This window comes from Streptomyces sp. NPDC021093 (genome assembly GCF_044333135.1).
GTDB lineage: Bacteria > Actinomycetota > Actinomycetes > Streptomycetales > Streptomycetaceae > Streptomyces.
This window is the reverse complement of sequence record NZ_JBIRQJ010000001.1, coordinates 899838-955409: the sequence shown is the minus strand read 5'-3', so window position 1 is coordinate 955409 and position 55572 is coordinate 899838. Positions and strand designations below refer to the sequence as shown.

Annotated in this window: 54 protein-coding genes (2 of these 54 running past the window's edge); 27 read left to right on the top strand and 27 right to left on the bottom strand. The window is 70.2% G+C overall.

The genetic code is table 11. The features are described 5' to 3' along the window. Window positions 1–996, bottom strand: the 5' portion of a protein-coding gene (locus ACH4SP_RS04300; RefSeq protein WP_398409047.1) for a pyridoxal phosphate-dependent aminotransferase. The gene continues 198 nt to the left of window position 1, outside the view; only the first 996 of its 1194 coding nucleotides appear in the window; its start codon is at window positions 994–996; the stop codon falls past the left edge of the window. A 629-nt stretch (window positions 997–1625) separates the two neighbouring features. Here ACH4SP_RS04300 and ACH4SP_RS04295 point away from each other — a divergent pair. Beyond that, entirely contained in the window at window positions 1626–2492 is an 867-nt protein-coding gene (locus tag ACH4SP_RS04295) for a GNAT family N-acetyltransferase (protein WP_398409046.1), read from the top strand. Window positions 2493–2703: 211 nt separating this feature from the next. Here the strand turns inward: ACH4SP_RS04295 and ACH4SP_RS04290 are convergent, their stop codons facing one another. From ACH4SP_RS04290 to ACH4SP_RS04255, 8 genes are all read right to left on the bottom strand, one after another. Then, complete coding sequence (locus tag ACH4SP_RS04290) at window positions 2704–3417, bottom strand: GDSL-type esterase/lipase family protein (protein ID WP_398409044.1); 714 nt, start codon at window positions 3415–3417, stop codon at window positions 2704–2706. Window positions 3418–3515: 98 nt separating this feature from the next. Then, complete coding sequence (locus tag ACH4SP_RS04285) at window positions 3516–4325, bottom strand: sugar phosphate isomerase/epimerase family protein (protein WP_398409042.1); 810 nt, start codon at window positions 4323–4325, stop codon at window positions 3516–3518. 130 nt (window positions 4326–4455) lie between these two features. Next, window positions 4456–5883, bottom strand: a complete 1428-nt coding sequence (locus ACH4SP_RS04280) for a chondroitinase-B domain-containing protein (protein ID WP_398409040.1) — start codon at window positions 5881–5883, stop codon at window positions 4456–4458. 98 nt (window positions 5884–5981) lie between these two features. Next, on the bottom strand, window positions 5982–7415 hold the full coding sequence (locus ACH4SP_RS04275) for a chondroitinase-B domain-containing protein (protein ID WP_398409038.1): 1434 nt from the start codon (window positions 7413–7415) through the stop codon (window positions 5982–5984). Between the two features lie 60 nt (window positions 7416–7475). Then, entirely contained in the window at window positions 7476–8873 is a 1398-nt protein-coding gene (locus ACH4SP_RS04270; protein WP_398409036.1) for an alpha-L-fucosidase, read from the bottom strand. A gap of 42 nt (window positions 8874–8915) precedes the next feature. After that, window positions 8916–9812, bottom strand: a complete 897-nt coding sequence (locus ACH4SP_RS04265) for a carbohydrate ABC transporter permease (protein WP_398409033.1) — start codon at window positions 9810–9812, stop codon at window positions 8916–8918. Next, the gene (locus tag ACH4SP_RS04260) at window positions 9809–10780 is read right to left on the bottom strand and encodes a carbohydrate ABC transporter permease (RefSeq protein ID WP_398409031.1); all 972 of its coding nucleotides are present in this window, start codon (window positions 10778–10780) and stop codon (window positions 9809–9811) included. The genes ACH4SP_RS04265 and ACH4SP_RS04260 overlap by 4 nt, the downstream gene beginning before the upstream one ends. Beyond that, on the bottom strand, window positions 10777–12105 hold the full coding sequence (locus ACH4SP_RS04255; protein ID WP_398409029.1) for an extracellular solute-binding protein: 1329 nt from the start codon (window positions 12103–12105) through the stop codon (window positions 10777–10779). Before ACH4SP_RS04255 ends, ACH4SP_RS04260 begins: the two co-directional genes overlap by 4 nt. A 324-nt stretch (window positions 12106–12429) precedes the next feature. Between ACH4SP_RS04255 and ACH4SP_RS04250 the strand changes: the two genes are divergently transcribed. Next, complete coding sequence (locus tag ACH4SP_RS04250; RefSeq protein ID WP_398409028.1) at window positions 12430–13446, top strand: hydroxyacid dehydrogenase; 1017 nt, start codon at window positions 12430–12432, stop codon at window positions 13444–13446. A gap of 13 nt (window positions 13447–13459) precedes the next feature. Here the strand turns inward: ACH4SP_RS04250 and ACH4SP_RS04245 are convergent, their stop codons facing one another. The 5 genes from ACH4SP_RS04245 to ACH4SP_RS04225 all read right to left on the bottom strand — a co-directional run bounded on the left by ACH4SP_RS04245 (window position 13460) and on the right by ACH4SP_RS04225 (window position 19913). Further along, window positions 13460–14929 (bottom strand): aldehyde dehydrogenase (NADP(+)), encoded by a 1470-nt coding sequence (locus ACH4SP_RS04245; protein WP_398409026.1) that lies wholly within the window; start codon window positions 14927–14929, stop codon window positions 13460–13462. Continuing rightward, on the bottom strand, window positions 14926–16092 hold the full coding sequence (locus tag ACH4SP_RS04240) for a hypothetical protein (protein WP_398409024.1): 1167 nt from the start codon (window positions 16090–16092) through the stop codon (window positions 14926–14928). Before ACH4SP_RS04240 ends, ACH4SP_RS04245 begins: the two co-directional genes overlap by 4 nt. A 4-nt stretch (window positions 16093–16096) precedes the next feature. Further along, window positions 16097–17353, bottom strand: a complete 1257-nt coding sequence (locus tag ACH4SP_RS04235) for a glucarate dehydratase family protein (RefSeq protein WP_398409022.1) — start codon at window positions 17351–17353, stop codon at window positions 16097–16099. Then, window positions 17350–18297 carry a 5-dehydro-4-deoxyglucarate dehydratase gene (locus ACH4SP_RS04230; RefSeq protein ID WP_398409020.1) on the bottom strand — a complete coding sequence of 316 codons (948 nt, stop codon included), beginning with the start codon at window positions 18295–18297 and terminating at the stop codon, window positions 17350–17352. Before ACH4SP_RS04230 ends, ACH4SP_RS04235 begins: the two co-directional genes overlap by 4 nt. Before the next feature lie 92 nt (window positions 18298–18389). Next, entirely contained in the window at window positions 18390–19913 is a 1524-nt protein-coding gene (locus ACH4SP_RS04225; protein ID WP_398409018.1) for a sodium:solute symporter family protein, read from the bottom strand. Between the two features lie 63 nt (window positions 19914–19976). Between ACH4SP_RS04225 and ACH4SP_RS04220 the strand changes: the two genes are divergently transcribed. Both ACH4SP_RS04220 and ACH4SP_RS04215 read left to right on the top strand, forming a co-directional pair. Then, on the top strand, window positions 19977–20849 hold the full coding sequence (locus ACH4SP_RS04220; RefSeq protein ID WP_398409016.1) for an IclR family transcriptional regulator: 873 nt from the start codon (window positions 19977–19979) through the stop codon (window positions 20847–20849). Window positions 20850–20894: 45 nt separating this feature from the next. Next, window positions 20895–21716 carry an NAD-dependent epimerase/dehydratase family protein gene (locus ACH4SP_RS04215; RefSeq protein WP_398409014.1) on the top strand — a complete coding sequence of 274 codons (822 nt, stop codon included), beginning with the start codon at window positions 20895–20897 and terminating at the stop codon, window positions 21714–21716. Window positions 21717–21735: 19 nt separating this feature from the next. Here ACH4SP_RS04215 and ACH4SP_RS04210 read toward each other — a convergent pair whose 3' ends face one another. Next, entirely contained in the window at window positions 21736–24192 is a 2457-nt protein-coding gene (locus ACH4SP_RS04210) for a prealbumin-like fold domain-containing protein (protein ID WP_398409012.1), read from the bottom strand. A 236-nt stretch (window positions 24193–24428) separates the two neighbouring features. Between ACH4SP_RS04210 and ACH4SP_RS04205 the strand changes: the two genes are divergently transcribed. The 4 genes from ACH4SP_RS04205 to ACH4SP_RS04190 all read left to right on the top strand — a co-directional run bounded on the left by ACH4SP_RS04205 (window position 24429) and on the right by ACH4SP_RS04190 (window position 28390). Beyond that, on the top strand, window positions 24429–24812 hold the full coding sequence (locus ACH4SP_RS04205; RefSeq protein ID WP_398409533.1) for a hypothetical protein: 384 nt from the start codon (window positions 24429–24431) through the stop codon (window positions 24810–24812). Further along, a complete protein-coding gene (locus tag ACH4SP_RS04200; protein WP_398409011.1) occupies window positions 24809–26713 on the top strand; it encodes a GMC family oxidoreductase in 1905 nt (634 codons plus the stop codon). Before ACH4SP_RS04205 ends, ACH4SP_RS04200 begins: the two co-directional genes overlap by 4 nt. Continuing rightward, complete coding sequence (locus ACH4SP_RS04195; RefSeq protein ID WP_398409009.1) at window positions 26710–27573, top strand: hypothetical protein; 864 nt, start codon at window positions 26710–26712, stop codon at window positions 27571–27573. Before ACH4SP_RS04200 ends, ACH4SP_RS04195 begins: the two co-directional genes overlap by 4 nt. A 76-nt stretch (window positions 27574–27649) precedes the next feature. Then, on the top strand, window positions 27650–28390 hold the full coding sequence (locus tag ACH4SP_RS04190) for a YqjF family protein (RefSeq protein ID WP_398409007.1): 741 nt from the start codon (window positions 27650–27652) through the stop codon (window positions 28388–28390). Between the two features lie 10 nt (window positions 28391–28400). On the opposite strand, the gene ACH4SP_RS04185 is transcribed toward ACH4SP_RS04190, so the two are convergent. Together ACH4SP_RS04185 and ACH4SP_RS04180 are read right to left on the bottom strand one after the other, a co-directional pair. Then, on the bottom strand, window positions 28401–28562 hold the full coding sequence (locus tag ACH4SP_RS04185) for a carbohydrate-binding protein (RefSeq protein WP_398409004.1): 162 nt from the start codon (window positions 28560–28562) through the stop codon (window positions 28401–28403). A 93-nt stretch (window positions 28563–28655) separates the two neighbouring features. Beyond that, window positions 28656–29195 (bottom strand): DUF6790 family protein, encoded by a 540-nt coding sequence (locus ACH4SP_RS04180; RefSeq protein ID WP_398409003.1) that lies wholly within the window; start codon window positions 29193–29195, stop codon window positions 28656–28658. Window positions 29196–29252: 57 nt separating this feature from the next. Here ACH4SP_RS04180 and ACH4SP_RS04175 point away from each other — a divergent pair, with 57 nt between their 5' ends. Continuing rightward, the gene (locus tag ACH4SP_RS04175) at window positions 29253–29672 is read left to right on the top strand and encodes a MarR family winged helix-turn-helix transcriptional regulator (RefSeq protein ID WP_398409001.1); all 420 of its coding nucleotides are present in this window, start codon (window positions 29253–29255) and stop codon (window positions 29670–29672) included. Between the two features lie 409 nt (window positions 29673–30081). On the opposite strand, the gene ACH4SP_RS04170 is transcribed toward ACH4SP_RS04175, so the two are convergent. From ACH4SP_RS04170 to ACH4SP_RS04150, 5 genes are all read right to left on the bottom strand, one after another. After that, window positions 30082–30417: an ArsR/SmtB family transcription factor gene (locus ACH4SP_RS04170; RefSeq protein ID WP_398408999.1), complete on the bottom strand. Its 336-nt coding sequence runs from the start codon at window positions 30415–30417 to the stop codon at window positions 30082–30084. Between the two features lie 192 nt (window positions 30418–30609). Next, window positions 30610–30768, bottom strand: coding sequence for a DUF6126 family protein (locus ACH4SP_RS04165; protein ID WP_398408997.1), 159 nt, complete (start codon window positions 30766–30768; stop codon window positions 30610–30612). Continuing rightward, the gene (locus tag ACH4SP_RS04160; RefSeq protein ID WP_398408995.1) at window positions 30765–30986 is read right to left on the bottom strand and encodes a hypothetical protein; all 222 of its coding nucleotides are present in this window, start codon (window positions 30984–30986) and stop codon (window positions 30765–30767) included. Before ACH4SP_RS04160 ends, ACH4SP_RS04165 begins: the two co-directional genes overlap by 4 nt. A 24-nt stretch (window positions 30987–31010) precedes the next feature. Then, the gene (locus ACH4SP_RS04155; RefSeq protein ID WP_398408993.1) at window positions 31011–31451 is read right to left on the bottom strand and encodes an ATP-binding protein; all 441 of its coding nucleotides are present in this window, start codon (window positions 31449–31451) and stop codon (window positions 31011–31013) included. Between the two features lie 20 nt (window positions 31452–31471). After that, entirely contained in the window at window positions 31472–31648 is a 177-nt protein-coding gene (locus ACH4SP_RS04150) for a hypothetical protein (protein WP_398408992.1), read from the bottom strand. 239 nt (window positions 31649–31887) lie between these two features. Here ACH4SP_RS04150 and ACH4SP_RS04145 point away from each other — a divergent pair, with 239 nt between their 5' ends. The 4 genes from ACH4SP_RS04145 to ACH4SP_RS04130 all read left to right on the top strand — a co-directional run bounded on the left by ACH4SP_RS04145 (window position 31888) and on the right by ACH4SP_RS04130 (window position 33409). Next, complete coding sequence (locus ACH4SP_RS04145) at window positions 31888–32232, top strand: ArsR/SmtB family transcription factor (RefSeq protein ID WP_398408989.1); 345 nt, start codon at window positions 31888–31890, stop codon at window positions 32230–32232. Window positions 32233–32332: 100 nt separating this feature from the next. Then, window positions 32333–32554 carry a hypothetical protein gene (locus ACH4SP_RS04140; RefSeq protein WP_398408987.1) on the top strand — a complete coding sequence of 74 codons (222 nt, stop codon included), beginning with the start codon at window positions 32333–32335 and terminating at the stop codon, window positions 32552–32554. 8 nt (window positions 32555–32562) lie between these two features. Continuing rightward, a complete protein-coding gene (locus tag ACH4SP_RS04135; RefSeq protein ID WP_398408985.1) occupies window positions 32563–32976 on the top strand; it encodes an ATP-binding protein in 414 nt (137 codons plus the stop codon). A 31-nt stretch (window positions 32977–33007) separates the two neighbouring features. After that, on the top strand, window positions 33008–33409 hold the full coding sequence (locus ACH4SP_RS04130; RefSeq protein ID WP_398408983.1) for an anti-sigma factor antagonist: 402 nt from the start codon (window positions 33008–33010) through the stop codon (window positions 33407–33409). A 39-nt stretch (window positions 33410–33448) separates the two neighbouring features. On the opposite strand, the gene ACH4SP_RS04125 is transcribed toward ACH4SP_RS04130, so the two are convergent. Then, window positions 33449–34207, bottom strand: coding sequence for an AMP-binding protein (locus tag ACH4SP_RS04125; protein ID WP_398408981.1), 759 nt, complete (start codon window positions 34205–34207; stop codon window positions 33449–33451). Between the two features lie 172 nt (window positions 34208–34379). Here ACH4SP_RS04125 and ACH4SP_RS04120 point away from each other — a divergent pair, with 172 nt between their 5' ends. The 5 genes from ACH4SP_RS04120 (at window position 34380) to ACH4SP_RS04100 (ending at window position 38888) form a co-directional block, all read left to right on the top strand. Then, window positions 34380–35606: a helix-turn-helix domain-containing protein gene (locus ACH4SP_RS04120; RefSeq protein WP_398408979.1), complete on the top strand. Its 1227-nt coding sequence runs from the start codon at window positions 34380–34382 to the stop codon at window positions 35604–35606. A gap of 294 nt (window positions 35607–35900) precedes the next feature. Next, complete coding sequence (locus ACH4SP_RS04115; RefSeq protein WP_398408977.1) at window positions 35901–36782, top strand: MetQ/NlpA family ABC transporter substrate-binding protein; 882 nt, start codon at window positions 35901–35903, stop codon at window positions 36780–36782. A gap of 19 nt (window positions 36783–36801) precedes the next feature. Further along, entirely contained in the window at window positions 36802–37701 is a 900-nt protein-coding gene (locus ACH4SP_RS04110; RefSeq protein ID WP_398409531.1) for a methionine ABC transporter ATP-binding protein, read from the top strand. Next, a complete protein-coding gene (locus ACH4SP_RS04105) occupies window positions 37701–38363 on the top strand; it encodes a methionine ABC transporter permease (RefSeq protein ID WP_398408975.1) in 663 nt (220 codons plus the stop codon). The genes ACH4SP_RS04110 and ACH4SP_RS04105 overlap by 1 nt, the downstream gene beginning before the upstream one ends. A gap of 132 nt (window positions 38364–38495) precedes the next feature. Beyond that, entirely contained in the window at window positions 38496–38888 is a 393-nt protein-coding gene (locus ACH4SP_RS04100) for a hypothetical protein (RefSeq protein WP_398408973.1), read from the top strand. Between the two features lie 278 nt (window positions 38889–39166). Here ACH4SP_RS04100 and ACH4SP_RS04095 read toward each other — a convergent pair whose 3' ends face one another. After that, on the bottom strand, window positions 39167–40339 hold the full coding sequence (locus ACH4SP_RS04095) for an epoxide hydrolase family protein (protein WP_398408970.1): 1173 nt from the start codon (window positions 40337–40339) through the stop codon (window positions 39167–39169). A 102-nt stretch (window positions 40340–40441) separates the two neighbouring features. Between ACH4SP_RS04095 and ACH4SP_RS04090 the strand changes: the two genes are divergently transcribed. The 5 genes from ACH4SP_RS04090 to ACH4SP_RS04070 all read left to right on the top strand — a co-directional run bounded on the left by ACH4SP_RS04090 (window position 40442) and on the right by ACH4SP_RS04070 (window position 47380). Continuing rightward, window positions 40442–41017 carry a CGNR zinc finger domain-containing protein gene (locus ACH4SP_RS04090; protein ID WP_398408968.1) on the top strand — a complete coding sequence of 192 codons (576 nt, stop codon included), beginning with the start codon at window positions 40442–40444 and terminating at the stop codon, window positions 41015–41017. Window positions 41018–41482: 465 nt separating this feature from the next. Beyond that, the gene (locus tag ACH4SP_RS04085) at window positions 41483–41947 is read left to right on the top strand and encodes a hypothetical protein (RefSeq protein ID WP_398408966.1); all 465 of its coding nucleotides are present in this window, start codon (window positions 41483–41485) and stop codon (window positions 41945–41947) included. Further along, a complete protein-coding gene (locus tag ACH4SP_RS04080) occupies window positions 41944–44064 on the top strand; it encodes a bifunctional polysaccharide deacetylase/glycosyltransferase family 2 protein (RefSeq protein ID WP_398408964.1) in 2121 nt (706 codons plus the stop codon). The genes ACH4SP_RS04085 and ACH4SP_RS04080 overlap by 4 nt, the downstream gene beginning before the upstream one ends. A gap of 90 nt (window positions 44065–44154) precedes the next feature. After that, window positions 44155–45411, top strand: coding sequence for an LCP family protein (locus ACH4SP_RS04075; RefSeq protein ID WP_398408962.1), 1257 nt, complete (start codon window positions 44155–44157; stop codon window positions 45409–45411). A 1513-nt stretch (window positions 45412–46924) separates the two neighbouring features. Continuing rightward, entirely contained in the window at window positions 46925–47380 is a 456-nt protein-coding gene (locus ACH4SP_RS04070) for a hypothetical protein (protein WP_398408960.1), read from the top strand. Between the two features lie 38 nt (window positions 47381–47418). Here ACH4SP_RS04070 and ACH4SP_RS04065 read toward each other — a convergent pair whose 3' ends face one another. Continuing rightward, complete coding sequence (locus ACH4SP_RS04065; protein WP_398408958.1) at window positions 47419–48618, bottom strand: serine hydrolase domain-containing protein; 1200 nt, start codon at window positions 48616–48618, stop codon at window positions 47419–47421. 316 nt (window positions 48619–48934) lie between these two features. Between ACH4SP_RS04065 and ACH4SP_RS04060 the strand changes: the two genes are divergently transcribed. From ACH4SP_RS04060 to ACH4SP_RS04050, 3 genes are all read left to right on the top strand, one after another. Continuing rightward, on the top strand, window positions 48935–49360 hold the full coding sequence (locus tag ACH4SP_RS04060; RefSeq protein ID WP_398408955.1) for a hypothetical protein: 426 nt from the start codon (window positions 48935–48937) through the stop codon (window positions 49358–49360). Between the two features lie 17 nt (window positions 49361–49377). Further along, window positions 49378–51729, top strand: a complete 2352-nt coding sequence (locus ACH4SP_RS04055; RefSeq protein WP_398408954.1) for a hypothetical protein — start codon at window positions 49378–49380, stop codon at window positions 51727–51729. A 151-nt stretch (window positions 51730–51880) separates the two neighbouring features. Then, window positions 51881–52642, top strand: a complete 762-nt coding sequence (locus ACH4SP_RS04050; protein WP_398408950.1) for a hypothetical protein — start codon at window positions 51881–51883, stop codon at window positions 52640–52642. 73 nt (window positions 52643–52715) lie between these two features. Here the strand turns inward: ACH4SP_RS04050 and ACH4SP_RS04045 are convergent, their stop codons facing one another. Both ACH4SP_RS04045 and ACH4SP_RS04040 read right to left on the bottom strand, forming a co-directional pair. Next, window positions 52716–53000 (bottom strand): ribosomal protein L7/L12, encoded by a 285-nt coding sequence (locus tag ACH4SP_RS04045; protein ID WP_398408948.1) that lies wholly within the window; start codon window positions 52998–53000, stop codon window positions 52716–52718. Window positions 53001–53266: 266 nt separating this feature from the next. Beyond that, window positions 53267–53773 (bottom strand): hypothetical protein, encoded by a 507-nt coding sequence (locus ACH4SP_RS04040; RefSeq protein ID WP_398408945.1) that lies wholly within the window; start codon window positions 53771–53773, stop codon window positions 53267–53269. 273 nt (window positions 53774–54046) lie between these two features. Here ACH4SP_RS04040 and ACH4SP_RS04035 point away from each other — a divergent pair, with 273 nt between their 5' ends. Continuing rightward, window positions 54047–55572, top strand: the start of a protein-coding gene (locus ACH4SP_RS04035; protein ID WP_398408943.1) for a DNA-binding protein. It continues 2329 nt past the right edge of the window; only the first 1526 of its 3855 coding nucleotides appear in the window; it begins with the start codon at window positions 54047–54049; the stop codon falls past the right edge of the window.

Here is a 55572-nt window from a genome sequence, read left to right as displayed (position 1 = left end):
GACGACCGTACGGAAGTCGAGGAAGTAGTAGAAGGCGCCTTGCGGAGTGACGGCTGTCACCTGCGGGATCTCCCGCAGCGCCGCTCCGACCAGAGCATGTCGTGCCCGCAGGGTGCTGCGCACGTCGGCGACGAAGGTGTCCAGTTCCCCGCGCGCGGCGGGCAGCACCGCATACTGCGCCACGCTGCTGGCGCTGGAAGTGGTGTGGCTCTGCAGGTTCTTCATCGCCTCGATGACCGGAGCCGGGCCGTGTACGTGTCCCACACGCCACCCGGTGACCGCGAAGCTCTTGGAGAACGAACCGACGGTGACGGTGACCTCCCGCGCCTCGGGCACCAGGGCCACCGGGTGGGCGTGCACGGCTCCGGGAAGCACCAACTCCCCGTAGGACTCGTCGAAGAGAATCCACAGGCGGTGGCGCACCGCCCATGCGGCGATGCGGGCCAGTGTCTCGGGCGGACAGACCACACCGGTGGGGTTGTTGGGGGTATTCACGACGACCATGCGCGTGCGCCCCGTACGCGCTCGCTCCAACTGCTCGGGCAGGGGGACGAATTCGGAGCCGGAGGTCTCCACCGGTACCGGGGTGGCTCCGGCCAGCCGGACCTGGGCCGTGAAGGTGCCCCAGCCCGGCTGCGGGATCAGCACCTCGTCACCGGGGTCGAGCAGAGCCAGACAGGCCAGATACAGTCCGTGCTTGGCACCGGTGGTGACCATCACTTCACCCGGGGTGCGGTTGACCTCCGACAGCGAGGAGATCCGGTCGGCGAGGGCCGCACGCAGCTCGGGAAGCCCAGCGGTTTCCGTGTAACGGTTCGTGGCACCCCGCGCGGCCTCGTACAGCGCGTGGCGAAGAGCTTCCGGCGGGAGGAGATCCAGCTCACCGGCCGCGAAGTTGACGACGTCGACACCTCGCGAACGAAGCGCCTCGGCCCGGTTACGTGCTCTGGTCGTCCGGGAGCCCAGTACCCGGCTCGCTTGCTGGGACAAGTGCACGACAGCGTCCTTTCACAGAACGGGACACGGGGCGCCCGGCGGGCGGGGCCGCCAACGGTGGTGCAAGGAATAGCTGTGCAAGGAACGGTTGTGCAAGGAACCGCACACGACACCGTCCGCGCCGACCGGCAAAGCCTCCCGGGCGTCCGGCTCGGGCCGGGGCGGAGGAGAAGAGCCGTAGTGCCGGCGTGGGGCGGCGAGACGTCGTCCACGCATGCGATGCGCGAAGCTCACCCCGGGCTCGGACCACTGCCCCCTGGGCTCTGCTCCCCATGAGTTCACTCATTCACCGAATTCTCGACATCTCTCGGACATCCGATGTTCTCCCTCCAGGTGCTCTTCAGGGTAAGAGGCGCCCTCCGTCGCCCGGTGGGAGAGGAGCGAAGTTCCGCCTAGCTTCAAAAGCCGGCCCGCGGAGGTTGACAAACCTTGGTCCGGAGCGTCCGGATGCGGAGACGGCGTCGTCCCAGTCCGCCGAGGACCATGGCTCCCAAACCCGCATCCAGGGCGTGTCCTGTCGGTCTGGCTGGCTGGCTGGCTGGCTGGCTGGCTGGCTGGCTGGCTGGCTGGCTGGCTGGCTGAGTAAAACCAGGTGCGACCGGTCCCCGTGATGGTGTGGGATGCGCGACATGAAGATCGTTCTGAATGAGCCCGGTGTCGACGGGCTGACCAGGGCCGTGGATGCCCTCCGCGTGTGGCAGGACGACCGCACGCCGCTGCAACTCCATCCGGGAGACCTCGGCTGGGCCTGGGCGCTGGGTGCGGAGAGGCTGGCCGCGGCCGTCCGCACCTGGAGCGTGGACGGACGGATCGTTGCCGTCGGATATCTGGACGACCCTGATGTACTGCGCCTGACGACCGCGCCGGACCTGCGACAGGACGGTGATCTGGCGCGCCGGCTGCTGGCGGACCTCAATGATCCGGAGCGCGGGGTCCTGCCGCCCGGGAAGGTCGGCCTCGAAATCCCCCACGGCGCCCTGCTCCGCGAGGTCCTCCTGGAGGCGGGCTGGCATCTGGACGAGCCGTGGACGCCGCTGCGCCACGACCTCGCCGAGCCGGTGAAGGACTCCGGTCTGCGGATCGAGGTAGCCGGTCCCAAGACGGCGGGGGTGCGGACCGCGGTGCACCGCTCGGCGTTCGGCAGCCCGAGGTTCACCGAGGAGATCTGGCACGTCCTCGCGGCCGGGCCGGTCTATGCCGACGCCCGCTGCCTGATCGGCTACGACGACCAGGACAACGCGGTGGCCGCGGCGACGGTCTGGTCGGCCGGACCCGGCAGGCCCGGCCTGCTGGAGCCGGTGGGCGTGCACGCCGACCATCGCGGTCGCGGCTACGGGACGGCGATCAGCGTCGCCGCTGCGGCGGCGCTGCGTGAACTGGGTGCATCAAGCGCACTCGTCTGCACCCCGAGTTCGAACGTTGCCGCCGTCGCCACCTACAGCGCGGCTGGATATGAGCCGTCGGCCGAACGGCTGGACGTCGGCCGAGCCGCCTGAAAAGGATCAGGCGGCGGTGTCGGACAGGCCGCGTCGCCGACCCTGACCGGGCCGAACGCCCTTTGGGGACATGGGTCAGGTCGGGGTTCGACGATGGTCGGATGATTGGTCGTGAACCAGGCCGAGTTCCGTGCTCTGGAGAGCACACGGGCCCAGGTCGGCTCGTACCCGCTCGGTGAAGAACCTCCGACGGCGTCCCCTCGTACGGGCGCTACCGTCGCGGGTCCGGGGTGCGGGCATCGGCCGCGGCGAGCCAGGCATCGGCGATCAGCCGGTGGCCGAGAGGGCTCGGGTGGACGCCGTCCGGGGCCAGTTCCGCCGCCGCCCGGTCCTGTGCCGCGCTGAGCAGGGCGAGGTCCGCGCGGACCACCTGGGCTCCGTTGCCGTGAGCTGCCCGCAGGACGGCGTCGGTACGGGGCAACAGGTCGTCGAACCAGCCTTCCTGCTCCGGGGTGACGGGAAGCAGGAAGGGGGTGATGACGACCAGCCGTGCGGCGAGGGTCTGCGCGGTGCCCGCCAGGAGACGGTCGAGGCACGCTTCGAACTCGTGGACCGGGCTGGGGAGTCCGCGGTCGTAGCGCCGCCAGGTGTCGTTGATTCCGATCTTGACCGTGACCACGGTGGGCCGGAGGTCGGTGACGTCGGTGCTCCAGCGGGATTCGAGGTCGTACACACGATTGCCGTTGAGTCCCTTGTTGATGACCCGGGGGGAGGGTCCCGGGGCGGGTCCGGACCCGGCGTTCGCCCGGTCGTTCGCCCGGTCGTTCGCGCGGTCGTTCGCGCGGTCGTTCGCGCGGTCGCGCAGGGTCTGCGCGATCTCGTGGACGTACCCGTTGCCGAGCGACGCGGAATCTGCCCGGTCGCGGCCCGCGTCGGTGATGGAGTCACCGATGAACAGGAGCGTGTCGTCATCCTTGATGTGCATGTCTGCCGTCCTGCGTCGCGTGTGGCCTGGGGTGGAGTGGGGTGGGGTGGAGTGGCGTGGGAGACGAGGCGGTCGTCGTTCTCTCGCATGCCGGTCAACTACCGCTGCTGAAGCGGTCGTTGCACTGCGGCGCGCCGCAGCGTCGCGGCCTCGCGTCCCAGCACGGCGGGATCGTCGCCGGGCACGAACTCCAGCAGCGCCTCGACGCGTCGGCCGTCCAGCAGGCGGAGTGCGGCGGCCCACAGGCCCTCGCGTTCGGCCAGCGGCAGCCGGCTGTTGCCCGGCCACCACGAGAAGGCGTGCACGGCGGTGACCCGGTCGCCGAGCTCGGCGAGCCCCGCCAGCGCCTCCTCGTCGGGGACGTCGAGCGGCGGCTGCCAGTAGGTGCGGACGTTGTCCGCGCCCACCTCGTCCAGTAGTTGGACGGTCGAGGCGACGGTGTCGGTGAGCGTTCCCGGATGGAACTCCGGTGCGAGCTCCAGTCCGTGGTCCGCAGCGATCCGGCCCGCCTCCCGCAGACAGGCCACGGTCGTGCGCCGCGCGTCCGGCGGGGTGGCCGCCGATCCGGTTCCGCCCGCCCAGACCCGTACCCGCGGCGCCCCGAGGAGGACCGCGGCCCGGGCGACGGCCGGGAATTCGGTCAGTTCGCCCGGCGCGGCGCGGAAGTACGAACCGTACGAACAACAGGCGAGCCCGTACCGGTCGGAAATCTCACGGACCGCGCGGACGGTGCCGGGTTCCCCCGGCGGCGCGTGTACGTCCGCTCCCCACTCGACCACCTCCAGGCCCGCGCCCGCGGCGCACCGCGCGACCTCGGCGGCGGGCAGCCGACGGAAGGTGACCGAGCACAGGCCGAGCCTGGTCACACCGATCTCGTCGGTCACTTCCTCGGTCACTTCCTCGGTCACTTCACTGCCTTTCTACCGTTGTCCTGCGGAAGCTCTTGCGTGATCCACCCGAGGACGGGGCCGGTCGGGGCCGGTCGGGGCGGGACTGGGCGGACGGATCGGGTCGTCCGTCCCCGTCCCCGGGTGCCGCTCATGCTGCGTTCGGGCCCACGTCCGCGGCGGTGAGAGGGTGCCGGAGAGCGGGAGTTGTCGCGTACTCGTCGGCGCCGATGTCGCGCGCGCTGCCGCGCTTGTCCCCGTCGATGTCGTCTGCCACGTCCGGGCTGCCCAGCGTGGCGGCGCCGATGGCCGGGCTTCCCGACGACAGTCGCAGGACACCGTCCTGGCCCCGGACGAGCCGGGGATCGGCCCGGGTGAAGCCGCCGGAGGGGATGTTGCCGTTGCTGGCACTGCCCCACACCATGTTGGTCTGCCAGGTGAAGCGGGTGGTGGCTCCCATCGCGACGAGACTGCCGGAGTTGCCGACCAGCAGGTTGTCGGCGACGACCACGTCCCTCGGCTCGTACTTACGGGTCTCGCCCGAGAGCGTGCCGGTGTTGTTCAGCAGGGAGTTGTGCACGATCACCGCGCGGTCGCAGGCGTCGTTGCCCCGCCTTTCGTCCTGCGTCTCGCCCGAGTTGTGGTCGCGCGTGGTTCCGCTGCCGATCACCAGCGCACGGCCCGACAGCCCGCTGAGGTAGTTGTTGACGATTCTGTGGTCGTTTCCGTAGAGGCGTATTCCGTCGGTGCCGTCGATCAGGTAGTTGCCCTCCACCCGGTTGCGGTTGCCGTGCCGCAGCACGATTCCGCCGCGGCTGTCGCGGATGGTGTTGTACCGGACGGTGTTGTCCGAGGACTTCACCGAGATCGCTTCGGGGGCGCCGTCGCAGCGCTCGAACAGGTTGTACTCCACGACCGCCTTGGCACCGGACAGCGCCCGGCCGCTGACTCCGAGCCGGATCGGCTCCCCGCCGTTGGACCCCGTGAAACTGTGGTCGGAGAAGTGGTTCCTGAAGATGTGCAGGTTCTGGGCCATGCCGGTCGAGCCCGGGCCGTCGACGACGATGAAGATGCCGGCGGTGGTCTTGTCGTGGAAGTGGTTGTGGTCGATCTTCGAGTCGTTCGCCCGCACGACGACCCAGTACGGGTCGCCGGTGTCCGCGAACTGGAAGTCGTTGCGGGTCAGCCGGATCGACGAGCAGCTCGCCGGGATCTCCATCGTGGTGCTCTGGCGGAACGAGAAACCGCTGATGGTGATGTTGCTCGAATTGCTGAGGACGAAGCCGCGTGCGCCGCGCAGCACGGCACCGCCGGGGGTCTTCGAGACGATGCTGATCTGCGAGGTACCGGTGCCGTTCTTGCCGGAGATGTTGATCGCGCTCCCCGACGGCACGGTGTAGGTGCCGTCGGCGACCACTATCCGGTCACCGGGTGCGGCGCCGTTGATCGCTCTCTGAAGTTCGGCCAGGGAGGCGACCGGTAGTTCGGTCGCCGATGCGCTCCCCGACAGCGAAGGAGCGAGGGGCACGGCGACGAGTGCTGCCACCGCGGTGCTTCTGAGGAACGTGCGTCGTTGCATGGTGCCTCCTGATGGGGGGGGAAGTTGCGGACGGGGACTCCGCGCCGCCGGGTGTGGGGGGGCGTACGAGGTGCGTACGGCGTGCGTACGAGGTGCGCTCAGCGGGCCCGCGGACCGACGTCTGCCGAGGTCAGCGGCGCGCGCCTCGGTGCCCGCCGGGAGTATTCGTCCGCGCCCACGTCCCGGGCCCTGCCGCGTGGCTGCCCGTCGATGTCGTGGGTGACGGGCGGCCACCGGAGTGTGCCGGCGTTGATCGCCGGGCTGTCGGCGGCCGGCCGGACGATCCCGTCCGGGCCCGGAACCAGCTTCGGGTCGATGCGGGTGCCGCCGCCGGCGGGGATGTTGCCGTCGCCGGCTCCGCCCCACAGGAGATTGCCCGACCAGGTGAAACGTACGGTGTTCGCCATCGCGACCAGATGACCCGAGTCCGCGACGAGCAGGTTGTCGGCCACGGTGACGTCCCGCGGCTCGTGCGGGCGCTGGCTCTCCCCGGAGAGTGTGACCTGGTTGTTCACCAGGGTGTTGTACGCGACGAGGACCCGGTCGGCGGCGTCGTTGCCGCGCCGCGCGTCGGGCGTCTCGCCGGGCACGTGGTCGCGCGCCGAACCGCTGCCGATCACCAGGGCGCGGCCGGACAGACCGGCGAGGTAGTTGTTGACGATCACGTGGTCGTTGCCGTAGATCCGTACGCCTTCCGTGCCGGCGACGACGTAGTTGCCCTCCACCCGGTTGCGGTTGCCGTGCCTCAGCACGATCCCGCCGAAGCTGTCGCGGATGGTGTTGTACCGGACGGTGTTGTCCGAGGACTTCACCGAGATCGCTTCGGGGTCGCCGTCGCAGCGCTCGAACAGGTTGTACTCCACGACCGCCTTGGCACCGGACAGCGCCCGGGGGCTGACACCGAGCCGGATGGGCTCCCCGCCGTTGGCCCCGGTGAAGCTGTGGTCGGAGAAGTAGTTCCGGTGTACGTGAACGCGCTGGGCCATCTCCGCCTCGCCCGCGCCCTCGATACCGAGGTAGATGCCCAGCGTGCTCTTGCCGTGGAAGTGGTTGTGGTCGACCTCGCTGTCGTCCGCGCGCACCATCACCCAGTGCAGGCCCTCGATGTCGGCAAGCTGGAAGTCGTTGCGGGTGAGCCTGATGTGCGAGCAGTCCGGGGGGATGTCCAGAGTGCTGCTCTGCCGGAAGGAGAAGCCGCTGAGGGTGATGTGGCGGGACGCCGCGAAGACGAAGCTCTGTTCGCCGTTCAGTACGACACCGCCCCGGGTCCTGGCGACGATGGTCACGGGCGCGCGCTCGGTGCCCCGCTTGTTCCGGATGGTGAGGGGCCGGTCCGAGGGGACGGTGTACGTGCCGTCGGCCACGACGATCCGCTCCCCCGGGCGGGCCCGGTCGATCGCGGCCTGGAGCTCGTCCAGTGAACCGACGGCCGCCGGGGCCGCCGTCGCGCTTGCGGTCAGCGGTCCTCCGACGGGGGCGGCGGCCAGCGCCGCCCCTGCCGCGGTGCCTCTGAGGAACGTGCGGCGTTGCATGATGCCTCCGTGAGCTGGTGGACCGGGGTCCGGGGGAAAGGAGGTGGACCGGGGTCCGGCTCAGCCGTCGGCCCTGTCGGTGTCGTCGTCGGCCGAGGTGTCCAGGAACAGTTCGATGACGGGTACGGGGGTGTCGGGGCGCCGGACCGGGATCTGGAGGGTGAGCGTCCCGGCGGGCTGTCCGCCCATCTCGGTGTTGACCGCGGGCCGGTCCGGGGCGATGTGGATCCGGACGATCTCGGACGCGTCGTTCAGCAACTGGGCGTAACGCACCCGGCCTGCGAGGCCCGGCAGGTGCAGATGACGCAGCGGCCAGGCGAACAGGTGGACGTAGAGCCGGTCGCCGCGCTGGGTGTACCGGCATTCGGCGGGGGCGGTGTACGGCGATGGGCCGCAGCCGCGGACCGACCTCTCGTGCAGTTCCGTCCACCGGCCGATCTCCCCGAGGACCGCGAGATCGCGCGGGTCGAGGTCGCCGCGGCCGGTGGGGCCCACGTTGAGCAGCAGATTGCCGCCCTTGGACACCCCGTCGACGAGCATCCGGATCAGCAGGTCGGCGCTCTTGTGGTCGAGGTTGTCGCGGTCGTATCCCCAACTCCCGTTGAGCGTCTGGCAGGCCTCCCAGAGCACGGGGCGCCCGTCATCGGCGGTCATCGGCCCTGAGGGCTGGTACTGCTCGGGGGTGACGAAGTCACCGGGAAGGCCGGTCCTGTCGTTGACGAGTACGTGCGGCTGGAGTTCGCGGATCGTCTCCAGGAGTCGCGGGGAGTCCCAGTCGTCGGGCCCCTTGCCGCCCCACCAGGTGCGCCCGGCGTACGAGAAGTCGAAGAAGAGGTAGTCGACGCGTCCGAACGAGGTCAGCAGTTCGCGGACCTGGCCGTGCAGATAGCGCTGGTAGTCGCGGATGTCCCGGTCGGCATGCGCCGCCTTGAACTCCTCGTCGTCGCGCTGCGGATGGGTGCCGTCCACGGGGAAGGACGGATGGTGCCAGTCGATCAGCGAGTAGTAGAGGCCGACCCCCAGCCCTTCGGCGCGGCACGCCTCGACGAACGGGCCGACGAGATCGCGGCCGTGCGGGGTGTTGGTGACCTTGTACTCGGTGAGGGCGCTGTCCCACAGGCAGAAGCCGTCGTGGTGCTTGGCGGTCAGGACGACGTACCGCATGCCCGCGGCCTTGGCCGACCTGGCCCACTGGACCGGGTCGTAGCGGTCGGGGGCGAAGTGGTCGAAGTAGACCTGGTACTGCTCGTCGGTCAACTCCTCCCGGTTCTTCACCCATTCATGCCGTGCGGCGAGGGAGTAGAGGCCCCAGTGGACGAACATGCCGAACCGGGCGGTGCTGAACCAGGACGTGTCCGGGGCTGTTTCCGTGTCCGGGGCTGTTTCGGTGTCCGGGGCTGTTTCGGTGTCCGGGGCCCCGGACGGGTGCGCCGACGGAGTGTCTGTGTGCGGGGGCATGGGGAATCGCTCCTTGTCGCAGGGGATGTTGGATGTGCGGCGTCAGCCCTTCAGGGCCCCGGAGGACAGACCGCTGACGAACGAGCGCTGGAAGAACAGGAAGACGATCACGGAGGGCAGCAGGGCCAGCAGGGCGGCGGCCATCACCACGCCGGGGGTGACGTCGGGGTCGATCCGCAGGGTCCGCAGTGCCAGCGGGAGCGTGTAGGAAGAGGCGTCGACGGAGACGAGGAGGGGCAGCAGGTACTGGTCCCAGATCATGGTGAAGCCGAAGACCCCGATGACGCCCAGGGCGGGCTTGCACATCGGCAGGATGATCTGGAAGAAGATGCGCAGATCTCCGGCGCCGTCGATGCGGGCGGCCTCCTCCAGTTCCCGGGGCACGTCCTTCATGAACTCGGTCATCACCAGGATGGAGAATCCCCAGGCGCCCAGCGGGACGATCATTCCGGCCAGTGTGCCGATGAGGTTGAAGTGGAGGACCGGCAGGTCGGAGAGGATCAGGGACAGCGGGAGGGCCAGGATCTCCTCGGGCAGCATCAGCGTCGCCAGGATGGCGACGAGCACCAGCGTCATCCCGGGAAATACCTTCCTGGCCAGCGCGTATCCGGCCAGGACGGACACGGTCACCTGGAGCAGCAGCCCGAAGCCGACCACGAAGAACGAGTTCAGCAGGTACGTGAGCACGCCCTGGTCGAAGGCGACCTGGAAATTGTCCAGCGTGATCCCCGAGGGGATGACGCTCAGCTGCGTCGGGTCCTTGACGTGGCCGAAGGCGCTGACGAGCAGAGCGAGCAGCGGCCCGCCGAAGACGATCAGGACCAGCAGGTAGAGGACGGCCTTCAGGATCCGTCCGCCGGTGCTCCGGCTCTCGGTCAGGCCCAGCGCGGTCTCGGTCGGCGCGGTACTGGTCGGCACCGTCTTGGTCGGCGCGGTCATTTGCTTTCCCTCCGCCGCAGCAGTTGGACGACGACGGTCAGGATCAGCGTCGCGACGAACAGCAGGACGGCTCCCGCCGCACCGACGCCGAGCCGGTTCTGCTCAAGGCCGAGCTTGTAGATGAGGGTCATGACGACCTCGGTGGAGCCGTCGGGCCCTCCGTTGGTGAGCAGGAACACCTCGGTGAACACCCGCAGTCCACGGATCGCGGCGAGGATGAACAGGATCGAGAACACCGAGCGCAGTCCGGGCACCGTCACGTACCGCACCCGCTGCCACCTGGACGCGCCGTCGACCTTGGCGGCCTCGTACAGACCGCGGTCCACGCTCGTCAGACCGGCGAGGAAGATCATCATGTCGTAGGGGGCGCCCCGCCAGATGCCGGTGAGCATGATGGAGGCCATCGACGAGTCGGGGTCGTTGATGAACCCCGAGGGACCGAACCCCACCAGGCCGAGGAGGGAGTTGAGCATCCCGTCCTCGGTCGGGTGGTACATGATCCGCCACAGCTCGGCGACGACCGCGATCGGCACCACCACCGGGAGGAACGCCGCGGAGCGCACGAATCCCAGGCGGCGGCTCTGCCCTTCCATCAGCAGCGCGAGGGCGAGGCCGAGAGCCATCGAGCCGGCCGTCTGCCCGGCGGCGAGGACGACGGTGTGCCACGCGGCCTCGCGGAAACCGAGTGACTGGAGCACCGTGGCGTAGTTCTCGGTACCCACCCACCTGTTTCCCAGGTAGGGCTGAACCTCCTGGAAGGACATGGTGAGTGCGCTGAGCATGGGGATGAACTTGAAGTACAGGAAGAGGAGCAGGGCGGGAGCGAGGAACAGCCAGGGCGTCCACCACCGGCCCGACCTGCGGCCGTTCCTCCGGCGGCCGGCGGCCCCTCTGCCCCGGCGGCCCGCTGCGCGGGTGGCAGGGCCGGCCGCCGGAGGAGCGGCCGGGTCGGCCTGGTCGAGGCTCATGACGCGGCGATCCCCTGCTCCTTGAGAATGCCGGCGAGCTGCTTGTCGAGCTCACCCAGCTTGGCCTTGATGTCCAGGCCGCAGTCGGCCATCAGCGCGTTCACGGTGTCCGCCGTCGCCTGCCGCACCGGGGTCCAGTTCGGGATGGAAGGCGCGTAGCGCCCGGAATCCCGGTACACCTCGGAGTAGGTCTTCCAGCGGGGGTCGGGACGGACCTGGGAGATGTTCACCGTCTTGTTGACGGGGAGCTGTACGACGAAGCCGGTGTCGCCCGCCATCCCGATCTTCTGGCCCTGGTCGGAGACGGCGAAGTCGGCGAAGGCGTCCTGGCCGACCCGGTTCTCGGAGCCGGCCATCAGGTAGACGGAACCGCCCTCGGCGAGGACGGTGGCGTCCTTCGGCCCCTTGGGCATGGGCACGACCTCGTACTTGTCCTTGCCGAGGCTCTCGTCGAACCGCGGCAGCATGTACGGGCCGACGACGTACATGCCGGCCTTGCCCGCCTCGAACGTCTCGTTCGTCGGCGGGGTGTCCATGGTCACGGAACCCGGCTGGACGGCCTTGTCCTTGCAGCCGAGGTCACGGAACCACTGCATGGCCTCGACGGACGCCTTGCCGGTCATCGCCGGTCGGTACGTGCCCTTGCCGGCCTCGGTGATGAAGTCCCCGCCCGCGGCCCACAGGAAGTTGGAGAAGTACCAGGAGGCGTAGCCGCGCTTGGTGGAGAGCGGGGCGGCGAGGCCGGAGGTGTCCGGCCTGCCGTTGCCGTCGGGGTCCCGGGTGGTGAAGGCCTTGGCCATCGCGGCGAAGTCGTCCCAGCTCCGCGGGGCGGCGAGCTTCAGCTTCTGTCGCCAGTCCTTGCGGATGAGCAGCGCGGACGCCTGCGCCGAGTACGGCAGTGCGTACTGCTTGCCGTCCACGCTCTTGCCGGAGTCCAGCCCCTGGCCGATGAGCTCCTTGCTGTTCTTGATCCTGCCCAGGTCGATCTCCCGGAGCAGGCCCTGGCTGTGCATCGCCCCGAGCTGCGTCACGTCGTTCATGACGATGTCGGGGAGGTGCTTCTGCGCGGCCCGCTGCTGCAGCTTGGTCTCGAAGTCGTCGAAGATGGCCGTGACCTTGACCTTGAAGCCCGTGGCCTTCTCGAAGGCCTTGGCGAGCCTGAGCGTCCCCTGCTCCCCCGGTCCGCCCGGTGTCGTCCTGGTCCAGAGTTCCAGCGGCGCTTTGGAGTTCTGCTTGGCATCCACTCCCGCAGACCCGGATGTACAGCTGGTGAGGACCAGTGCCGAGGCGAGAAAACCCGCACCGATCCATCGCGATCTCTGCATGACAACTCCCGTTTCGCTGCTGCGCAGTTGACCTAGAAAGCGCTTGCTGGGACGGTAACGGGGTCCGATTCAGCGGTCAATAGTCCGATGAATATGAGGATTCAATTTCCGAAAGAGGCCAATCCGGCGAGGACCGGACATCCGGACTTCAGCCGATGACATTCCAGTGATCCGATGTATGGTCCCTGCGAGTCGCCTGGCCCGAGTGGTCAACAAGCCACGCCGGTCCGCGGCATCCGGTCGGACACTTGCCCACGCATCCGACCAGAGGCCGCTGGCCGGCCGCCTGACGGGCCGCCGGTGAACAGGCAGAGGAGAACCGACATGAACGAGCCGACCACCGTACCGACACCGACAGCCCTGTTGGTCATGGAGGAAGAACGCCGGGCGGACGTCTACCCGCCCGAGGTACTGGCCGGGATCGACCGGCTGGTGGACCGGCAGGGACCGCCCCTCACCCGGCAGCAGCTCGCCGAGGACCCCGCCGTGCTGAGACGGGTCGACGTCCTGCTCACGGGGTGGGGCGCGCCCGTCCTCGACGCCGCCCTCCTGGGGCACGCCCCTCGGCTGCGGGCCGTCCTGGTCGCGGCGGGATCCGTCCGGCACCTGACCACGCCCGCCTTCTGGGAGCGCGGCATACCGATCGTCTCCGCGGCCGCGGCCAACGCCGTCCCGGTGGCGGAGTTCACCCTCGCCCAGGTCCTCCTCGGACTGAAGCAGACGCACCGCATCGCGCGGGACGTGGCGAGCAGCCGCCGCTACCCGCGCGACGTCGCGGTGCCGGGCGCCTACCGGTCGCGGGTGGGCCTGTTGGGGCTCGGGCACATCGGCCGGCTCGTCGCGGCCCATCTCGGCCGCTTCGACGTCGACGTCTGCGCCACGGACCCCGTCGCCTCCCCGGAAACCGCCCGGCAGGCGGGCGTCCGGCTCATCGGCATCGAGGAACTCTTCGCCACCTGCCACGTCGTCAGCCTCCATGCACCGCTCCTGCCCGAGACCCGCGGCACGGTCGGGGCACGGCTGCTGAACTCCCTGGGTCCTGGCGCGACGCTGATCAACACCGCGCGGGGCGCGCTCGTCGACGAGACGGCCGCGGCGCGGGTGCTGCGCGCCAGGCCCGACCTCACCGCCGTACTCGATGTCACCCACCCGGAGCCCCCGGCCCACGGCTCGCCACTCTTCGACCTTCCCAACGTTGTCCTGACGCCCCATCTCGCCGGTGCACTGGGCGCCGAACGCCACCGCCTCGGGCTGCTCGTGCTCGACGAACTCCACCGCTTCGTCCAGGGCCTGCCGCTCCAGCACGCCATCGACCCCGCCCACGCCGCTTCGCTGGCCTGACTCCGTACGGCCTCTACCGGCCGGGTACCGTCCGCCGGCCGTCCGTACGGCGCGGGAGGCTCCACGGGTTGTCGTCCCGCAGGGCGTCCGGCAGCAACGCGTCCGGGAAGCCTTGCCAGGCAACGGGCCTGACGAAGCGCTCGACGGCGGCGGTGCCCACGGAGGTCGACGTCGGCGAGGTGGTCGCCGGGTAAGGACCGCCGTGCTGCTGCGCCCAGCTGACCGTGACTCCGGTCGGCCATTCGTTCCACAGCAACCGGCCCGCGCGCTTGACGAGCGACGGCAGCAGGCCGCGCACCAGCTCGGCTTCGCTCGTCTCGCCCTGCACGGTCGCGGTGAGTCCCGGTTCGAGTTCATCGAGCAGGCGCACCAGTTCGGCCCGGTCGGCGTAGGTGACCACCAGCGACGACGGACCGAAGCACTCCTGGTGCACGCCCGTGCCCGCGGCCAGGAACTCCTTGCCGCCGATGCTCAGCAGGGCCGGTGTGAACCCCGGACCGTCCTGTACGGACTCCGCCAGCGCCTCGACACCCGGCACCTCACGGATCCCGGACAGCACGCGCGTGTAGCCCTCCGCGATGCGCTCGTTCAGCATCGGTTGGGCGGCGACGGCGGAAACGGCCTCCTTCAACGTGCCGTCGAGGCCATGGCCCTCCGGCAGGAGGAGCAGGCCGGGCTTGGTGCAGAACTGGCCGGCGCCCAGGGTGTACGAACCCACGTACGCCCTCGCGACAGCCTCGCCGCGCGCGGCGACCGCACCCGGTGTGACGACGACCGGGTTGACGCTGCCGAGTTCGCCGTAGAACGGGATCGGGCGCGGGCGGCCGTTCGCGATGTCGAACAACGCGCGCCCGCCCGGCACCGAACCGGTGAACGAAGCCGCCGCGATCCGCTCGTCACGCAGTGCCGTGACACCGACGTCGACTCCGTGGACGACCGCGAGGATCCCCTCCGGCGCCCCTGCCGCGACCAGCGCCTCGTGCACCAACGAACCTGTCCTGTCGGACAGTTGTGGGTGCCCCGGGTGCGCCTTGAGGACGACCGGGCAGCCTGCGGCCAGCGCGGACGCCGTGTCCCCGCCCGCGACGCTGAAGGCGAACGGGAAGTTGCCTGCGGCGAACACCAGCACCGGGCCGACCGGAATCAGCAGCCGCCGGATGTCGGGACGCGCACCCATCGGCCACGCGGCGTCCGCATGGTCGATCGTGGCTCCGAGGAAGTGCCCCTCGTCGAGCTCACCGGCGAACAGGCGCAGTTGGAACGTCGTCCTGGCGAGCTCGCCCGTCAGCCGCGGTGCGGGCGGCAGGTGCGTCTCGGCCGCTGCCAGGGCGATGAGTTCCTCGGCCGCGTCGTCGAGCGCGTCGGCGACGGCGATCAGCCGGGCCGCGCGCTCGGCGGGGGTCGCGGCGGCTGCCGGTCCGGCCGCTGCCGCGGCGCCGACGAGCACGCGCTCCAAGGTGGCGGAATCGGTGTCCTGGGTCATGAGCCCTTCCTTCGCGAAGCGTGCGCCACGTCCGTGGCGGCGCGCATGTCCTCCAGGCGGCCGGGACCGGCCAACCCGAGGTGGTAGAGGTGCAGTTCGGCGGCGCCGGCCTCGGCCAGTTCCGTGACGTAGGCCAGCATGTCGGGGACCGGGCCAGCCGCCACCGCGGTGACGTAGCTGCCGACGTCCACGGTGGACGGAAGCTGCTGCCGGGCCTGCGCGACGGCGTCGACACTTGCCCGGCCGGGTGCCCAGTTCTGCAGCACCACGGCATCGACGTCGGCGGCCGCGGCCGGGGTCAGGCCGGGAAGTGCCCCGGTCGCCCAGGGGTCGAGCGCGCCGTGCAGGACGACCCTGGTGCCGGGCCCGATCGCGGCGAGCACACCGCGCCGAAGCCGGTCGGTGCCCCGCTGCCGGGTTCCGAGGATCGTGGTCCTCAGCTCGGCGGGCAGCTCGTCCTCGGTGGTGGAGAGATCGGCACCGTCCACCAGGCGACGGACCTCGGCCCGCAGGGCGTCGCGGACGTCTTCGGCTTTCGCACCGGACTCGGCCCAGCCGTCGGCGCAGGCCGTGCAGCAGCACACCGAGATCAGCCGCGCAACGGCGGGAGACCAGACGCCTTCGGTCTTCTCGTGCTGGTGCTGGTGCACCGCGCCGAGCTGGCCACAGGCTTCGAGGATCACCGACGCGACGTCGAGCCCCTCCAGGCACTCCGCGGTCAGCGTCGCCGCGTACGCCTGGACCGCCGGCTGCGACGGGCACAGCGCCCACGGGTAGCTCTCGCCGAAGCAGTTGCGTACGGCGTACTGAGGGAATTCCGTACCCAGCCGGGAGTCGTGGGTGAGCACGATCCACGCGGCGGCGGGCACACCGGCCGCGTTCAGCACGCGGACGGCGTCTCCCGCACTGTCGGAAACCGAGGCCCAGTCCGGTGCGGCCGGACGTAACGTGGCGTCACGCCAGGCGTCCTCGCGCACCGGACGGTAGAGCGCCGCGTGCCGGGCGAGTACCGAAGTGCCCGATGGCGACCAGGGGGTGGCGGCGCGGGCGCTGTGGTAGGAGAGGGCGACGGCCACTTCGTCGACCCCGAGTTCCCGCGCACGGTCCACGAAGCCGGGTGCGTCGAGGACGTCCCACGGATAGGCGTATCCGACTACGCGCACCGTGTCACCACCGTGCTGTGTTCGGTTCGAAAGAGGGGACGAACTTCCGCATGTACGTCACGTCGTCCCGCTTGGTCTGTCCGCAACGGACGTAGTCCTCGTGCGCCCTGGCCAGCGCGTCCGGATCCAGTTCGATGCCCAGGCCCGGCCTGTCGGGCACGGCCACCGCGCCACCGCGGAACTCCAGCGCACCCGGCGCGATGACGTCGACGCCGCGCCACGGCCAGTGCGTGTCGCAGGCGTACGTCAGATGCGGGGTCGCAGCGGCGACGTGCACCATCGCGGCGAGGCTGATGCCGAGGTGGCTGTTGGAGTGCATCGAAAGCCCGACGTCGAAGGCCTCGCAGGTCTTCGACAACGCCTGGGTGTCGCGCAGACCGCCCCAGAAGTGGTGGTCGGAGAGGACGACACCGACGGCCCCGGCCCGGAACGCCGGCTCGACGTCCTCGAACCGCACCACGCACATGTTGGTGGCCAGCGGCATGCTCGCCTGCTCGGCGACCTTCGCCATGCCTTCGATGCCCGGGGTCGGGTCCTCCAGGTACTCAAGGACGCCGTCCAGTTCCCGTGCGACCCGGAGCGAAGTCCCCACCGTCCAGGCCGCGTTCGGGTCGATACGCAGCGGGTGGCCGGGGAAGGCCTCGGCCAGCGCGCGGATCCCGTCCATCTCCCGGTCGGGGTCCAGCGCGCCGCCCTTGAGCTTGATCGACTTGAAACCGTACTGGCCGATCATCCGTTTCGCCTCGCCGACCAGGGCTTCCGGTGTGAGCACCTCGCCCCAGACGTCCTGTTCGGCGTCCAGGTGCGCTCCGTACTTGTAGAAGAGGTACGCGGAGAAGTCGACCTCGTTCCGTGCGCGCCCGCCGAGCAGGTCGACCACCGGACGGCCCAGGCAGTGCCCCTGGGCGTCCAAGGAGGCGACCTCGAACAGCGCGTAGACGCTGGCGACGGTCTTGCTCACCGAGAAGCCGCCGGTGAGGCCGTGCTCGTCGGCGAACACCGCCCCGCCCAGTACCCGCGTCACGGTGCGGCGCAGGCCTGGCAGGTCGAACACGTCGTGCCCGGTCAGTTCCGGCAGCACCTTCCGCACCTGATCGAGGAAGGCCAGGTCGCCGTAGGACTCGCCGAGACCGACCACGCCGTCCTCACAGCGCAGTTCGACCACACTGCGCAGCGCGAACGGTTCGTGCACGCCCATGGCGTTGAGCAGCGGCGGGTCGCGGAACGCGACCGGGGTCAGGACCACGTCGACTATCTTCATCGGCGCACACCGTCCAGTGCGGAGAGCAGCGCGTGGCCGTCCTCGACGATCTTTTCCAGGCGGTCGATCTGTTCCGCCCCGGGTTCGACGAGCGGTGGCCGGACGCCGCCGACCCGGTCGCCCCGCAGCCGTGCGGCGGTCTTCACCAGCGAGACCGCGAACCCCGGTGTCTCGTCCCGCAGCGCCACCAGCGGCAGGTAGAACCCCGCCAGCAGCGCGTCGACGACCTTGTCGTCCCCGGCCGCGAGCGCGCCGTGGAAGCGGATCGCGATCTGTGGCGCGAAGCAGTGGACCGCCGACGAATAGCGGGCCACCCCGATCGCCTTGTACGCACGGGCCGAGACCTCGGCCGTCGGCAGGCCGTTGAAGAAGAGGAAGTCCTCGGCCCGCGGCGACTCCGAACTCCGGATCGAGGTGACGATCCTGGTCATCAGCTCGACGTCGCCAACGCCGTCCTTGAGACCGACCACGGACGGGATGTCGAGCAGCGTCACCGCGGACCTCGGGGTGAACGCGCCGTTGGAGCGGTGGTAGACGACGACCGGGACGGACGAGTCGTTGACCGCGTACCGCACGTGGTCGACGAGGCCGGACGGCGGCCCGGACACGAGGTACGGAGGCAGGAGGAGGACGCCGTCGGCGCCGCCGTCCTGTGCGGCCGCGATCCCGGCCCGTGCCGTCGCCGCGCCGCCTCCGGCGCCCACCCAGACCGGCACCCGGCCGGCGACCACTTCGCGCGCCCTGCGCAGGAGCGCGGCCTGCTCGTCGGGCGCCAGCGCGCTGAACTCGCCTGTCCCGCAGGCGACGAACAGTGCTCCGGCACCGGCTGCCACGTGCCCCTCGACCGTTTCGGCGAACGCGTCCAGGTCCAGGGCGAGGTCGTGGGTGAAGGGGGTGAGGGGAAACGCGAGCAGGCCGTCGAGCTCGACGTGGTGCGGTGCCATCAACTTGTCGCTCTTTCGTCTTTGAAGGGTCATGCTTGAAGGACGTGCGTTCTTGAAGGGACATGCTTGAAGGGGCATGCGTTCTTGAAGGGTCATGAGCGGGAACTGGCTCCGCTCATGCGGGTGTTGCCGGCGCGACCGGCGATGTCGTCGTCCTCCCTGCCGACCAGTTCGATCATCTCGTCGGTCGACTCCCTGCGTTCGGGGGCGAGCAGACCGAGTCCGCCGAAGAGGGCCAGCGAAACCAGTACCGGCATCGCGACGGTGACCGTCGCGTTGGCGGCGAACGCGTAGTAGCAGAGCGCGTAGGCGATCAGCCCGCCCGCCCACGAGACCAGCGCGGCACGCGGCCCGCAGTTGCGGAACGCGGGGAGCATGCCCAGCAACAAGGGCACCGATATCGGGCCCATCAGGGCCGCGACCCACGACACGACGATCTGGAGCACACCACCGAGGTTCTGCGCCTGGGTGGCGACGACCATCGTCAGGACGACGAACAGGACGGTGGCCGTCCGGGCCACCCGCAGGCCTTCCGCTTCGGTGAAGCTCCTCGCCCGGCGCCAGAGCACCGGCAGCATGTCCCGGGTGATCACCGACGAGATCGCGTTGGCGTCGGAGGAGACCATCGCCATCGTGTGCGAGAAGATGCCGGCCAGCACCAGACCGATCAGGCCGGGCGGCAGGAACGTCATCGTCATCACGGCGTACGAGGTGTTGGGGTCCCCCAGGCCCGGGACGAGCAGCGGGGCCGCGAACATCGGGAACATCAGGACCGGCGGCCACAGAAGGTAGAGGGCCGACGAGAGCCGTGCACCGCGACGTGCTTCGCGGGTGTTCGGCGCGGCCATGTAGCGCTGCGCCAGGTTCCACATGCCGCCGTTGTACTCAAGCGTCTTCACCAGCACGTAGACCAGGAGGAAGACGGTCGTGTACCGGGAGGTCGCCGGGTCGAGGTGGCCTTCGGGAAGCTTCGCCCACATCGTCCAGAGACCGGACACACCGCCGAGCTTGCCGAGGATGACCCAGATCATCACGAGTGCGGCGACGGCCTGGATGACGAACTGGCCGAAGTCGGTGAGCGCGTCGGCCCAGAGACCTCCGGCGGTGCAGTAGATGAGGGTGACCGAGCCGGTGAGGAGGATGCCCCAGAGGTAGGGGACCCCGGCGAAGGCGTTGAGCAGGGTCGCCACCGCGTACCACTTGGCCGCGATGTCGAAGATCTTCAGCAGGCTGCCGCTCCATGCGAGTGCCTGCTGCGTCGGGACGTCGTACCGCTTGGCCAGGTATTCGAGCGGCGAGGCGACGCCGACCTTCGAGCGCAGCCGGTTCCACCTGGCGGCGAAGAGCCAGCTGCCGATGCCGACTCCGATGCCGATACTGGCGAAGCCCCAGAAGTAGACCGTGATCCCGCTCGTGTACGCCACGCCTGCGTACGCCACGAAGAGAACCGCGCTGTAGCCGGACATGTGATGGGAGATTCCGGCAAGCCACCAGGGCATCCTGCCGCCGGCGGTGAAGAAGTCGCTGACGTTGGAGACCTTCTTGTGGGACCACCAGCCGATCACCACCATCAGCACGAAGTAGCCGCACACCACTGTCCAGTCGAGGAGATGCACCACTGACCCCTCTCGCGGTTCACATTCATGAATGGAGTCTGTTAACGTGATAGCGGTTCATGCATGAGAATGCTGTCCCGGGACGTTAATGTGGTGTGCCGTACGTGTCAACGGCTGGACGAGGAGCACCTCATGCCGCAGAAGGCGGGAACCCCGGCAGGCGAGAACGCCGTCGAGCCGGCGGGGGTCAAATCGGCGCGCCGCGCCATCGATCTGTTGGAGACCTTCGCGGCCAACGGCGTCTGGCTGTCGCTGGCCGATCTGCAGCTGAGTACCGGTTTCCCCAGGTCGAGCCTGCACGGACTGCTCCGCACACTGCTCGACGCCGGGTGGCTGGAGGTGGACTCCCACACCGGGCGATATCGCCTCGGAGTACGGGCGCTGATCTGCGGCACGGCCTATCTCGATCGTGACCCCGTGGTCCCCTACGCGACGGAAGCGCTCGAACTCGTCCGCGAGAAGACCGGGTTCACCGCGCACTACGCCCGCCGCATCGGCGCGGAGGTCGTGTATCTGGAGACCCGGGAGTCGGTCAGGTCCACCCACCTGGTGTCACGCGTCGGCCGGACCCTTCCCGCGCACGCCACCGCCCTCGGGAAGGCACTGCTCGCCGAGCTGACGCACGACGAGATCGAAGCCGTACTGCGCGACCCGCTGACCGCGCTGACCCCGAACACGATCACCTCGGTCGAAGCCCTCCACGCCGAGTGCGCCCTGACCCGGGAGCGCGGCTACGGCGCCGAGATCGAGGAAGGCGGCCTCGGGGTGCGGTGCGTCGCCGCGGTGATCCCGTACCGGATCCCCGCCACCGACGCGATGAGCTGCTCCATGCCCGTCGACCAGGTCACCGACGACGACGCCGAGCACGTCGGCGAACTGCTCGCCGAGGCCACCGCGGAGCTCGGGCAACGCCTGCGCCGCGCGGGAATTCGCTGATTTCTCCCCCTGCCCCTGTTGGTACGCAGAGAAAAGAGAACACCGATGGCAGACCAGCGCGTCCTGATCACCGGATCAGCGGGCATAGTCGGCGGCCTGATGCGCCCTCGGCTCCGCCGAGACGGCCGGATCCTGCGCCTGCTGGACCTCTGTGACCAGCCGGCCGCGGAGGCGGGTGAAGCAGTCGAGCTGGTCTCCGCCTCGGTCACCGACCCGGCCGCGATGGCCGAGGCCTGCGCCGGCGTCGACGCCGTGATCCACCTCGGCGGGCACAGCCGCGAGACGTCGTGGGAAGAGACCCTCGACGTCAACGTCCACGGCACCAGGACGGTCCTGGAAGCCTGCCGCGCGGCCGGTGTCCCGCGCGTGATCCTGGCTTCCAGCAACCACGCCGTCGGTTTCCGGCGCAACGACGAAGCCGGCCGGACGGGCCTGGCCGCCGACTCCACTGCCCGCCCCGACACCTTCTACGGCGTGAGCAAGGCGGCCGTCGAAGCACTCGGAAGCCTCTACCACTCACGGTTCGGCATGGACGTCATCGTCGTCCGCATCGGCTCCTGCTTCCCGAGCCCGGTCGGCCTCGGACCGCGCGGCCTGGTCACCTGGCTCTCCCCCGGCGACGCCGCGCGCCTGTTCGAAGCCTGCCTGGCCACCCCGTCACCCGGCTACCGCCTGATCTGGGGCGTCTCCGACAACACGCGCCGCATCTACTCCCTCGCCGAAGCAGAGGCCCTGGGCTACGCGTCCCAGGACAACGCCGAATCGTTCGCGGACCAGATCAACGCCCCCGCCCCCACCGGCCCCGCCGCGGAGTACGTCGGCGGCCCCTTCGTCACGGCCCCCCTGGGCGAACCCAACCCCCTCTGAACGACCGCGAACCGGTCGGCTACTTGGGGCACTTGCCCTTCTTGCAGGGCTCGCCGCGCTCGTTCGTCAGCGTGACGGGCAGGGTCGTGGTGCGGTCCGTGATCCGGTACGGGCCGAAGACGGGGTTGCGCGGCAGCAGGTAGCCCTCGGGAACGGCGGTCTCCTCCAGGTAGTACGTGCCGTTGGCCAGACCGGTGCAGGTGCAGCGGCCGCGGCGGTCGGTGGCACAGCCCGGTCCGGTACGGGTGTCGGTGGGCTGGAGGCCGGGCCTGCCGTTGCTCTCGCGCCACAGGGTGAAGACCGCGCCCGGCAGCGGGCGGCCGGTCCTGGCGTCCTTCTTGAGCAGGACGAGGGCGCCGCCCCTGACCTGCACGATGGTGGTGCAGGGCAGCGGCTTGTCGTCGGCGCAGGTGGCACCGCGGACGTCCGTGGTGACGGCGTTGACCAGGGTCGTGCTCTTGGCGTCGGCGGGGATGCGCACGCTGTAGGTGACGGTGGCCTGCTCCCCCGGCAGCAGTGCCAGGCCCTGCGCGTCGCGCCAGGTCAGACGGGTGCCGGAGAGTGTGGCCGTGCCGCGTGAGGCTTTGGCGTCCCGGTTGTACGCCGACCGGTCGAGGACCCGGGACAGGTCGTCGGTGAAGGTGGCGCCTGTGAGGGGGGCCGTACCGGTGTTGGTGGCGGTGACGGTGTAGGTCACTGTGCCTCCGGCGGCCGTCGTGGTGGGCGTCGCCGTCTTCTTGAGCTCCAGCTTCGGGGTGTCGAGGGTGTCGGTGTAGAGGCACGAGATGCGGGGCGTGGCCGCGGACAGCTCGACCACCTGGGCGGACTCGTCGGCCGGCAGGGGCTTGCCGTTGCAGCTGACGCTGGTCAGGCGCCACTGTCCCGCGGGCGGGTCGTGGGGCAGTTCCACCAGGGCGTAGCGGCCGTAGGGCAGATCGGTGACGGGCGGTGCGGGGGTGGCGGTGTCGGGGTCGGTGGTGGTCACTCGGGTGCGCAGCACGCCCGTGGAGGCCAGGTAGGGGCCGTACGTCGGTGCGATGGGCAGGATCTGGAAGTCCATGGTGCCCGTGCCGCCCACGGTCTTCTTCGAGATCTCGATCTGCCCGGTGGGGGTGTACGTGTTGGTCAGGACGCAGTCCAGGGCGCTGTTGGCCCTGACCTCGACGGTGAAGGAGCGTGCCCTGCCGGAGCCGGACGACGTGCTCGGCCGGTCCTCGCCGTTGCACTGCATGCCGTCGGCCGTCCAGTGACCGACGCCGGAGGACTCCGGGAGGGTCTCCGTGACGGTGTAGGTGCCGGGGGTGCCGTTGTCGAAGCCGCCGACCTCCACGGGCACGCCGATGTCGGTCGTGCTGGCCGATCCCAGGTCGCTGGTGGTGCCGTCCGGCCGGGTGACGGTGACCGGGAAGGGGCCGCCCGTCTCCCCCAGGGTGCGTTTGAAGATGGAGACCTGACGGGCGGTCACTCGCTCGTCGACGTAGGTGCAGGTGACGGTGTCACCGGCGGCCAGGGTGATCGAGGCGGTCTTGCCCGAGGTGTCGGTGGTGCTGGTGTTCTTGGCCGATACGCAGCTGAGTGACCGCACGTCCCAGCCCGGCGTGTTGTGCTCGGTGATCGTCCACGGGGCATCGCCCGGCTCGGTGGCCTGGCGGCGGAAGCTGACCTGGTTGGGCTTCCCGTCGGTGAGGTCGACGGTGAACTCGCCGTCCGGGTTGTAGGAGACGTTGCCGCTGAAGTGCGCGGTACCGGTGTCGGTGTACCCGGGCGGGAGTTCCTTGCGCACCACGATGGTGCCCGGCTCGGGCGGCTCGGTCACCGCGTAGTAGTAGCAGAAGACATGGCGCGTGTCGTGGGGGAACTCGCTGTACTCGACGTTGTCGGCGTTGCGGTTGTCGATGGCGCAGCGCAGCACGCCGAAGCTGTACCGGTTGCCGAACCGGGCCGTGTTCAGGGGGTCGGTGGGGGTGCCGCCCTGGGTCCACAGCCGGTAGCTCTGCGCCCGCCGTGCCTGCTCCTCGGTGAGGGTGGTGGTCACCGCCCCCGGCAGGCTGCGCCCGGTGTCGCGCCCCTGGCCGTCCAGGAGCGGTGTGCTGGTCCCGGTGACGGGCTGGACCGGGTCGGGCCCAGTGACGGTGGTGAGCCCGTTGGTCCGGCCGGAGCTGTAGCCGCGCCCGTTGGTGAACTTCCAGCCCACCAGTGGGGTGCAGTTGGGGTGGTGGGGCTCCTCGACGTCCGGGGTGACCAGCTCGCCGGCCTGGTAGACGCTGTCCTTGCCCAGGTCCCGCAGCGATTCCATGACGTTGTTGCGCGCCAGGTTCGCCATGATGTCGGTGTACTGGCGGCACTGCCGTGCCACGTAGGTGACCTTGTACGTGGTCTCGGGCGGAGCCGCCGTAGCCCCGGTTTCGAGCAGGGCGGCTGCCACGGCGATGACGAGCAGCAGGCAGAGGCCGCGGAACAGAGCGAGGATTCTCACGGACGCAGCGTAGGAGCCCTCCGCCGGCCGCACTCGGGCTCGCGCGCCGAATGGCGCTGAACGGGCGCCGGACACGACTCTCGCGAGGGACCGGCAGGTCCCCGTACGCTCCTCCCGGGGTCGCACGAACTTCCGGAGCGAGCGCCTCCGTGCCGAGCCGTCATAGGGAAACAAGCCAACCTCGCAGCCGTGCAGCATGGTCGTCGCGCCTGCGGGGCACGGTTGGCCCCGTGCAGATGACAACGGACGAGACAGACGGTTTCACCGTGCTGTCGGCGCAGCTCACCGGATTCGAGGCCGAGCACCTTCGCGCCTCGGGGCTCGTCGAGGTGTACGGGGCCGTGGCAGCGGAGCAGCTCGGGGCGGACCGCTTCGGGCGGCTGCTGCGCGAGGAGGGCCGGCCTGTCGGGGAGCTGGACGGCGATCTGCTGGACGCCGCTCGCACCGTCACGCTCCTTTGGTACACGGGCAGTTGGCCCGGACCGCCGCCGTTCGTGGTGTCACCGCGCGCCTACGCCCACGGGCTCGTCTGGCGGGCGGCCGGGATCGCGGCCCCCGCCACCGCGCCCGCCGGATACGGGAGTTGGGCCGAGCGACCGGCCGGGGCGAGACTCCGGTGACCCGGTACGACGTGATCGTCGTGGGGGCGGGCGTAGCGGGCTCGCTCGTCGCGCAGCGCATCGGCCGGCGCGGTCGCCGTGTCCTGGTCCTGGAGGCCGGTGCGAGCGCCGCCGACGTCGGACAGGGCGGAGCGGACCCCCTGACCACGTACCTGACGGCGTCCGCGAAAGTGCCCGGCTCCGCCTACCGGCCCCGGCCCGCCGCACCCTGGCCCGAGGTGACCGACCTCGTCGGCACCGGCGACTCCTCCGGTTTCCGGGCGGCCGGCCATCTGCTCCAGGACGGCCCGCTGCCGTACGCCAGCGGCTACGTCCGAGTCAACGGCGGCACCGGCAACGTATGGACCGGTCTGGCGCCGCGCATGGTGCCGGAGGACTTCGACACCGAGGCCTTCGGATACGGGCGGCGCTGGCCGCTCACGTACGACGATCTGGAGCCCCACTACCGTACGGCCGAGGAGGAGCTGGGCGTGGCGGCCGACGCCGAGGAGCAGCGCGCGCACGTGGGGCTGCCGCTCCCCGAGGGCTACGTCTTCCCCATGCGGCCCCTTCCCGCCAGTTACCTGGACCGGGTCCTCGCGGAACGCCTCGACGGGCGGCGCGTCAAGGACCCGGTGGCCCTGAGCGAGGCGGCTCTGCGCGTGGTCGGCACCCCGCATGCCCGCAACGGCATCCCCGATCCCGCCTACGACCACGGCCGGGGCTACGTTCCGCGCGGGGCGCACGGGCGCCCGGATCCGGCCAGCCGGTGCGTGGGCAACGCCACGTGCATCCCGCACTGCCCCTCCCACGCGAAGTACACCCCGCTCAAGACACAGGGGCACTGGAGCGCCTCCGTCTCGCTCCAGGACCGGGCCGTCGTCAGCCGTGTCCTCGTCGACGCGAGCGGCCGGGCCACGGGCGTGGAGTACCGGTCCCACGACGGCACGGTGAACGTCGCCCACGCCGATGTCGTCGTGCTCGCCGCGCACGCCATTGAGAACGCCAGGCTGCTGCTCCTGTCCGGGCTCGCCGACAGCAGCGGCCAGGTCGGGCGCAACCTGATGGACCACCCGGTCCTGTTGACCTGGGGACTGTTGCCGCACGCCGTCGGCCCCTACCGCGGGCCCGCCTCCACCTCCGGTTTCGAGGGCTTCCGCACCGGACCCGCGCGGCGGTCGCGGGCGCCGTTCCGCATCGAGATCGGCAACTGGGGCTGGGTCTGGGCCACGGGCTCCGTCGACGGTGACGTGACCCGACTCATTTCCGAACAGGGGCTGTTGGGGGCCGAGCTGCGGCGTGCCGTCGGCGACAGGGTCGGCCGCCAGTTCACCCTGCAGTTCGAGATGGAGCAGGGCGCCGACCCCGCCAACCGCGTCAGACTCCACCCGCACGCACTCGACCCGCTCGGGCTGCCCCTGCCCCTGGTCACGTACGACCTCGCCGATCACGTCAAGGACGGCATGGCCGCCGCCCGGACGGTATCCGACCAGATCTTCGCGCTGCTCGGAGCCGAGGACCACACCGACTACGTGCCCCGGGACGCCTGGCCGGGACGCTTCGTGCACGGCGGCCGTACCTACGGCTACCGCGGCGCGGGGCACGCCGCAGGCACCCACATCATGGGCGACTCCCCTGCCACCTCGGTGGTCGACTCGTGGCAGCGCTGCTGGGACCATCCCGGCCTGTACGCCGTCGGCTGCGGCAGCATGCCGTCGGTCTCCACCGCCAACCCGACCCTGACCATGGCCGCCCTCGCCCTGCGCAGTGCCGAACGCATCGAGGCGGACCTGGTCGCACGCGACCGCCCGGCCCTTCTCACTCCGGGAACCCCGGGAACCCTGGGAACCCCGGGAATCCACGGAACCCCCGGAATCCACGGAACCCCTCTCACCCCAAGAATCCCAGGAGCACCCGCATGAGTCCGCTTCCCCTGCCGCCGGTGCCCGAGCCCTTCCAGCTACCGTTCTACTATGGGGCCCTGCACCACCTCGGCGTCGACTGGCTGGTCGATCCGGGGCCGGTCCGTGAACTGCTCGCCAAGCACCACCCAGGCCTGTCCGCGGCCGAGTTCGACGGGCGGGCTCTGGTGTCGTTCAACTACCAGCTGTACTTCGCGCAGTACGCGTTCGGCGGGGGAATCACCCAGGAGATCGAGTACAACGTCATCGCCTTCCCGACCGCCGAGAGCGACCGGATCCCGCGGCTGACCTACGCCCAGTACGCGCAGGGCTGGGACCAGACGAAACTGCTCGGCATCGCCCGCATCCACGTCCTGTGCGACAACCCGTTCGCCATCAGCGCCGGGCGCGCACTGTACGCGGAACCCAAGTACCCCGGTTGGTTCGAGGTCGACCTGCCCTCGCTGAACGGCCCTGCGGGCGAGACGTGGACCGTGCACGGCAAGGCGGCCGCCATCGGCCCTGACGGAGCCCTGCAGAAGAACGCGGCACCGCTGTTCTCCCTCACTGCCGCACTGGACGGCCTCGCCGCCGCCCCCGCCAACAACACCCCCATCACGGGCTACGGAACCGACCCGGACAGCCGCGTGCTCGCCGGCCCCATGAACGTCTACCAGCCCTACCGCTGGTACGACCTCAGCGCCCCCGAGCACACCGACCGCGTGCGCCTGACCCTCCACGCCCCGGACAGCGACCTCGGCCAGGACACCCGCTCCCTCATCGCCGACACCCCGGCCGCCGGCGCCTGGACCTACCAGTCGCCTCCGGTCGCCGCCCACAACCGCCCCTACTACCTGCCCACCCGGCCGCCCACCGACTGAACGCGGCCCGGGGCGGGGCCACGCACTTCGCGGCCCCGCCCGTCGGCACGGCACACACCTTTGCCATCCTGGCTTCGTGCAGCAGCCCGCTCCGATCACTCCCGTCGCCCCCGTCGCGATACGCACCCCGCTCCTCACCCAGCAGTGGCTGGACCTCGCCTTCATCCACTGGGCGGTCGAACCGGACACCGTGGCGCCACTGTTGCCGAGCGGCACCGTTCCCGACACGCACGACTCAATGGCCCACGTCGGGCTCATCGCCTTCCGCATGCGCAAGGTCGGCTGGTTCCAGCTGCCCGGGGTGCCGTACCTGGGGTCGTTCCCGGAGACCAACGTGCGGCTGTACTCGGTGGACGCGCACGGGCGCCGCGGCGTCGTCTTCCGCTCCATGGACGCCTCCCGGCTGATCCCCGTGGTGGCGGGCCGGGTCGGTTTCCGGCTGCCCTACCTGTGGTCCCGGATGACCGTCCGGGCCGCCGGCGACACCGTCACGTACACCAGCTCCCGCCGCTGGCCCGGACCTCGCGGCGCACACAGCCGCATCACGGTGCGGATCGGCGAACGCATCCACGAACCCAGCGAGCTGGAGCACTTCCTCACCGCCCGCTGGGGCATGCACAACATGTTCCCCGGCGGGGTGGGCTATCTGCCCAACGACCACCCGAGCTGGCCGCTGCACCGCGCCGACCTGATCTCCTGCGAGGAGAACCTGCTCCCCGCCGCCGGCCTGCCCCGACCGACCGGCGCCCCCGTCAGCATCCTGTACTCCCCCGGCCTCCCGGTCCGCCTCGGCCGCCCGGGGCCCGCCCCTGCGTGAACTGCCTCTGTCAGGTTTCGTACCGCTTCCAGAACTTGACGGCACCCTTGGGGTTGTTCGCCGAGTTGGACTTGTGCGCCACCAGGCAGAGGTAGTGCTTGCCGTTGAGGGTCGTGCGGTCGTTCACCGCGTACTGCTGATTGACTTTCCACGCCGAAAATCCTGCGGCCATGCCATGGCCCCCTTCCCACCGTCGGCGCGCTGCCGACATCGGAGATCATCCCACGGGCGCGTGACCCGGGCGCCCTGCGGCCGGTCGCCGGGGTCACTCCGCTCCCACCGCTCCCACCGTTTCCGCGTTCGCCCGGGGTGTGGCCGCCAGGCGCCGGGACCGTACGGCCAGGATGATCATGACCGCCGGGATCAGGAGGTCGTTGACGAGGACTCCGCCGGTGTTGCCGGGGGCGTGGTCGCCGTGGGCGAACCACTGGTAGAGGTGACCGGCCAGGGCTCCCCAGAGGAACATCCCGCCGCCGATCCCGATGGTGATGCGCTCCCGCGCGGATGCCGAGGCGGCCCGGAAGCCCATGACGGCCAGTCCGAGGTTGGCGAAGGCGATCTCGAACATGAAGGGCGTCCGGTCGAAGCCGATCGCCGTGGCCATGACGTCCGGGAAGGCGAGGAACGCGACCGTCATCCACAGGCTGCCGCAGCCGAAGGCACCGATGGCCCACCAGCGCTGCCAGGTTTCCAGCGCCTGCTGGGGCGACTGCGCGTGGCGGGTCCTTACGAAGGCCCCGACGGCCGGCACCAGGATCCAGACCAGCGGGAAGGCCGACTGAGCGAGATAGGAGTAGTTGTCCATGACTCCAGTCTTAACTAGTTAATATTAACCCGTCAATGGTCGGGTACAGTGGTGGCCGTGGATGACGGACTCGCAGACGCGCTGCACCGGGTGGTCATGCTGCTGGGCGAGGCCGCCCGGCGGCGCACCGACGACCCCGACGGCCTGACCTACAGCCAGATACGGCTCCTGGGCACACTGGAGGACATCGAGCCGACGACGCAGCATCGGCTCGCGCAGGCGCTGTCGGTGTCCGACCCGGCGATCAGCCGGGCGCTACGGCCACTCGAAGCGGACGGCCTGGTGCAGATCACCGTCGACCCCGAACACGCGCGGCGGCGGCTGGTCCGCCTCACCGAGGCCGGCCGGAATGCCTTCCACACCGCCGGAAAGCCGCTCGGCGACGAGTTCCGAGCCGGGCTCGTCGCGGCCGATTTCCCCTACGAGCGCTACCTGGCAGACACGCTTCGACTGGCCGAGCTCCTCGCATCCGACTGAGAGCGCACCGGGACTCCGGGGCGGGCCTACGCCGGCTTCGGGGACGCTGACCCGGATCGCGCAACGACGCTTCCGCAACTGGCAGTTGGAGTCGCAGCCGTGGACACCGGCCGGCGCCGGCCGCCGGGTCGTCACGGGCCTTCAGGAATGGGACTACCGCCGCTTCGACGCCGAACAGATCACCGCAGTGGTCAAGCTGCTGGTGACGGCAGCCGTGGACGACGACGGCGACCACCTGAGCGTCCACCTCGCCGACCACCCGGAACACGCCATGGTGCTCGCCCTCAGTAGCGGCCCCCACACCGGACGCCCGGACGACGGCTCACTCCTGCGAGCGATCGCGGCCCGGGGCACGACCCGCCGCTTCCCCTGCCCGCCGCACGGGCTTCATCGCGGTGCCGGTGGCCCGCTACTGCGGTCCGCTGGCGTTCAGGTCGGCCAGCAGGTTGGCCTGGTCCTGGAGGAGGCCGGAGAGGATGCCGCGGGCGACGCGCAGGAGTTCGGCGACGTCGGGGCTGGTGAGCCGGTAGTAGACGTTGGAGCCTTCGCGGCGGGTGGCGACGAGATTGGCCTTGCGCAGGACGGCGAGCTGCTGGGACAGGGAAGCGGCCTCGATGCCGACTTCCGCCAGCAGCTCGGCCACCGCCTGTTCCCGTTCGGCAAGGAGCTCCAGTACGCGGATGCGGGCCGGGTGCCCGAGAGTCTTGAAGAACTCGGCCTTGAGCTGGTACAGCGGAGTGGTCACCGCAGAGTTCCCAATGCCGACGGGGCCTCCGCGGTCCTGGGCCGTGTTCTCCGCACGCGCACGTGGCACCTTATTCACCCGAACTCTTCCACAGGGGGGACTTGCTTGAGTATCCCCGCCGACATCCTGTCACCTCTACAATTGTAGATTTTTGCAACTGCCGGGCACCTGTCAGGGTGGACGGGACGCCGCTCACTTCTGGGCGTGTTCGCCCAGGTAGAACAGCAGGTACAGGAATCCCGCCAGCAGGTGCGTGCCGGCGACGTAGAAGAAGACGCGCAGCACGAGGCCCTTCGTCTCCCAGCGGTCCGAGTCCTGCGTGACCGGTCTGCCGGGCCGTTCGTCGTTCATGGAGCCGACGTTTCCTTCCTCTTCGGCCCGCCGTCCTGGGGGATCACGGGGTGGGCGCAGGGGCGTACCAGGACCCTCGCGCCGGTGAGGCCCGCGCGGGCGACGATGCCCGCCACCTCGCTCGCCGTCACCCGGCGGGGTGCCGGAACCGGGTCCGCGCACAGGTAAGTGATCTCGTACATGTGCTCGCGAATGTGCTCGTGTCCTTCGCTGGTCACGGTGCTCCGGTCATGATTCGCCGGTCATGGCGCGGGGTCCGGCAGGACGAAGCGGACCACTACCGTCTTGCCGTTCCCGTCGGCGGCGGGCTGCACGTGGACATCGCCGTCGTAGGCCCGCGCCAGATCCTCGACCGTGCGCAGCCCTTCCCCGGTCGACCGGCTCGCGAGCAGTATCGGGCAGGGGTCCAGGTCTCCCACCCGGACGACCAGCAGGCGGTCGGTCTTGGTCAGGGTGATCTCCGCGTCCGGGGAGCCCTGGGCGTGACGCACCGCGTTGGCGACCAGCTCGCTGACCACCAGCAGCACCGCCCCGCCCAGCGACGAACCGGCATCCATGCCGAAGAGCGCCAGGGAGCGTTCGGCGCGCTCCCGCGCGGCCCGCACCGAACCCGGCACCAGCGGCACCGTGCACGAATGGCGATGCTCCATCGCCACTTGCTGCTTGCCCGGATGGTGTCCCATCTAGTGGCCCGCCTCCTTCTTCACTGGGTATCTGTTTCCGGCACGGCGATGCCGTGCTCACGGGCCAGGCGCAGTGCGTCCTCCAGTTCCCCGGCGGCGAGCGACTCCTCGAAGACGTCCTCCGCTTCCCGCGCGGCCACGAGCAGGGCCCGTGCGACACGGACCCGCTCCAGCGCCGCTGCTTCAAACTCAGTCACCGCAACCCCCGCCCAGTCGCCATGGAACTAGTTAATTGCATAACTCTGCAAGTCTAACGGGCCAGGTCCGCCCGCAGCCGCCGCCCGGCCAGGTGGCTCGTACCAGCTTTCCATCAATCTATGAATTGCGAAATTCTGCAATTCCCTCCATGCTGTGTGGGCTGTGCCCGCAGGTAGCCGCGGGCACAGCACCAGACGACGCCCCGGGGGTTCGGGGGTGGTGACGGGAGTCCCAGATCGTGCCGGTTCCGCTGTATCAGGCCAAGGCCGAGTTCTTCCGGATGCTCGGGCATCCGGTCCGCATACGCGTACTGGAGCTGCTGCAGGACGGGCCGATGCCGGTACGGGACCTGCTGAGCGCGATCGAGGTGGAGCCTTCCGCGCTCTCCCAGCAGCTGGCGGTACTGCGCCGCTCGGGCATCGTGACCTCCGTCCGGGAGGGCTCGACGGTGGTGTACGAGCTGGCCGGCGGGGACGTGGCGGAGCTGATGCGGGCCGCCCGGCGGATCCTGACCGAGATGCTGGCCGGGCAGCGGGAACTCCTGGACGAACTGCGGGATGCCGAGGTCTCCGCCCGGTGGTGACGTTGCCTGCCCATTCCTGGGGCCGAGTGCGGTCGCCGCTGCCTGTCCTGCACCGGGCCGGACTGCTGCCCGGTGCTCCCGTCGCCGAGGAGGCTTCCCGATGATCACCCCCACCGCACGCCACATGGTCGAGGTCTCCGGCACCGAGACGCTGTGGCTGCTGGAAAGCGCAGCCCAGGGGCGCCTGGTGCACATCCAGCGCGAGCAGCCGGACGAGATCAAGTCGACCGGCGGCACCGGCTGGACGGTGCCCGCCACCGGCCCGGCCGAGGTCGTCACGGTGACCGGGTTCCGCCCCGCCCACGCCGAGACCCTCCGGTGAGCGTCCAGATGGAAACCCTGCCGCTGCGGCACGTCCTGACACTGCCCGCGATGGGCTCGGCGGTACGGATCGCGCGCGAGACGACCGAGCAGGTCCTCACGGAGTGGGGCATCAGCCGATGCCACCCCACCGTGGACCCGGCACTGCTGATCCTGTCCGAGCTGGTCACCAACAGCGTCCAGCACGCCGCCGCCCTGTCCCCGAACGTCACCGTGATCTACGCGGCCGGCAAGGGCACCTTCGCGTTCGCCGTCCACGACCGCCACCCCGACAAGCCCGCCCTGTTCACCGCGGTGACGGGAGGGAGCAGCGGCGGACTGGGCACCGTCATGGAGCTGACGCTGGGCCTGGGCGGCACCGCCGTCGTCCGCGGCGACGCGGACGGCCGCGGCAAGAGCATCTGGATCACCCTCCCCCTGTAGAACCACCGTGAGGAACGGAAAACAGCAGCCGATGACCATCGAGTGGCGCTACACCACCCACCCCCACCTGGGCGTTCCCTCCCTGGCAGGGCACCTCGGGCCGGCGGCGGTCGACCGGTTCGCCGGAGCGGTCGGCTGGGTCCTGGCCCGGGGCACCGGGCCGGTCGTCCTGGACCTGACCGCACTGCGCGGCTGGTCGGCCGACGGCCAGTCGGCCGTCGCCCTGGCCGCCCGCCAACTCGCCGACGAGGGAAGGCGCCTGGAACTCGCCGCGATCCCCGCGGACGGCACCGTGGTCCCCGACGCCGCCTGTCCGCTGATCCCCGTACACGTGGACCTGCCCGCCGCGCTCGCCGCCCACCGGGCGGTTCCCGGTGAGCAGCGCCAGTGGCGCAGCGACTCATGGCCGGGCGAGCACCCGGCGGCAACTTGAGGCCTGACGCCGGCGCGGCCGGGATCTGCCGCCGCAGGGTCAGCGTTCGCCGCTGCCCGTGAGTGCGGGCCGGACTCCGGCCTGCTCGTCCCGTGCGGTGCGGGTGGCCGGTGCGGCGGGCTCCGGTCCCGGGGGCAGGCAGGCTCCGGCGAGGATCGCCGCGTTGAGGCCGTGGGTCCGACCGGTGGAGGAGAAGGCCGGTACTCTCCCCGGCCTGTCGTCCGCTTCCGCGGCCGGCTCGTCGCGCAGCGTCCGTGCGGTCGCGCTCGCGTTCGCGCGCAGGAAGGCGTGCGTGAGCGTGGTGGCCTGGGGCTTCACCGCTGGTTCTCCCGCGCCGAGCGTGACCGCCGGATCGCCGTCGGCGCGCCGTACTACGCCGGGGCGGTGCGGCCAGAAGGCCAGCTGGTCGAGGAAGTCGGGGCCCACCGGGATGAACGTGGTGTCGCCCGTGTCCGATTCCCTGGCCCGCTCCGCGTCGTCCGATACGAACACCAGTCGCGCGCCGCGTGCGGCTCCGCGGGGCCGCACCGCACCCGGCCGGCTCCGGAAGTACAGCGGCATGACGATCGCTCCGACGCGGAGGGCCCCGAAGTAGAGGACCGGGTAGACGCAGGAGCGGTGCAGGCTCAGCCCCACCCGGTCGCCGGGGCGCACTCCGTGGGCGAGCAGTCCGCCGGCCACGCGGGCGCTGTACTCGTCCAGTTCGGCGAAGTTCAGGAGCCTTCCGTCGAGCAGCACTGCCGGTCGCTGCGGGTATCGCTGGGCCGCTTCCGTCAGGGCAGTGGCGAGATTGGTCAAGACAGTTCACCTTCGTGCGAGGAGTCGTCCGGCAACATGGCGATCCTCGCCGCGGAGACCTTCCCGCACCATGTCTGCGCCGCCAAAGGCTTCTGTCTGCGCCGACAACGACCGCACGGGGATTGGGTCGTTGGGAGGTTCGCGGGCCTGACGCTGGCCTAGGGTCGGCCCTGTGTATGCGACAGCTCCCAGACTCCTGGTGTCCGAACTCGCCAAGACCCTTGTGGGCAGGATCGATACCATCGCCGCGGAGATGGCCGAACTGACCTACGAGAACGTCGCGCTCTACCGGACCCTGGTCATAGGCCCGGACGACCTCCGGGCGTCCATGCGCCACAACTTCCTCAACTCGCTCGGCCACCTGGCCGACCCCCACTCGTCCTCGCTCGACCTGTCCGGACCCGCCGCGACCGGCCGCAAGCGCGCCCTGCAGAACGTACCGCTGCCGGAAATCCTGCACGCCTACCGCTTGGGCGCGCGGTACCTCTGGGAGCAACTCCTCCACGAGGCGCGAGAGCTGGGCGGGGATGCGCCCGAAGCCCTGCTGGAAACGGCGGCGCACGTGTGGGAGATCTCGGACGCACAGTCCACGGCCGTCACCGACGCCTACCGGGAGAGCCTCGCGGAACGAATGATCGAGATCGACCGGCGACGCTCCGCCCTGGTCGGTGAGCTGATCGACGGGCCCTCTTCGAACGGTGACACCGTGTGGGAGATCGCACGGATGCTCGACTTCCCGTTCCAGGGAGCCTTTCTCGTCGTGACGGCCGAAGGCATCACCACCAGCGATCCGACACTCCCCGGGCTGGACAGCCGGCTGCGCGCCCTCGACGTCGGATCCGCGTGGCGCGCGCAGCCCGGTTCCGAGACCGGAGTGCTCTCCTGCTCACCGCAGCAGCCGCTGGAAAGGATTCTGGACGCCGTACGGAGTGCGGCGACGGGCCGTGTGGGCATCAGCCCGCTCTACGACCGGCTCGACCAGACGGACCGCGCACTGCGGTACGCCCAGGTCGCGCTGGAGTCACTGGCCCCCGGCGTCGCCGCGGTGCGCCAGCTCGACGACACTCCTCTGACGGAACTGGTGATCAACAACCTGCAGACCACGCAGCGCGCCGTGAACCGCATTCTCGGCAGCGTGCTGTCCCTGCCCGAGGACGACCGCACCACCCTGCTCGCGACCGCCCGGGCCTGGCTCGAAGCACGCGGATCGGCGGCCGCGGCGGGGCGGGCGCTGTACTGCCACCAGAACACGGTGCGCTACCGCATGAACCGCCTGGAAGAATTCCTGCGCGGCCCCCTGGACGATCCGAAGATCGTCGCCGAACTCTCCATGGCACTCGACGCCGTCGGCACCTTCCCCACCCTGCTGGAGCACCGACACGTACCGCACCGTCCCTGAGCGGAGTCGGTGACCTCGTGGACGCGGCGAAAGTCGCAGGTCAGCGTTTATTGAAGCTGAAATAGAGGGTTCATGTACGGGCCCGTTTCCGCTCTTTGGGTGGGATAGCGTCGCTGACTGTGACGGCACGCCGCAGGCGAAGCCGTCCGACGGCCCGCGCCATCGCCGTACTCCGGTGACCCCGGCCGTACAGCGGTGACGCGCTGCCGAGAAGTCCGTCGGCCGAACCACCGGCGTGACCGCGGCCCACAGGCCGCCGCGCCCGCACCCTGACCACCCATGGAGTGATTCCCGATGCACCGTTCTGCGCTCAGTCGCCGTACCGCCGTAGCGGCGGCCACCGGTACCGCCCTCACCGTCCTGCTGTCGGGCTGCGGTCTGATCGGCGGCGACGACAGCAAGACGATCAAGGTCGGGGTCAGCGGCGACGCCCAGGAGTGGGACACGCTCGTCGAGGAGGCCAAGAAGGAGGGACTCGACGTCGAGCCCGTCTCCTTCGACGACTACTCCCTGCCCAACAAGGCGCTGGCCGCGGGCGACATCGACCTCAACGCCTTCCAGCACCTGGTCTTCCTCGCCCAGTCCAACCTGGAGAACAAGACCGACATCGTGCCGCTGTCGGCCACCACCGTCGCTCCGATGGGGATCTACTCCAAGAAGATCACCAAGCTCCAGGACCTCAAGGCGGGCGCGAAGATAGCCCACCCCGACGACCCCGCGAACGAGGGCAGGGCGCTGCATCTGCTCGACCGGGCCAAGGTCATCGAGCTGAAGCCGGGCACCGGTCTCTACGCCACGCCCGAAGACGTCGCCAAGAACCCCAAGAACGTCACGTTCACCCCGGTCAACGCCCAGCAGACGCCGCGTCTGCTGCCCGACGTGGACGTCGCGATCATCAACGACGGGGTCGCGAGCCTCGCCAAGATCGACGCCAAGTCGGCGCTCTTCCACGACGACCCCAAGGACCCGGCGATCCGCCCGTACGTCAACGTCATCGCCGTACGCGAGGGGGAGAAGGACAACCCGGACTACGCGAAGATCGCCAAGCTGTACGCGAGCAAGCCGGTCCAGGACGCCCACCGGCGCTACGCCAACGGTACGGGTGTCCATCTCGACCTGTCGCAGCCCGAGTTGGAGAAGGAGCTGGACCGTGTCGCACAGCAGCTCAAGAAGTGACGCGACGGTGGCACGGGAGATGATCCGGCTCGACGCGGTCGGCAAGGAGTTCGCGGGCGGCGTGCGCGCCGTCGACGCGGTCGATCTGACTGTCGACGAGGGCAGTGTCTACGGCATCGTCGGACACAGCGGCGCGGGCAAGTCCACCCTGCTGAGGCTGGTCAACCTGCTGGAGCGGCCGACGTCGGGCACGGTGACGGTGGGCGGCCAGGAGCTGACCTCGCTCGGCGAGCGCCAACTGCGAACCGCACGCCGGGACATCGGCATGATCTTCCAGCAGTTCAATCTGTTCCGGTCCCGTACGGTCCTCGGCAACGTCGCCTTCCCGCTGCGCCAGTCCGGCAGCGGACGTGCCGAGGCGCGCGCCAAGGCACGGGAGGCGCTGCGCTTCGTGGGCCTCGACGAACACGCCAAGCGCTACCCGGAGCAGCTCTCCGGCGGCCAGCGCCAGCGCGTCGGCATCGCCCGCGCGCTCGCCACCTCGCCCCGCGTGCTGCTCTGCGACGAGGCGACGTCCGCGCTCGACCCGCAGACCACCCAGGAGGTGCTGGAGCTGCTCAGGCGGGTCAACACCGAACTGGGCGTCACCATCGTGGTGATCACCCACGAGATGGAGGTGGTGACGGCGATCTGCGACCGGGTCGCGGTCATGGAGGACGGCCGGGTCGTCGAACGGGGCGAGGTCCACGAGGTCTTCACCCGCCCGCAACACCCCACGACCCAGGCGTTCGTACGGGCGGCTCTGCACGCTTCCCCCGTGCTCGGCCTGCTCCCGTCGCTGCTGCGGGAGCACGGCGTGGACGCGTCCGTCACGGAGGCGGTACTCGCCCAACTCGACGGCGGAGGAGCGGCGTTCGAGCCCGACGCAGACTTCGAGCCCGACGACTTCGCGAGCAAGGACAAGGCGGTGAGCGCGTAATGCAGCAGGACTGGGACGTCCTCTGGCCCAAGATCGTCGACGCGGCGGGCGAGACGGTCTACATGGTGCTCGCCACCCTCGTGTTCGCCACGCTCCTCGGTACGGCCTTCGGGCTGGCGCTGTACGCCACCCGCAAGGGCGGCATCTTCCAGAACCGCCTCGTCTTCGTGGTGCTGAGCTTCCTCGTCAACGTCATCAGGCCGGTCCCCGCGCTGATCGCGATCGTGATCCTCAACCCTCTGACGCGCGAGCTGATGGGTACGGCGGTCGGCACCGACGCCGTCATCTTCCCCATGACGGTCATCGCGACCTTCGGGGTCGCCCGGATCGTGGAGAGCAACCTGGTCGGTGTCGAACCCGGCGTGATCGAAGCCGCCCGGGCGATGGGCACCAGCCGGATCCGCATCCTGCTGACCGTGCTGGTCCCCGAGGCGCTCGGACCGCTGATCCTCGGCATGACCTTCATGCTCGTCGCCCTGATCGACTTCTCGGTGATCGCGGGCACGGTGGGCGGCGGTGGAGTGGGCAACCTGGCGATCACCCATGGCTATCTGCGGTTCGACGACCGGGTCATGGCGGTCACGGTGCTCATCCTGATCGGGCTGGTCCAGGCGGCACAGCTACTGGGCAACATGCTGTCCCGCAAGGTACTGCGCCGCTGAGAGCTGTCCCACCCCGGGCACCACGAGGTGTTTCGGACAGGACCGAAGGTCATTGTCCGGCCCTGATCCCCTCGGCAAAGCTGCTCAGCACGCGGCAGAAGTCGTGCAGAGCTGACAGAACGAGGACATGTCATGGCATTGACGAGTATCAAGCGGCGAGCGGCTGCGGTATCCGTTGCCGGTGCAGCGGCTCTGGCGCTGGGCGCCGGCGGCGTCGCACCTGCCGAGGCATCGGCGCCGGCCGACGTATCGGTGCAGAAGAACTGCCCCTCCGGCGCCCTGTGTGTGCAGTTGCGCAACACCTCCACCGGGAAGTACACGTGGAAGGACCTCTACTACTGCAAGAACTGGTACATCAGCGGGAAGTGGGTCCCCACCCGCTACATCAACAACCAGACGTCGGGAACCAAGGGAAAGTTCAAGAACCACGACAGGAAGACGATCCTGACCACCAAGGCCCCGTACGCCGACGAGAAGGTCAAGAGGACCATCGGCGTCCGTACCTGGTACATCAAGCCCTGCTGATGTCGCCGTCCTGAACGGGCCGTCGCCGCACTCGTCGCGGCGACGGCCCGCGCCGTGTGCGGCGGCACCGGTTCGACCGGCTCAGCACCTGGTCATCGCGGCCGTCCTCCCCTGGTCATGTCGCCTGCGGTGGCGGCCAGGAAGTCAGCTCCCAGGGCGGGTCCCAAGCCGGGCACGGCCGGTGGTCACGTCGGAGGTGGAGTCTTCGTGGAAACCGTCGGGCAACGCCTTGAGCCGGATCCGGCGGTGATCGGATGCCGAACAACGCCGAGCCGCGTTCACCGATCGGCGGCCAGCACTGCCGCGAGACCCTCTTGCAGATCCTTGACGAAATACTCGGGAACCTCCAACGACGGGAAATGTCCCCCGGATTCGGGCGAGTTCCATCGGACGATCTGTCGGTACCGCTCCTGTGCCCAGACACGCGGATACTTCTCGATGTCGCGGGGATACACAGTGATTGCTGACGGGACGTCGACCCGGAGTTCGGGATCGAGCGAGTTGTGGCTTTCGTAGTAAATGCGGGCCGCCGATGCCCCGGTCCGCGTCAGCCAATACAGGGTGACGTCGTCAAGAACCCTGTCCATGGAAATCGTCTCGAACGGGCTGTCCTCGGTGTCCGACCACTCGGCGAACTTGTCGAGGATCCAGGCAAGAAGCCCGACCGGTGAATCGACGAGCGAGTAGCCGATCGTCTGCGGCCGGGTCGCCTGCTGCTTCGCGTACGCCGCGCGGTGGCGCCAGAAATCGCGGGTTTCCTCGGTCCATTTACGCTCGGTCTCCGTCAGCCCGTCCGTTGTCAACCCGGGCGGTGCCTCCGCGAACGTTGTGTGGATGCCGAGTATGTGCGCCGGGAACCTGCCGCCGAGAACCGTGGTGATATTGCCTCCCCAGTCGCCGCCGTGGGCTACGAACTTGCCGTAACCGAGCCTTCCCATCAATTCCACCCATGCGGCCGCGATCCTTTCGGTTCCCCACCCGGTGGTGGCCGGCTTGTCGCTGTAACCAAAGCCTGGCAGCGACGGGACCACGACGTGGAACGCCGGCGCGTCTGCGTCTTTCGGATCTGCCAGCTCGTCCACTACGTCGATGAACTCAGCAATGCTGCCCGGCCACCCGTGCGTCAAGATCAGAGGAGTGGCATCCGCCCGCGCGGATCGGCGGTGCAGGAAGTGGATTCCCAGATCGTCGATGGTCGTGCGGAACTGGCCGATTCGGTTGAGGCGCTCTTCGAACGACCGCCAGTTGTACCCGGTGCGCCAGTGGTTCACGACATCGATGAGGTCGGCGAGAGGAACGCCCTGTTCCCATCGTCGGGAGTCGGGCGCGGCGCGATGGACCGTCTCGACCTCCGGCAGCCGCGCCGCGGCCAGTCGCGCGCGCAGATCGTCGAGGTCAACGTCGGTCGCGCGGGTTTCGAATGCTTGCACGTCGCTGGTGGGACGGGGCATGACACCTCCTGGCCATCGCGGAACCGGCCATGACCTTCGCGAACCGGCTAAGACGGTTCTAACACTCCTTCTTGCCGACTGGCAACCGGCTAAGGTGGTTCCATGCGTCCTGAGTTCCCTGACTTTCGCCTCGGCAGCGTGCTGGCGACCAGCTTCACCGCGACTCTGACGGAGCGTCATGGCGGCGCTGTGGAGCGCATTCCCACGCCGCACCGACTCGTCGACTGGCTGGCAGTGAACGGTCTCGCCGTGGACTCCTGCACCACTGCCCAGCTCGACCTCGCTCGGGAACTGCGGGAGTCGATTCACGCCGCCGCGACGGCGGCCGCGATCCAGGACGCTCTCCCTGCGCCTGCTGTCCAAGTCATCAATGACCGCAGCGCTCAGGGGCGGGCCGCGGCGATCCTGACGCCCGAGGGCAAGCGGCGCTGGCGGCTCGGCTCGGCTTCCTGCGTGGAAGATGCCCTCGGCGTGATCGCCAGCGACGCGATCAGCATCATCGCGGGCGAACGAGACGGAAAATTGGCCTTGTGCGCATCACCAACCTGCCAAGCCGCCTTCTTCGACACCAGCCAAAGCCGCACCCGCAAATGGTGCGACATGAACACGTGCGGGAATCGTCAGAAGAAGGCGCGCTTCCATGCCAACCAGCGCAAAAACGCCAGATCAGCGGAGTGATCGTTACCCCGCACCGTTGTGCTCGGGCTCTCCGTTCCTCCAGGACGCGGAGCAGTGTCGAAGGCCGGGAGGGCCTGTTGCCGTGTCGCTCGGGCGCCCGAGTAGGGTCGGGGGCTGCGTGACGGCTGACGGTCGCACCCTGGCCTCCCGCCCCTTGTGAGGGGCACATGCCTACGTGGCCCTCCCGGCCCCACCCGGGAAGGCCGCACGGCATGCGCAATGCGCACGTACGGGACCCCTCCGTGCGTGCCGGGCACCGGGATGCGGCTCCGACGTCTCACGGGCAGTACAGCGGACCCCCGGGTCCGTCACCCCACAGACAAAGAGTCGCGCGTGCGCGGCCGCAGATCAGGAGAACCAGTGCAGGGCACCCCCCACATAGCCAGCACACCGCACGACGGGCGATCGTCGCCCGTACCCCCTGCCCGCGGGGAGCAGCACACGGCCCAGCACACAGGGCTGGACATGACACGACGCGTGCCGCACCGGGTGGCGGAGCCTCGCGTGAATCCGGCGGCGCGGCGTTCCCGGGCCGACGCGCCCCAACTCCCCGTCTTCATCGACCAGTCGGGCTGGCGCAGGCGGACGCTGCAAGGCGTGGCGCTGGCCGTGGGCTGCGCCTGCCTCGGGTATCTGCTGTTCGTCGGCGCGCTGATCAGCGGACTCCGGCAGCCCGTCGGCACGCACCCGCCGAGTACGGGCGTAACGGCGCCTTCCGGTCCGGACACCGGCACGTCGCAGCGCGGTCACGGCACACCGGACCGAGCCGAAGGCGACAGGGCCCAGACCGACCGGACCCAGACCGACCGGACCGAGAGCGGCCGGACCGCGACCGACCGGTCGTCGGCCAGGGCCGTCGGGGACCGGGACGACCACCACCGCCCGCCGCCCGGCAGATCCGTCCCGTCGGCCGGAGGCCCGAGGCAGTGAGCCGGCGGTCCGCTGTCCGCCGCCCACCGCGCGGACACTGGCTCGTCCTCCTGCTGGTCCTCCTGGTGGTGGCCGTCACTCTCCTCTTCGAGGGCTGGACGACCCACCAGGTCGACGCCGCGCGCACCAAACCGCCGTGCACCCGGCCGATCCCGCGCGAGGCGGACGACGGGAAGCCTCTGCTGCGGTTCGGCCCGCAGGGGGTGGCCACCGCGGCCATGCCGCCGGGTACCGTCGCGCTCACCTTCGACGGCGGGCCCGACCCGGTGTGGACGCCGCGCCTGCTCGACCTGCTGCGCAGACACCACGCACGGGCGACCTTCTTCGTCTACGGGAAGGACGCGGCCCGGCACCCGGAGCTGACGCGGCGGATCGTGCAGGAGGGTCACGAGATCGGCTCGTACACCTACAGCGGCGGCGACCTCGGTGTCGCCTCACCGCTGCGCGCACGGCTCGAACTGTCGCTCACCCAGGCCGCTCTCGCCGGTGCGGCCGGCATCAACACCACCCTGCTGCGGCTGCCGCACACCACTGCCGCGGACACGCTCTGCGGCGCCGAGTGGACGGCCGCGGAGCACGCGGCGGCGCAGGGGTACCTGGTGGTCGCCTCGGACCACAAGGACCGCAAGCCGTGGCGTGGCCTGGTGACGCAGCACAGCCAGACCGACCTGGGCCTGCGCGAAGCCGAGAAACTGCTGCAGGACCGCAGCGTGAAGGAGTTCACCACGGTCAGCGGCGGCCTCGGACGTCCCTCCTTCCTCGACGAGGTCCGGGTCGCCCAGAAGATCAAGGGCGAGGGCCTGATCCAGTTGCAGCGGTTCGGGCATGCCTTCCTCACCGTGATGGTGTGGACGCTGACCCTCACGGGCGCGCTCGGCGTCCTGCGGATGCTCCTGTTCGCGGTGTTCGCCCGGCTCCACGTGCGCAGGCTGCACCGGTACCGGCCCGGCGCACCACGGCTGCGCGAGGTGCGGGACCCGGTGACGGTGCTCGTACCCGCGTACAACGAGGAGGCCGGAATCGCCTCCACCGTGTACTCGCTGCTCGCCTCCACGTACCCGCACTTCCAGATCATCGTGATCGACGACGGCTCGTCCGACGCCACCGCGGACATCGCCGAGGACATCGACGACCCGCGGGTGACGGTGATCCGGCAGCGCAACGGCGGCAAGCCCAGCGCCCTCAACACCGGCCTGGCACACGCCCGGCACGACATCGTCGTCATGGTCGACGCGGACACCATCTTCGAACCCGAGGCGCTGGCCCGGCTGGTCCAGCCGCTCGCCCACCCGGCGGTCGGTGCGGTCAGCGGCAACACCAAGGTCGGCAACCGGCGCCGTCTGCTGGGCAAATGGCAGCATCTGGAGTACGTACTCGGCTTCAACCTCGACCGGCGGATGTTCGAGGTCCTGGAGTGCATGCCGACGGTGCCGGGGGCGATCGGCGCCTTCCGCAGGGACGCGCTGATGGGTGTCGGCGGCGTCAGCGACGAGACGCTGGCCGAGGACACCGACCTCACGATGGCGCTCTGGCGGGCCGGCTGGCGCGTCGTCTACGAGGAGTCCGCGGTCGCCTGGACCGAAGTGCCCAGCACCGTGCGGCAGTTGTGGCGCCAGCGCTACCGCTGGTGCTACGGAACCCTCCAGTCGATGTGGAAGCACCGCCACGCGGTGACGGAGGTCGGTCCCGCCGGACGCTTCGGCCGCCGGGTGCTGCTCTACGTCTCGCTGTTCCAGATCGTGCTGCCGCTGTGCGCACCGGTCGTGGACATGTTCGCCCTGTTCGGGGCGCTGTTCCGCGACCCGGTGGAGGCCGCGCTCGTCTGGTTCGGGTTCCTCTCCATCCAGTTGGTCACCGCCGCGTACGCGCTGCGGCTCGACCGCGAACGGCTGCGCGTGCTGTGGGTACTGCCGCTCCAGCAGTTCGTCTACCGGCAGTTGATGTACCTGGTGGTCATCCACTCCGTGACCACGGCGCTGCTCGGCACCCGACTGAAGTGGCACAGCATGAAGCGCACCGGAACCGCCGACCCCTATCTGCTCGAAGCGCCGTCCGGGGCGACGTCCGGAGATCCGCTCGACGCGCCGCCCCCGCGGCGGAGCCTGTCGTCGCAGTGATCCGGGTGCGGAGGGGACAGGAGGGGACGGGAGGGGAACCGGTGAGCGGCCGCGCGAGTCGGACCTGGGACATGACCAAGGGAGTTGACCATGACAGACCCGCTTGACCGGCGGGCCGGACGCACCACACCCACGGGAGAGGAGGGCTGGGGCGGCGACGCCAGGAGCCGTCCCGTGGATCGGGGGCCGGTGCGGGTGACGGGCGAACTGTGGCGCCCGGATCCGGAAGGCGCCGCCGCGCGCGAGCGGTTCGCCGAACGCCCCAGCTCGCACTACGGGCCCCGGCGCGCCCACGCCCGGCAGCCGAAGAAGCGGAGGAGGCTGCGGCGAACGGTGTTCGTCCTGCTGGCCATTGTGGCCGTCGCGGCGGGCGGCACCTACGGCTGGGCCGAGACCCGGCTCAACCGTGACGTCGACCTCGGCACGTACGCGGACCGTCCGCCGCCCGGCGAGGGCACCAACTACCTCCTCGTGGGCTCGGACAGCCGCGACGGGCTCTCCCCGGACGCCGTGAAGGACCTGCACGCCGGCGGGGGCGGCGGACGACGCACCGACTCGATGATGCTGCTGCACACCGGGGCCCACGGCACCAGCATGGTCAGCCTGCCGCGCGACTCCTGGATCACCGTGCCCGGCCGCCTCGACACGACGACGGGCAAGACGAAGCGGCCCGAAGGGGACAAACTGAACGCCTCCTTCGCCTACGGCGGCCCCGAACTGCTCGTGCACACCGTCGAGAAGAACACCGGGCTGCGCATCGACCACTATGCGGAGATCGGCTTCGCCGGGTTCGTGAACATCGTCGACGCCATCGGCGGTGTTCGGATGTGCCTGGACCGGGACATCAAGGACGAGAAGTCGGGCGCCGACCTGCGCAAGGGCTGTCACACCCTGACCGGCAAGCAGGCGCTCGCCTTCGTCCGCCAGCGGCACCAGGAGAAGGAGGGCGATCTGGGCCGTTCGAAGAACCAGCAGAAGTTCCTGTCGACCCTCGCCCACCAGGCCGCCCGGCCCGACACCCTCTTCGACCCGCTGGAGATCGGTCCGGCCGTGCAGGCCGGGCTCGACACGCTCATCGTCGACAAGGACACGAACTTGCGCGATCTCAGCAGGATGTTCCAGGCCGTGCAGAGCGTCGCGGGCGGACACGGCAAGCAGATCAACGTGCCGGTGTCCGGCATCGGCGTCCCCACCTCCAAGGGCAACGTGCTGAAGTGGGACGCCAAGAGGTCGGCCCGGCTCTTCGACGACCTGCGGCACGACCGGCCGGTGACGGAGACGGGGAAGACGTCGCGGCACCGGGGCGGTGCCGTCAGCCGCGCGCCGTCGCGTGACGACCGCCCGTAGCGGCAGGAAGAGCAACAGGAAGAGCAGCACGCTGAACGACGACAAACGACGACAAGGGGATCGTGCGGAGCGGAGACCGTGGACAGTCGGACCGGGGCGGGGCCACGGACCAGCAGGGCGGGGCGAACGACCCCATGCGTCAGCGACGGCCGAATGCCCGTACTCCGTCCTCCGCACCCCGTCCTCCGTAGCCCGCCTCAGTCACGCAGCGGGAGACCGCGGCGCCCCGGATCCGCTACCGCATCGGCGGACACGACCGGCCAGGTCGTCCCACGGGCGCGGAGCGACGACCGGCACGGGCGGGACGTAGTCCCCTTCATGGGGCTGCGCGCGAACCTGGACTTGCCCGGGTGCGCTCTGGGACCGTCGGTGTGCCCTCGCGCGTGCGAGGGGGAGCACCACCGTCCCGGGGGCGGGGGAAACCAGGAGGACGGTGAGATCCGTGGCGGGGATCTGGCTCGTGGGGCTCGTGGCGACAGCGCTCCTGGTGCTCTTGATCGTCGTCGTCGAGAAGGTCAGGAACAGGGCCGTACGGAATCCCGGCAGGCGCTCGCCGAGTACACCGCGACGGGGCGAGGGCGAGAGCTGGGTCGCGGGCGGCGCGGTGGCGGGCTGCGGCGGTTGGGCGCCCGGCCGGAGTGCGTCGTCCGACAGTGACTCCTCGTGCGACGGGAGCTCGTCCTCCTGCGGGAACGGGGGCGGATGCGGCGGCTGCGGATGCGGCGGGTGAGCTCCGGCGGCCGCGCCGCCCGGGATACGAACGACTGGGATACGAACGTCCGGGATCCGAGCCTCCGGGGCACGGCGGCTGCCCTCAGCGAAGAGTCACACCGATCGCGCCTTCGCCGAGGCGATGCAACCGGTCGTCCCGGACGCCAAGACCGCCGCCCTCCACGCAGCCCCCTGGCCCGGAGGCTCGGAGCGCGGGTGGCGGCAACGGTCTCGGAACTCGCGACACCACCCGGGTCCGGAGCAGGGTCCGTCCCGCGGATGCCGTCGGCGGCGATACGGAGCCGGGCGGCGCATCCGGCAGTTCTCGCGCACCGAGCCCATCTCGCACGCCCAGCACATCTCGCACGCCCCGCACATCTCGCATGTCCGACACATCTCGCAAATCCGGTACGCCCGTCACGTCCTGCAGCACCGGTACGGGCCGGGTCGGCCCATACGTCCCGCCGCCACCTGCGCTTCCCGAGCGAACCAGTCCAACAGCGCCTCGGGGGCGGTCCGTTGCGCCGCACGCCTGCACAGCCTGCAAGGCCTCCCCCAACGCGGCACCCGGCAAACGCAGTTGAACCTCACCCACCCATCGAGCCACGCACGGCGTGCAGTCCCGATAGCGTCGGCCAATGCCCTCTCGGTGTCCCACCATCTCGCGCACATGCCGGGCGGTAGTGGGCATGGTTCTCGACAACATGCGCAAGAGGGTGGGCAGGCTCACCGACGAACGGTGGGAAAGACTCGACCGGTTGGGCATGCGGTGGGCAGCGGGCACGACCAGGAGGAGCACGGAATGAGCACGGATGCGTACACCAGCAATGTGGTGGACCGGGCGGCGGAGGATGTGCGGGAGGGCGATGCGGACGCGGTGCTGGCGGTCGCGGTGCGGTCGTACGCCGCGTTCGCGGTGCATGTGCGTTTCGACGACGGGATGACCGAGGAAGTGCTGCCCGTCCTGTGGTCGGTGATCCCTGCGGAGGAGCGGGAGGGGTACCCGGAGCGGCTGGAGGAGTTCGTGAACCGGTACCAGGAGCGGCTGGTACGGCTGTACGCGGAGTACGGGCCCCAGTCCGCGACCGCCAGGCACGGTCGGCACGAGCTCCTCGCGCACCCGGTGTCGCTGATCGCCCTGGAAAGGCTGTCGACCGCCCGCCCCCGCTTCGCCCTGGCAGCGCGGTGGAACGGGGAACTTCCCGACCGGTGGCTCAACGACCTCTGCGCCCCGTGGGGCATCGTCGAAGTGCTGTGAACCAGTGCCCTGTCCCCCGTAACCGGACGCCCTCGCCCTCACCCACTGGCGCGGGCCGAGGGGCGCGGAGCCGCCGCTGAGGAGGGTGGGCAGAAGACGGTCTCCACCGCCTTGCTCACGTCAAGCTCCACGGCGCTGGGCTTGACGCTCAGGGTGAACGACATCGCGAGCTGGCGACGGCCGTCTGCCGAGTAGAAGGTCATGGCGATGGAACCGGGGGCCGCCCCGCCCACGATGTAGAAGTCGTCGCCGCAACGGCTGCGGCCGCTGCCCCGGGGGTTCGGGGCGTCGGGCAGCCGGTCGGTCAGGATGCGCTGGAGTTCCGGCGGCAGCAGTTTGCCCTGGGTGAACGCCCGGTTGAAGACGCTCACGTCGTGCGTGGTGGAGACCACTCCTCCGGCGCCCGCACCGGCGAGGCTGGCGTTGAACCGGTCGACGTCGCGCAGCCTGCCCCGGGCGTCGGGGTAGTAGCCGTGGCCGTGCGGCCCCTCGACGCCGTCCGGCGGCTTGACCATGAGATAGGTCCTGGTCATCTTGAGCGGGCCGAACAGGCGCTTGTGCAGCTCGGTGGCCAGGTCGTGGCCGGTCAACCTCTCGATGATCATGCCGAGGAGGGTGTAATTGGTGTTGGAATAGGACCACTTCTCGCCCGGGTCCCCGGTCCGGGGCCGATCACGGCTCCATCTCACCAGATCCAGCGGCCGGTTGTGGGTCGTGAAGTCGAACACGTCGAACGAGGGGTCTCCCTCGCTCCCGTCCGGGTTCGGCTTGCCTGCGTACCAGTCGGGAATGCCGGAGGTGTGCCGGAGCATCTGCCGTACCGTGATCTCGTCGGCCCGCGTCACCAGATCCTTCTCCACCACCTCCGGCAGCAGGTCCCCCAGCTTGTCGTCCACACCCAACTCGCCCTTCTCGACCAGTTGCAGCACCACGGTGGCCACCATCTGCTTGGTCTGTGACCAGATCCGGAAGCGGGCGTTCGCGGGTATCCTGCCGCCCCGGCCGTCCAGCAACCGGGAGCCAGCGCTGCCCAGCCCGACGGATCTCCCGTCGACGTAGGCCCCGCCGACGACCCCCACAACCCCCGGAACCCCGGCCAGCTCCTCCATCGCCTTCTGCACGCTCCCGACCTGCTCCGGGGCGGCGGCGGCAGGCCCGGCGTGAGCCATCATCAGCATGACGACACCGGCCGCCAGACCGGCCCGCCTCAGCGGCGGACGAACATTCTCACAGGGCACGACATGCTCCTTCTCGTCATCGTCATCGTCATCGTCTTCCGAAGCCGGGGCACCCACCGTGCCCCTGCACGGACTGCTGTGGTCCGTGCCTCCAGGGAAGGCAGGAGACTGTTGCGGCGGCGTATGCGTTCATCGATACGCCCGCGATACACCCGCGATACGCCCACTCCCCCGTATCGGGGAGGTGTGCCGAGTCCACCCGCTTCCGTGGGTCGCGTGGTGTCCGGCCCAGGGTCGGTACCGGTTGGCCATTGCCGTACGCGGATCGGAGGCGTCACGCTGGTCCTCCAGTCGTGCGACGAGCGTGGGAGGACGGATGGAACCCATCGCGGTGGTGGCGGCCACGGCGTTGGTGGGAGCGATGGCCACCGACGGATGGCAGCGGGCGCGGGACGGCATCGTCGCGCTGTGGCAACGGGTGCACCCGGAACGGGCCCAGACGATCGAGGCGGAGCTCACCGAACTGCGCGATGACGTCCTGGCCGTCCGCGCGCAGCAGGACGGCGACAGCCGGGCGGAGGAGGGGCTGGCCGCCGAATGGGAGCGACGACTCGGTCGTCTGCTGCGTCAGAACGCGGCGCTGGAAGCGGAATTGCGGCGCGTACTCGACGAGGAGCTGACTCCGTTGCTGCCGCGGCAGGAGCGGGAACGCGTCACGAACATCGAGATGCGGGCGATCGCCATGGACCACGGCAGGAACTATCTGGCTGCCGGGGACCTCCATGTCAACGACGGTCCGTAGAGCCCGGCCCCACGCCAATGAGCGAAGGAGGAGAGCGCCACAGGGACTGGACCGCCCGCGGTGAGCAGCGGGGCGACATCGGTCAGCGGGCGGCTGCCAGCGGGCACGGCCGGGTCTACATGGCGGGCCGTGACATTCGGTTCCAGTTCTTCGGGCGGAAGCAACCGTCGTTGGCGTCCCGCGCGGACGATCTGGCGACGGCGGTGCACGGCCTGTGGGAGAAGGAGTCGCTGCGGCGCATGCTGGGCGACCCGGCGCCCCTGTCCGTGCGCTGGGAACCCGTGGACCCCGGGCTGGTTCAGGGCTGGCCCGACCTGGTCGCCCTGGCGAGGACGGGGGCGGGCTGGCCGGGGCCGCCCGGCGGGGGCTCCTGGGCCGACGGCCCCGGCGGACTCGCCGGTGAAGGGCGGTTGGCCGACGTCATCGGCCGGGTCCCGACCGGGCGGCTGGTCGTACTCGGCGAGCGGGGTGCGGGCAAGACCATCCTGCTGGTACGGCTGGTGCTCGACCTGATCGCCCGCCGCACGCCCGGTGCACCGGTGCCCGTCCTCTTCTCCCTCTCTTCCTGGGACCCCGTGCACCAGGACCTCCGCACCTGGCTGGAGCAGCGGCTCACCGTCGACTTCACCGGGCTGAACCGCAAGGTGCCAGGCCGTCTCCACGGGCGCCGCACGGTGGCCCGGGCGTTGCTGGACGAGGGGTTCGTGTTCACCTTGCTGGACGGGTTCGACGAACTGCCCGCCGGCGTACGAGGCCTGGCCGTCGGCCGTGTCAACGACGCCCTGCGCGGCGGCCAGGGCCTGGTCCTCGCCTCTCGCAGCGCCGAGTTCCGGGCTGCGGTACGGCCGTCCGGAGGCATCCACGAGGTCGAGGTGGCGGGCGCGGCAGGGGTCGAGCTGCGGCCGCTGCGCATCGAGCAGGTGGCCGCGCATCTGAGGTCCACGGCGGGTGGGCCGACCGGCGCCGCCCGCTGGGACGAGGTGCTCGCCGTGATCCGGGCCGATTCCGCCTGTCCGGTGGCACGCACCCTGAACACGCCGCTCATGGTCTGCATGGCCCGCGTCATCTACAACCCCCGGCCGGGAGAGGCGCTGTCCGGACTTCCGCGCCGTCCCGCCGAACTCCTCCAGGAGACCTTCCGCACGCCCCGTGACGTCCGGGAACATCTCCTGGACGGCTTCGTCCCCGCCGCGTACCGACTGGAACCAGGGGCGGCCGAACGGGCGTTGCGGTGGCTCACCTTCCTCGCCCGTGACCTCGGGGAACGGCTCGGCGGCAGCACGGACCTCGGCTGGTGGCGGCTGGCGGGTGCCGCGCCCCGGGTGCTGTCCGGGCTGCTCGTCGGGGCCGTCGCGACAGGACTGGGCGTCCACGGGCTGCGGATCCCCGCCTCGGCCGGGATCGGGCTGATCGCGGCGGTCGGCGCCGGGCTCGTCGGGCGGCGGCTGTTCGGCACCGGGTCGGGCATGGCCTTCGCGCTCGGCGGGGGTCTCCTCGGTGGTGTTCTCGGCACCCTGCTGGCCATGCTCCTGTTCGGCGCGGTGCAAGGAGTCGGGCCCTCGCTGACCGGGGCACTGGCCGCGTGCATCGCGGTCGGCTCCATGGGCGGGTTTCGGGCGGGACTCGTCGGAGGGTTCGCGGGAGGGTTCGCCGCCGTGCTCACGGGACGGCCCGAAGTCGTCCCGGCCGCTCCTCTCATCAACGGGCTGGGGCTCGGGCTCGGTGCCGGAGTCGCCGCCGCGCTCGCCCGGCACGTCAAGCCTGCGAGCGGGTTCCACTGGTCGTGGGCGGGGCTCGTGACGGGGCTGGTCGCCGGGCTCACCATGGGACTCGCGGCCGGCCTGCAGGCGGGCCCGGCCCGTGGGCTGCTCCTCGCCGTCGTCACCACCGTCCTGGGCAGCCTCGCGGGCGGTCTGGAGGCGGCGCCGGCGGACACCACGGCAGTGGCCGACCCGGCGGTCTCCCTGGCCGGCGACCGCCGGACCTTCTGGGCGACGGGAATCGTGGGAGGCCTCGCAGTCGGGGTGAGCACGGGCCTGGGCCCCCGATTCCCGCCGGGGCCAGGGGACGACCTCGCGTTCGGGCTGGGAGTCGGGCTCGCCAACGCCGTCGCGGTGGGGCTGGCGTTCGGGTTCCTCCGGGCGGCGTACGGGCGCTTCACCGTCGCGCGATGGTGGCTTGCGCTGCGCACTCGCCTGCCCTGGCGCCTGATGCGCTTCCTCGACGACGCCCACGATCACGGTGTGCTCCGGCAGTCCGGGGCGAGCTACGAGTTCGCCCACGGGGAACTGCAGCAACGGCTCGCCTCACGGCCACCGCCCGCCCGGGGCAGGCCACCTGTTTCCGACGTACCGGGACAGCACATCTGACCGCAGGGCTGCATGGCCGTCCCCCACCCGCCGGCGTCAACGGAGCATTAGCTCGCCTGGCAGTCGGCAGTACGTGCGTTCCCCGGTCGGGCGTCGGGTGTCACCCGGCCGGGGAATGGATCACCGTTCCGGGGCTCCGCACCATGGAGTCATGCCGCTGCTCGGGATCCTGCTGCTGTCCCTCGCCTCCTTGCTCGCGACGGGGCTCGTCTTCGGAATCACCCGGATCGTCCCGCTGGCGAAGCGGAAACCGCACAACGACGTCCTGGGCTTCGTCTACGCGGAGATCGGCGTGATCTACGCAGTGGTCCTCGCGCTGGTCGTCGTCGGGGTGTGGGACACCCGCTCGCAAGCCCATGCCAACACGTACACCGAGACCAACGCCCTGCTCCAGATCGCCTGGTACGGGCGGTCACTGCCCGCCCCCGAGCAGGCCACGCTCGAAGGCCTCACCGAGAAGTACACGGTGACCGTGGTGGAGGTCGAGTGGCCGCTGCTGAGCGAGCAGCGGGCCAGTCCGGAGGCCTGGGCACTCTTCACGGCGCTGCGGGACTTCATCAACACCCGGCAGCCGAGGACCGGCGCGGACGAGGTGCGCTACGGGACGGCGCTTGAGGCGGTCGCCCAGCTGGGCGACGCGCGGCGGGAGCGGGTGAACGAGGCAGCCACGGCGGGGGTACCGGCCCTGCTGTGGGTGGCGCTGCTGATCGGGGCGGCCGTGACGGTGGGGTTCGTGTACCTGTTCGGGATCAGCAGTCTGCGGATCCACTCGGGGGTGGTGTTCTGTCTCAGCCTGACGGTGGGTGTGATGCTGCTGATCGTGTACGAGTTCAACCTCCCGTTCAGCGGTGCGCTGAAGGTCGATCCGACCGCGTTCCAGCTGGCGCTCGAACGGATACGTGCGGTCGCCTAGCCGCGGGCCGGGAGCGGTCCGGTCCCACCGCGACCACGCGTTCGGGGAAGGACCCACCGCCGCCCGCTGCTGGTCATCCCATCCGTTCCACAGCGTCCTTGGACTCCTTGAGCCCTTCGCCGGTGAGCTGTCGATACACCTTGATGGCCTCGATCTTCTTGCCCTGCTGGGTCAGTTCGTGCACCCGCTCCATGCCGGGTATCTGCGGCTCCTCCACGCCGAGGTGGTCGAGCAGCAGATCCACTTTCCGCTCCAGACGGGCAAGGCGCCGCTCGGCACTCACGATCTTCCCCGACGGGGACGACATGAAGATCAGGACGACGAGCACAAGGGTGGCGGACAACAGTACGGATTCCATACCCAAACCCTATTGCTTCGCGACGCATCTCCGCGCCGAGCCGGCTTGGCGCCGGGCGGAGTACCGGCCTGGCGCCGGGCGGGGTACCAGGGCTGCCCGAACCTCGCCCAAGCCGCTCGGCAGCGGACGACACCTGCGGGACCGTCCCCGGTCGCGACGGCGGCATACGTCGGGGCCGACCGCCCGTGCGGTCGGCCCCGACTCTGCGCGGTGCGCCTTTCCGTCAGTACTTCTTCAGGCGCCAGTCACTCGGTGCTTGCTCCTGTTCAGGCGCCGGCCACTCGGTACTTGTTCAGGCGCCAGCCACTCCACTTGCCGCTGACCGCACGCTCGTTGTAGTAGCGCTTTGTGTTGGTACCGATGCAGGTGATGGCGAAGTTCCACTTGTTCTTGCCGACCCATGCCATGTCGATGGAGTGCTGGCCCGGCCTGATGCACTGCCCGCGGAGGGACGTCCACCGGCTCACGCCGCCGCCCGGCGACGACCAGCGGCTGTACGCCTGCTTGTTGGTGCCGATGACGAACACCTGATTGTGCTTGTTGGGGAGCTTGTGCTTGACCTCGCTCTTGCACAGGAAGGTGCCGCCCCACTTGGTGTACGTGCACTTGCCGCCGCCGATCTTCTTGGGCACGCCGGGGTCCGGAACGGCTGCCGCCCGAACACCCGAGCGCTCCATCGTCTGAGCCGTGGGTCCCGCGAAGGCGGCACCGCCGCCCGCGAGGACGGCGCTCGACACCAGGGTGATGATCCCCGTTTGCAGCTTCGATGTCACTGAGACCTCAATTCTCCGCTGTGATCTGCTTGATCCGTCACGGACGCCCACTGCGGCGCGCATCCTGCCGCTCGTACCGCACAACACGCGGCGCCGGGGGCGTCCTGGAACGAGTTCACCGGCTCTGGGGTTGTTGCGAAGCCGTGTCCCGGACATGAAACAAAGCAGGTCACAAGCCCGGGTTGGCGAGATGGCGCCTTTCACCGTGGTGGAGCACGTGTTGGGATGAGACGCCGCTGCTGCCCGCGCGGGACGGCTCGGGGGAGGAATCGTATGGGGCGTCCGGAGGCGGACCTCGATCCAGGGCTGGGACCGGTTCAGCGGTTCGCGTTCGAGTTGCGCAAGCTGCGCCAGGAAGCGGGCAGCATCACCTATCGCCAGATGGCCAGGCAGGTGACGGTCTCGGTCTCCACCCTGTCGAGGGCGGCCGGCGGGGAGCAACTGCCCTCCCTTCCGGTGGCCTTGGCCTATGTGCGGGCGTGCGACGGCGATGCGCAGGAGTGGGAGCGGCGCTGGCGCGAGGCAGTCACGGAGCAGGCCCGGGCGGCCGACCTCGTGGCGGACGAGACCGCTTCTTCTTCCCCCTACCGTGGCCTGGCCCGGTTCGACGTGGGCGATGCGAAGCTCTTCTTCGGCCGGGACGAGGTGACCGACGAGCTGGTCCGTACGGCGACGAACCACCGTGTGTTCGCGGTCTTCGGACGGTCGGGCAGCGGCAAGTCGTCCCTGCTGCGGGCGGGGCTGATTCCCCGTCTGCGGAGCCTGGAGGGGCCGCACCGGCCGGCGGCGGTGCGGATCCTCACCCCGGGCGAGCATCCGCTGCGCACCCACGACACCGTGTGTGTACCGGCCCCGGGCGAGCAGGACACCTGGCTGGTCGTGGACCAGTTCGAGGAGGTCTTCACCCTCTGCCGCGACACCGGCGAGCGAGCCGCCTTCGTCGCCCGCCTGCTCGCTGCCGCCGAGCCCGAAAGCCGGCTGCGCGTCGTGCTCGGCGTACGCGCCGACTTCTACGCCCACTGCCTGGCCCATCCCGGACTGGCCACAGTCGTGCGAGAGTCCACCGTGCCGGTGGGGCCCATGGGCGCTGACGCGCTGCGCTCGGTGATCGTCAAACCGGCCCAGGCACACGGACTGATCGTGGAACGCGCCCTGACCGCCCGGTTGACCGAGCAGGCGGCAGGAGAGCCGGGCAGCCTGCCGCTGCTCTCGCACGCCCTGTTGGAGACGTGGCGCCGCCGCAGAGGCCGCATGCTGACCCTTGAGGCGTACGAGGCAACCGGCGGGATCCACGCGGCCATCGCCCAGACCGCCGAGGACCTGTACGCGCGGCTGACCCCCGACCAGTGTCGGCTCGTTCGGCGGATCCTGCTGCGCCTGATCACCCCGGGGGACGGGACGCCGGACACCCGGCGTCCCGTCCCCCGCGCGGAATTGGATCTCAGCGACTCGGACGGTGTTTCCCGCGTCCTGGGCCATCTTGCCGCTGCCCGTCTGATCACTCTGGACGACGACAGGGTCGACCTTGCCCACGAGTCCCTGATCTCCTCGTGGCCTCGCTTACGGCAGTGGATCGAGGAGGATCGCGAGTGGCTGCGTGCCCACCGGCAGTTGACGGAGGCGGCCCGGGCGTGGGCCGACCTGGGGCGTGACCCCGGGGCGGTGTACCGGGGAGTCCGGCTCGACCGGGCCGACGAACTGTTCGCCCCGCCCGAGCGTACGGCCGCCCTCACTGCGCTGGAACGTTCCTTCCTGGTCACGAGCCGCGCCGCCCGCGCCGGTGGGCGGCGCCGGAGGCG

Bases quoted from the DNA above. Each gene is read 5' to 3' on its own strand.
- ACH4SP_RS04295 (WP_398409046.1), top strand. From the start codon at position 1,626: ATGAAGATCGTTCTGAATGAGCCCGGTGTCGACGGGCTGACCAGGGCC.
- ACH4SP_RS04290 (WP_398409044.1), bottom strand. From the start codon at position 3,417: ATGCACATCAAGGATGACGACACGCTCCTGTTCATCGGTGACTCCATC.
- ACH4SP_RS04280 (WP_398409040.1), bottom strand. From the start codon at position 5,883: ATGCAACGACGCACGTTCCTCAGAAGCACCGCGGTGGCAGCACTCGTC.
- ACH4SP_RS04275 (WP_398409038.1), bottom strand. From the start codon at position 7,415: ATGCAACGCCGCACGTTCCTCAGAGGCACCGCGGCAGGGGCGGCGCTG.
- ACH4SP_RS04270 (WP_398409036.1), bottom strand. From the start codon at position 8,873: ATGCCCCCGCACACAGACACTCCGTCGGCGCACCCGTCCGGGGCCCCG.
- ACH4SP_RS04265 (WP_398409033.1), bottom strand. From the start codon at position 9,812: ATGACCGCGCCGACCAAGACGGTGCCGACCAGTACCGCGCCGACCGAG.
- ACH4SP_RS04260 (WP_398409031.1), bottom strand. From the start codon at position 10,780: ATGAGCCTCGACCAGGCCGACCCGGCCGCTCCTCCGGCGGCCGGCCCT.
- ACH4SP_RS04255 (WP_398409029.1), bottom strand. From the start codon at position 12,105: ATGCAGAGATCGCGATGGATCGGTGCGGGTTTTCTCGCCTCGGCACTG.
- ACH4SP_RS04250 (WP_398409028.1), top strand. From the start codon at position 12,430: ATGAACGAGCCGACCACCGTACCGACACCGACAGCCCTGTTGGTCATG.
- ACH4SP_RS04245 (WP_398409026.1), bottom strand. From the start codon at position 14,929: ATGACCCAGGACACCGATTCCGCCACCTTGGAGCGCGTGCTCGTCGGC.
- ACH4SP_RS04235 (WP_398409022.1), bottom strand. From the start codon at position 17,353: ATGAAGATAGTCGACGTGGTCCTGACCCCGGTCGCGTTCCGCGACCCG.
- ACH4SP_RS04230 (WP_398409020.1), bottom strand. From the start codon at position 18,297: ATGGCACCGCACCACGTCGAGCTCGACGGCCTGCTCGCGTTTCCCCTC.
- ACH4SP_RS04220 (WP_398409016.1), top strand. From the start codon at position 19,977: ATGAGAATGCTGTCCCGGGACGTTAATGTGGTGTGCCGTACGTGTCAA.
- ACH4SP_RS04215 (WP_398409014.1), top strand. From the start codon at position 20,895: ATGGCAGACCAGCGCGTCCTGATCACCGGATCAGCGGGCATAGTCGGC.
- ACH4SP_RS04205 (WP_398409533.1), top strand. From the start codon at position 24,429: ATGACAACGGACGAGACAGACGGTTTCACCGTGCTGTCGGCGCAGCTC.
- ACH4SP_RS04195 (WP_398409009.1), top strand. From the start codon at position 26,710: ATGAGTCCGCTTCCCCTGCCGCCGGTGCCCGAGCCCTTCCAGCTACCG.
- ACH4SP_RS04185 (WP_398409004.1), bottom strand. From the start codon at position 28,562: ATGGCCGCAGGATTTTCGGCGTGGAAAGTCAATCAGCAGTACGCGGTG.
- ACH4SP_RS04180 (WP_398409003.1), bottom strand. From the start codon at position 29,195: ATGGACAACTACTCCTATCTCGCTCAGTCGGCCTTCCCGCTGGTCTGG.
- ACH4SP_RS04165 (WP_398408997.1), bottom strand. From the start codon at position 30,768: ATGAACGACGAACGGCCCGGCAGACCGGTCACGCAGGACTCGGACCGC.
- ACH4SP_RS04155 (WP_398408993.1), bottom strand. From the start codon at position 31,451: ATGGGACACCATCCGGGCAAGCAGCAAGTGGCGATGGAGCATCGCCAT.
- ACH4SP_RS04140 (WP_398408987.1), top strand. From the start codon at position 32,333: ATGATCACCCCCACCGCACGCCACATGGTCGAGGTCTCCGGCACCGAG.
- ACH4SP_RS04135 (WP_398408985.1), top strand. From the start codon at position 32,563: ATGGAAACCCTGCCGCTGCGGCACGTCCTGACACTGCCCGCGATGGGC.
- ACH4SP_RS04130 (WP_398408983.1), top strand. From the start codon at position 33,008: ATGACCATCGAGTGGCGCTACACCACCCACCCCCACCTGGGCGTTCCC.
- ACH4SP_RS04115 (WP_398408977.1), top strand. From the start codon at position 35,901: ATGCACCGTTCTGCGCTCAGTCGCCGTACCGCCGTAGCGGCGGCCACC.
- ACH4SP_RS04110 (WP_398409531.1), top strand. From the start codon at position 36,802: ATGATCCGGCTCGACGCGGTCGGCAAGGAGTTCGCGGGCGGCGTGCGC.
- ACH4SP_RS04105 (WP_398408975.1), top strand. From the start codon at position 37,701: ATGCAGCAGGACTGGGACGTCCTCTGGCCCAAGATCGTCGACGCGGCG.
- ACH4SP_RS04100 (WP_398408973.1), top strand. From the start codon at position 38,496: ATGGCATTGACGAGTATCAAGCGGCGAGCGGCTGCGGTATCCGTTGCC.
- ACH4SP_RS04095 (WP_398408970.1), bottom strand. From the start codon at position 40,339: ATGCCCCGTCCCACCAGCGACGTGCAAGCATTCGAAACCCGCGCGACC.
- ACH4SP_RS04090 (WP_398408968.1), top strand. From the start codon at position 40,442: ATGCGTCCTGAGTTCCCTGACTTTCGCCTCGGCAGCGTGCTGGCGACC.
- ACH4SP_RS04085 (WP_398408966.1), top strand. From the start codon at position 41,483: ATGACACGACGCGTGCCGCACCGGGTGGCGGAGCCTCGCGTGAATCCG.
- ACH4SP_RS04075 (WP_398408962.1), top strand. From the start codon at position 44,155: ATGACAGACCCGCTTGACCGGCGGGCCGGACGCACCACACCCACGGGA.
- ACH4SP_RS04070 (WP_398408960.1), top strand. From the start codon at position 46,925: ATGAGCACGGATGCGTACACCAGCAATGTGGTGGACCGGGCGGCGGAG.
- ACH4SP_RS04060 (WP_398408955.1), top strand. From the start codon at position 48,935: ATGGAACCCATCGCGGTGGTGGCGGCCACGGCGTTGGTGGGAGCGATG.
- ACH4SP_RS04055 (WP_398408954.1), top strand. From the start codon at position 49,378: ATGAGCGAAGGAGGAGAGCGCCACAGGGACTGGACCGCCCGCGGTGAG.
- ACH4SP_RS04050 (WP_398408950.1), top strand. From the start codon at position 51,881: ATGCCGCTGCTCGGGATCCTGCTGCTGTCCCTCGCCTCCTTGCTCGCG.
- ACH4SP_RS04045 (WP_398408948.1), bottom strand. From the start codon at position 53,000: ATGGAATCCGTACTGTTGTCCGCCACCCTTGTGCTCGTCGTCCTGATC.